Annotated in this window: 54 protein-coding genes, 1 pseudogene and 1 riboswitch (1 of these 56 cut by a window edge); of the genes and pseudogenes, 35 read left to right on the plus strand and 20 right to left on the minus strand. The window is 72.9% G+C overall.

The genetic code is table 11. The features are described from left to right. Both ABTY59_RS15600 and ABTY59_RS15605 read right to left on the minus strand, forming a co-directional pair. Window positions 1–531: the start of a methyltransferase gene (locus ABTY59_RS15600; protein WP_352019603.1), read on the minus strand. It extends 1251 nt beyond the left edge of the window; the window shows 531 of its 1782 coding nt (coding positions 1–531); its start codon is at window positions 529–531; its stop codon lies beyond the left edge, outside the window. A gap of 245 nt (window positions 532–776) precedes the next feature. Further along, window positions 777–1991: a 4-hydroxybenzoate 3-monooxygenase gene (locus ABTY59_RS15605; RefSeq protein ID WP_352019461.1), complete on the minus strand. Its 1215-nt coding sequence runs from the start codon at window positions 1989–1991 to the stop codon at window positions 777–779. Between the two features lie 322 nt (window positions 1992–2313). On the opposite strand from ABTY59_RS15605, the gene ABTY59_RS15610 reads away from it, so the two are divergent. Beyond that, entirely contained in the window at window positions 2314–3903 is a 1590-nt protein-coding gene (locus ABTY59_RS15610; protein WP_352019462.1) for an alpha/beta hydrolase, read from the plus strand. 58 nt (window positions 3904–3961) lie between these two features. On the opposite strand, the gene ABTY59_RS15615 is transcribed toward ABTY59_RS15610, so the two are convergent. Next, on the minus strand, window positions 3962–4351 hold the full coding sequence (locus ABTY59_RS15615; protein ID WP_352019463.1) for an STAS domain-containing protein: 390 nt from the start codon (window positions 4349–4351) through the stop codon (window positions 3962–3964). Window positions 4352–4522: 171 nt separating this feature from the next. Further along, window positions 4523–5509: a helix-turn-helix transcriptional regulator gene (locus ABTY59_RS15620; protein ID WP_352019464.1), complete on the minus strand. Its 987-nt coding sequence runs from the start codon at window positions 5507–5509 to the stop codon at window positions 4523–4525. Window positions 5510–5779: 270 nt separating this feature from the next. Between ABTY59_RS15620 and ABTY59_RS15625 the strand changes: the two genes are divergently transcribed. The 4 genes from ABTY59_RS15625 (at window position 5780) to ABTY59_RS15640 (ending at window position 9001) form a co-directional block, all read left to right on the plus strand. Continuing rightward, a complete protein-coding gene (locus ABTY59_RS15625) occupies window positions 5780–6028 on the plus strand; it encodes a hypothetical protein (RefSeq protein ID WP_352019465.1) in 249 nt (82 codons plus the stop codon). A 5-nt stretch (window positions 6029–6033) separates the two neighbouring features. Further along, window positions 6034–6309, plus strand: coding sequence for a hypothetical protein (locus ABTY59_RS15630; RefSeq protein WP_352019466.1), 276 nt, complete (start codon window positions 6034–6036; stop codon window positions 6307–6309). Between the two features lie 64 nt (window positions 6310–6373). Next, complete coding sequence (locus tag ABTY59_RS15635) at window positions 6374–7579, plus strand: aggregation-promoting factor C-terminal-like domain-containing protein (protein WP_352019467.1); 1206 nt, start codon at window positions 6374–6376, stop codon at window positions 7577–7579. A 105-nt stretch (window positions 7580–7684) separates the two neighbouring features. Further along, window positions 7685–9001, plus strand: a complete 1317-nt coding sequence (locus tag ABTY59_RS15640; protein ID WP_352019468.1) for an NlpC/P60 family protein — start codon at window positions 7685–7687, stop codon at window positions 8999–9001. 46 nt (window positions 9002–9047) lie between these two features. Here the strand turns inward: ABTY59_RS15640 and ABTY59_RS15645 are convergent, their stop codons facing one another. Beyond that, window positions 9048–10097, minus strand: coding sequence for a mechanosensitive ion channel family protein (locus ABTY59_RS15645; protein WP_352019469.1), 1050 nt, complete (start codon window positions 10095–10097; stop codon window positions 9048–9050). Window positions 10098–10234: 137 nt separating this feature from the next. On the opposite strand from ABTY59_RS15645, the gene ABTY59_RS15650 reads away from it, so the two are divergent. Further along, on the plus strand, window positions 10235–10459 hold the full coding sequence (locus ABTY59_RS15650; protein ID WP_352019604.1) for a DUF6458 family protein: 225 nt from the start codon (window positions 10235–10237) through the stop codon (window positions 10457–10459). A 32-nt stretch (window positions 10460–10491) separates the two neighbouring features. Here ABTY59_RS15650 and ABTY59_RS15655 read toward each other — a convergent pair whose 3' ends face one another. Beyond that, window positions 10492–11715: a PP2C family protein-serine/threonine phosphatase gene (locus ABTY59_RS15655; protein WP_352019470.1), complete on the minus strand. Its 1224-nt coding sequence runs from the start codon at window positions 11713–11715 to the stop codon at window positions 10492–10494. A 249-nt stretch (window positions 11716–11964) separates the two neighbouring features. Here ABTY59_RS15655 and ABTY59_RS15660 point away from each other — a divergent pair, with 249 nt between their 5' ends. From ABTY59_RS15660 to ABTY59_RS15670, 3 genes are all read left to right on the plus strand, one after another. Then, window positions 11965–12339: a PRC-barrel domain containing protein gene (locus ABTY59_RS15660; RefSeq protein WP_352019471.1), complete on the plus strand. Its 375-nt coding sequence runs from the start codon at window positions 11965–11967 to the stop codon at window positions 12337–12339. A gap of 251 nt (window positions 12340–12590) precedes the next feature. Beyond that, the gene (locus ABTY59_RS15665; protein ID WP_352019472.1) at window positions 12591–13040 is read left to right on the plus strand and encodes an ATP-binding protein; all 450 of its coding nucleotides are present in this window, start codon (window positions 12591–12593) and stop codon (window positions 13038–13040) included. Window positions 13041–13237: 197 nt separating this feature from the next. Further along, window positions 13238–13663, plus strand: a complete 426-nt coding sequence (locus tag ABTY59_RS15670) for an SsgA family sporulation/cell division regulator (RefSeq protein WP_352019473.1) — start codon at window positions 13238–13240, stop codon at window positions 13661–13663. Window positions 13664–13665: 2 nt separating this feature from the next. Here the strand turns inward: ABTY59_RS15670 and ABTY59_RS15675 are convergent, their stop codons facing one another. Next, entirely contained in the window at window positions 13666–14097 is a 432-nt protein-coding gene (locus tag ABTY59_RS15675) for an ATP-binding protein (RefSeq protein WP_352019474.1), read from the minus strand. A gap of 218 nt (window positions 14098–14315) precedes the next feature. Here ABTY59_RS15675 and ABTY59_RS15680 point away from each other — a divergent pair, with 218 nt between their 5' ends. Next, the gene (locus ABTY59_RS15680) at window positions 14316–15152 is read left to right on the plus strand and encodes an RNA polymerase sigma factor SigF (protein ID WP_403534529.1); all 837 of its coding nucleotides are present in this window, start codon (window positions 14316–14318) and stop codon (window positions 15150–15152) included. 191 nt (window positions 15153–15343) lie between these two features. Here the strand turns inward: ABTY59_RS15680 and ABTY59_RS15685 are convergent, their stop codons facing one another. Continuing rightward, complete coding sequence (locus ABTY59_RS15685; RefSeq protein ID WP_352019476.1) at window positions 15344–16024, minus strand: DUF4230 domain-containing protein; 681 nt, start codon at window positions 16022–16024, stop codon at window positions 15344–15346. Window positions 16025–16395: 371 nt separating this feature from the next. On the opposite strand from ABTY59_RS15685, the gene ABTY59_RS15690 reads away from it, so the two are divergent. Further along, window positions 16396–16836, plus strand: a complete 441-nt coding sequence (locus tag ABTY59_RS15690; protein WP_403534970.1) for a VanZ family protein — start codon at window positions 16396–16398, stop codon at window positions 16834–16836. A gap of 57 nt (window positions 16837–16893) precedes the next feature. Here ABTY59_RS15690 and ABTY59_RS15695 read toward each other — a convergent pair whose 3' ends face one another. From ABTY59_RS15695 to ABTY59_RS15705, 3 genes are all read right to left on the minus strand, one after another. Beyond that, the gene (locus ABTY59_RS15695; protein ID WP_352019478.1) at window positions 16894–18372 is read right to left on the minus strand and encodes a glutamate-cysteine ligase family protein; all 1479 of its coding nucleotides are present in this window, start codon (window positions 18370–18372) and stop codon (window positions 16894–16896) included. 89 nt (window positions 18373–18461) lie between these two features. After that, a complete protein-coding gene (locus ABTY59_RS15700) occupies window positions 18462–18857 on the minus strand; it encodes a hypothetical protein (protein WP_352019479.1) in 396 nt (131 codons plus the stop codon). A 194-nt stretch (window positions 18858–19051) separates the two neighbouring features. After that, on the minus strand, window positions 19052–20179 hold the full coding sequence (locus tag ABTY59_RS15705; RefSeq protein WP_352019480.1) for an NADH:flavin oxidoreductase: 1128 nt from the start codon (window positions 20177–20179) through the stop codon (window positions 19052–19054). 128 nt (window positions 20180–20307) lie between these two features. Here ABTY59_RS15705 and ABTY59_RS15710 point away from each other — a divergent pair, with 128 nt between their 5' ends. Next, on the plus strand, window positions 20308–20742 hold the full coding sequence (locus ABTY59_RS15710) for a MarR family winged helix-turn-helix transcriptional regulator (protein ID WP_352019481.1): 435 nt from the start codon (window positions 20308–20310) through the stop codon (window positions 20740–20742). A gap of 37 nt (window positions 20743–20779) precedes the next feature. Here ABTY59_RS15710 and ABTY59_RS15715 read toward each other — a convergent pair whose 3' ends face one another. The 4 genes from ABTY59_RS15715 to ABTY59_RS15730 all read right to left on the minus strand — a co-directional run bounded on the left by ABTY59_RS15715 (window position 20780) and on the right by ABTY59_RS15730 (window position 24120). Further along, complete coding sequence (locus tag ABTY59_RS15715; protein WP_352019482.1) at window positions 20780–21634, minus strand: DMT family transporter; 855 nt, start codon at window positions 21632–21634, stop codon at window positions 20780–20782. Between the two features lie 123 nt (window positions 21635–21757). Further along, window positions 21758–22315, minus strand: coding sequence for a DUF3291 domain-containing protein (locus ABTY59_RS15720; protein WP_352019483.1), 558 nt, complete (start codon window positions 22313–22315; stop codon window positions 21758–21760). Window positions 22316–22589: 274 nt separating this feature from the next. After that, window positions 22590–23330 (minus strand): class I SAM-dependent DNA methyltransferase, encoded by a 741-nt coding sequence (locus ABTY59_RS15725; RefSeq protein ID WP_352019484.1) that lies wholly within the window; start codon window positions 23328–23330, stop codon window positions 22590–22592. Window positions 23331–23397: 67 nt separating this feature from the next. After that, window positions 23398–24120, minus strand: coding sequence for an IclR family transcriptional regulator (locus tag ABTY59_RS15730; protein WP_352019485.1), 723 nt, complete (start codon window positions 24118–24120; stop codon window positions 23398–23400). Window positions 24121–24344: 224 nt separating this feature from the next. Beyond that, window positions 24345–24486, minus strand: a riboswitch (SAM riboswitch). A 328-nt stretch (window positions 24487–24814) separates the two neighbouring features. Between ABTY59_RS15730 and ABTY59_RS15735 the strand changes: the two genes are divergently transcribed. Both ABTY59_RS15735 and ABTY59_RS15740 read left to right on the plus strand, forming a co-directional pair. Continuing rightward, on the plus strand, window positions 24815–25462 hold the full coding sequence (locus ABTY59_RS15735; RefSeq protein WP_352019486.1) for a hypothetical protein: 648 nt from the start codon (window positions 24815–24817) through the stop codon (window positions 25460–25462). 310 nt (window positions 25463–25772) lie between these two features. Further along, window positions 25773–28568: a TIM-barrel domain-containing protein gene (locus ABTY59_RS15740; RefSeq protein ID WP_352019487.1), complete on the plus strand. Its 2796-nt coding sequence runs from the start codon at window positions 25773–25775 to the stop codon at window positions 28566–28568. 93 nt (window positions 28569–28661) lie between these two features. Here ABTY59_RS15740 and ABTY59_RS15745 read toward each other — a convergent pair whose 3' ends face one another. After that, the gene (locus ABTY59_RS15745) at window positions 28662–29480 is read right to left on the minus strand and encodes an SDR family NAD(P)-dependent oxidoreductase (RefSeq protein WP_352019488.1); all 819 of its coding nucleotides are present in this window, start codon (window positions 29478–29480) and stop codon (window positions 28662–28664) included. Between the two features lie 129 nt (window positions 29481–29609). On the opposite strand from ABTY59_RS15745, the gene ABTY59_RS15750 reads away from it, so the two are divergent. After that, the gene (locus ABTY59_RS15750) at window positions 29610–30671 is read left to right on the plus strand and encodes an NAD-dependent epimerase/dehydratase family protein (RefSeq protein ID WP_352019489.1); all 1062 of its coding nucleotides are present in this window, start codon (window positions 29610–29612) and stop codon (window positions 30669–30671) included. A 26-nt stretch (window positions 30672–30697) separates the two neighbouring features. On the opposite strand, the gene ABTY59_RS15755 is transcribed toward ABTY59_RS15750, so the two are convergent. Together ABTY59_RS15755 and ABTY59_RS15760 are read right to left on the minus strand one after the other, a co-directional pair. Further along, complete coding sequence (locus ABTY59_RS15755; protein ID WP_352019490.1) at window positions 30698–31819, minus strand: sensor histidine kinase; 1122 nt, start codon at window positions 31817–31819, stop codon at window positions 30698–30700. Then, window positions 31816–32547 carry a response regulator transcription factor gene (locus ABTY59_RS15760; RefSeq protein WP_352019491.1) on the minus strand — a complete coding sequence of 244 codons (732 nt, stop codon included), beginning with the start codon at window positions 32545–32547 and terminating at the stop codon, window positions 31816–31818. The genes ABTY59_RS15755 and ABTY59_RS15760 overlap by 4 nt, the downstream gene beginning before the upstream one ends. A 115-nt stretch (window positions 32548–32662) precedes the next feature. On the opposite strand from ABTY59_RS15760, the gene ABTY59_RS15765 reads away from it, so the two are divergent. The 7 genes from ABTY59_RS15765 (at window position 32663) to ABTY59_RS15795 (ending at window position 39252) form a co-directional block, all read left to right on the plus strand. After that, a complete protein-coding gene (locus ABTY59_RS15765; RefSeq protein WP_352019492.1) occupies window positions 32663–33367 on the plus strand; it encodes a glycosyltransferase family 2 protein in 705 nt (234 codons plus the stop codon). After that, window positions 33364–33993, plus strand: a complete 630-nt coding sequence (locus ABTY59_RS15770; protein ID WP_352019493.1) for a TIGR04282 family arsenosugar biosynthesis glycosyltransferase — start codon at window positions 33364–33366, stop codon at window positions 33991–33993. The genes ABTY59_RS15765 and ABTY59_RS15770 overlap by 4 nt, the downstream gene beginning before the upstream one ends. Next, window positions 33990–34733, plus strand: coding sequence for a methyltransferase domain-containing protein (locus ABTY59_RS15775; RefSeq protein WP_352019494.1), 744 nt, complete (start codon window positions 33990–33992; stop codon window positions 34731–34733). The genes ABTY59_RS15770 and ABTY59_RS15775 overlap by 4 nt, the downstream gene beginning before the upstream one ends. Beyond that, entirely contained in the window at window positions 34730–36247 is a 1518-nt protein-coding gene (locus ABTY59_RS15780; protein WP_352019495.1) for a glycosyltransferase family 87 protein, read from the plus strand. Before ABTY59_RS15775 ends, ABTY59_RS15780 begins: the two co-directional genes overlap by 4 nt. Before the next feature lie 32 nt (window positions 36248–36279). Then, window positions 36280–37668: a molybdopterin-dependent oxidoreductase gene (locus ABTY59_RS15785; protein ID WP_352019496.1), complete on the plus strand. Its 1389-nt coding sequence runs from the start codon at window positions 36280–36282 to the stop codon at window positions 37666–37668. Continuing rightward, window positions 37665–38219, plus strand: coding sequence for a hypothetical protein (locus tag ABTY59_RS15790; RefSeq protein ID WP_352019497.1), 555 nt, complete (start codon window positions 37665–37667; stop codon window positions 38217–38219). Before ABTY59_RS15785 ends, ABTY59_RS15790 begins: the two co-directional genes overlap by 4 nt. Before the next feature lie 232 nt (window positions 38220–38451). Continuing rightward, window positions 38452–39252, plus strand: a complete 801-nt coding sequence (locus ABTY59_RS15795; RefSeq protein WP_352019498.1) for a bestrophin-like domain — start codon at window positions 38452–38454, stop codon at window positions 39250–39252. A gap of 40 nt (window positions 39253–39292) precedes the next feature. On the opposite strand, the gene ABTY59_RS15800 is transcribed toward ABTY59_RS15795, so the two are convergent. Next, window positions 39293–40018, minus strand: a complete 726-nt coding sequence (locus ABTY59_RS15800) for a hypothetical protein (RefSeq protein WP_352019499.1) — start codon at window positions 40016–40018, stop codon at window positions 39293–39295. Here ABTY59_RS15800 and ABTY59_RS15805 point away from each other — a divergent pair. The 4 genes and pseudogenes from ABTY59_RS15805 to ABTY59_RS15820 form a co-directional block, all read left to right on the plus strand. After that, a complete protein-coding gene (locus ABTY59_RS15805; RefSeq protein ID WP_352019500.1) occupies window positions 40013–41068 on the plus strand; it encodes a hypothetical protein in 1056 nt (351 codons plus the stop codon). The genes ABTY59_RS15800 and ABTY59_RS15805 overlap by 6 nt on opposite strands. Before the next feature lie 251 nt (window positions 41069–41319). Beyond that, window positions 41320–42549 carry an alcohol dehydrogenase catalytic domain-containing protein gene (locus tag ABTY59_RS15810; RefSeq protein ID WP_352019501.1) on the plus strand — a complete coding sequence of 410 codons (1230 nt, stop codon included), beginning with the start codon at window positions 41320–41322 and terminating at the stop codon, window positions 42547–42549. A 10-nt stretch (window positions 42550–42559) separates the two neighbouring features. Then, window positions 42560–43120 carry a SixA phosphatase family protein gene (locus ABTY59_RS15815; protein ID WP_352019502.1) on the plus strand — a complete coding sequence of 187 codons (561 nt, stop codon included), beginning with the start codon at window positions 42560–42562 and terminating at the stop codon, window positions 43118–43120. 269 nt (window positions 43121–43389) lie between these two features. Beyond that, window positions 43390–43842: pseudogene (locus tag ABTY59_RS15820) on the plus strand (SRPBCC family protein); the annotation flags it as partial. 294 nt (window positions 43843–44136) lie between these two features. Here ABTY59_RS15820 and ABTY59_RS15825 read toward each other — a convergent pair. After that, window positions 44137–45414 (minus strand): MFS transporter, encoded by a 1278-nt coding sequence (locus ABTY59_RS15825; protein WP_502995371.1) that lies wholly within the window; start codon window positions 45412–45414, stop codon window positions 44137–44139. Between the two features lie 110 nt (window positions 45415–45524). On the opposite strand from ABTY59_RS15825, the gene ABTY59_RS15830 reads away from it, so the two are divergent. The 9 genes from ABTY59_RS15830 to ABTY59_RS15870 all read left to right on the plus strand — a co-directional run bounded on the left by ABTY59_RS15830 (window position 45525) and on the right by ABTY59_RS15870 (window position 55749). Beyond that, entirely contained in the window at window positions 45525–46601 is a 1077-nt protein-coding gene (locus ABTY59_RS15830) for an ABC transporter substrate-binding protein (protein ID WP_352019503.1), read from the plus strand. Next, window positions 46591–47736, plus strand: a complete 1146-nt coding sequence (locus ABTY59_RS15835) for a FecCD family ABC transporter permease (protein WP_352019504.1) — start codon at window positions 46591–46593, stop codon at window positions 47734–47736. The genes ABTY59_RS15830 and ABTY59_RS15835 overlap by 11 nt, the downstream gene beginning before the upstream one ends. After that, window positions 47733–48548, plus strand: a complete 816-nt coding sequence (locus tag ABTY59_RS15840) for an ABC transporter ATP-binding protein (RefSeq protein WP_352019505.1) — start codon at window positions 47733–47735, stop codon at window positions 48546–48548. Before ABTY59_RS15835 ends, ABTY59_RS15840 begins: the two co-directional genes overlap by 4 nt. A gap of 77 nt (window positions 48549–48625) precedes the next feature. Beyond that, window positions 48626–49444, plus strand: a complete 819-nt coding sequence (locus tag ABTY59_RS15845; RefSeq protein ID WP_352019606.1) for a Rossmann-like domain-containing protein — start codon at window positions 48626–48628, stop codon at window positions 49442–49444. Continuing rightward, entirely contained in the window at window positions 49441–50484 is a 1044-nt protein-coding gene (locus tag ABTY59_RS15850; RefSeq protein ID WP_352019506.1) for a GHMP family kinase ATP-binding protein, read from the plus strand. Before ABTY59_RS15845 ends, ABTY59_RS15850 begins: the two co-directional genes overlap by 4 nt. Beyond that, window positions 50405–51430 carry a pyridoxal-phosphate dependent enzyme gene (locus tag ABTY59_RS15855; RefSeq protein ID WP_352019507.1) on the plus strand — a complete coding sequence of 342 codons (1026 nt, stop codon included), beginning with the start codon at window positions 50405–50407 and terminating at the stop codon, window positions 51428–51430. The genes ABTY59_RS15850 and ABTY59_RS15855 overlap by 80 nt, the downstream gene beginning before the upstream one ends. 584 nt (window positions 51431–52014) lie before the next feature. Then, entirely contained in the window at window positions 52015–53547 is a 1533-nt protein-coding gene (locus ABTY59_RS15860; protein WP_352019508.1) for a DHA2 family efflux MFS transporter permease subunit, read from the plus strand. Between the two features lie 79 nt (window positions 53548–53626). Next, window positions 53627–55027 carry a DUF5685 family protein gene (locus ABTY59_RS15865; protein WP_352019509.1) on the plus strand — a complete coding sequence of 467 codons (1401 nt, stop codon included), beginning with the start codon at window positions 53627–53629 and terminating at the stop codon, window positions 55025–55027. 344 nt (window positions 55028–55371) lie between these two features. Then, window positions 55372–55749, plus strand: a complete 378-nt coding sequence (locus ABTY59_RS15870) for a hypothetical protein (RefSeq protein ID WP_352019510.1) — start codon at window positions 55372–55374, stop codon at window positions 55747–55749. Window positions 55750–55753: the final 4 nt, after the last annotated feature.

Here is a 55753-nt window from a genome sequence, read left to right on the forward strand (position 1 = left end):
GTTGTACCCGCCGCCGTCGGGGCGGGCTCCGAGCCGGGTGAGCACGGCGCACAGGCCGCGCAGCACGAGCGGGTCGGGGTGCTCCAGGGCGAAGGCCAGGTGAGCCTCGTGGTCGAGGGCGCGTTCGTGCGCCGCGACCTGTTCGAGGGCGGACCCCGCGGGGACGGTGAGGGCGAACACCTCGACCGCGCGCGGTTCGTCGGCCGGGCCGTGGACGCGGGGCCGCAGGATGCGGACGTCGAGCTCGGCCACGTCGCGGCGGTGGCGCCGGGCCAGACGCTCGCGTACGACGACGCTGGGGCAGGACGGGGTGTCCTCGGCGAGCCCGTTCACGGCGAGCAGGTCCCGCAGGTGCCGCTGGTCCCGGGGGAAGACCAGGAGGCCGACGTGGGCGAACCGGCAGTTCGCGGCCACGGAGGCGAGTTCCGGACCGTGCAGACCGGGCAGGAGGAGGGGCAGCAGGGTGTCGCTGTCGTGCCGCCGTACGAAGTCCGCCGCCGCGCGCAGACGCGCCGCGTCGTCGAGAGGCATCGTTTCGCCGCGTGGGGCGGGGGCGTCGGGGAGGTGGGCTTCCGACGGAAGGGTCGTGGTCGTCACGGGGTGTCCTCAGGTGGGTGCCGGGGCGATGGGAGGGGGCAGGGCGGGCCGGGGCGCGGTCCGGTGACGGGCCGGCCGGGGCCGGGAGTGGGGGCCTCGGGTGGGGGACCGGGGCCGGTGCACGTCGGGTGGGGGACCCGGTCGGGGCACTTCGGTGGGGCCCGGCGCGGGGCGCCGGTTCAGACGCCGACGTAGTTCTCGGCGAACCAGTCCTGGTGCGCGCGGGAGGTGCGCAGGGAATCGAGGCGGGCACGCCGCAGGGAGGCGTGGAAGAACGATCCTTCTGACCGTTCCTGTCCGGGGATCGCGTGGAGCAGCCCGGTCATCCACTGGGTGAACTCCTGTGCCCGCCAGATGAAGGCCAGGGAGCGCGCCGAGTAGCGGTCCAGGCCCGCCTCGTCGTTCCGACGGAGGGCCCCGGTCAGCGCCTCGGCCAGGAGCTCCGCCTCCAGGACCGCGAGGTTCGCCCCCTTCGCCGCGGCCGGGGCCGTCAGGCTCGCCGCGTCACCGGCGAGCAGGAGGGAGCCGTGCCGCAGGGGTTCGACCACGTCGCACGTCAGGTCGACGACGCCGCGCTCGATGATCGGCCCCCGGCGCAGCGGGCCGTACTCCTCGGCCCGCATCCTCAGGTCGAGCTCCTCCCAGATCCGCTCCTCGGACCAGGAGTCGGCGGAGAATCCGCGTCGGCACTGCAGGTAGTAGCGCGTGACGTGCGGTCCGCGTGCCATGTGTCCGGCGAAGCCGCGGTCGTGGACGGCGTAACCGACCGCGTCGAGGCTGGGCGGGGCCTCGGCGAGCAGCCCGAGCCAGCTCACGCCGTGGTCGTGACGGTGGCGGACGGCGTTCGGCGGCAGCGAGCGGCGGGCGCAGCCGTGGCGTCCGTCGCACCCCGCGACGTAGCGGCCGTCCCACCGGACGGGACGGCCGTCGGGCTCCCGGGCGATCACATGGGGGTGGCGGCCGGAGGCGTCCTGCACGGCCAGCGCCTCGGTGTCGAAGCGGATCCGCCCGCCGGCCTCGGCGTACCGTTCCAGGAGGTCGGACACCAGGTTCTGCTGGGGGTAGACGGTGTGCCGTTCCCCGCGGCCGAGGGTGCCGTAGTCGAGTCGGAAACGACCGTCGGCGGTACGGAACTCGCAGGTGCCGTGGGTGCGTCCGTCGCGGTGCAGGCCGTCTGCGAGGCCGTGGCGGTCCAGGATCCGTACCGTGTTGGGCGCCAGGAAACCGGCCCTGGCCCGGTTCAGGACGTGGGTGCGGGTGGCCCGTTCGAGGATGACGCAGTCGACCCCCGCCGCCAGCAGGAGGTTGCCGAGGAGGAGGCCGGCCGGGCCGGCGCCGAGGACGACGACATCCGCTGATTCACGCGATGCCCGCCCCTTCTGATCTTGTGTCATAGACCGGGAATGATAAGCACGGAATGCCGCGCGGATGATCATGACTCATTCGGATGCGGTAATAGGGAGAAAATCAGAAGAACAATCTCCCCGTGCCCGGGAGTTCGGAACGGCCGGCCCTCAAGTGGCCGGATCGGAGCGGCCGGACGGAGGGCGGACGGGAAAACGGCACCCCGCGTTCTCCGCCTCGGGAACCATTCCTCCGGCCGCTCTCCTCCTGTGGTCGGACGCGGCGCCGTCCGGGGGAGGGATGCGGCCAACTTCCCCTTGGGAAAGGGTTCATGGGACGGATCGTCCACCTCCCGCAAGGATCTGACTCACTGTGCGCAGCAGGCGAATAGCACCCCTCGTGGCCCTCGGCGCGGTCACGACCCTGATCCCCGCCCTCACTCCCGCTCTCGCGTTCGCGGACACGCAGCCGGCCCGGTCGACGGCATCCGCCGACCCCTTGGCGCCCTACACCCGCCAGACACCGCGCTGGAAGCGCTGTGACGCCGAGGCGCCGGCGAATTACCAGTGCGCGACCCTCAAGGTGCCGCTCGACTACACCCGGCCGAACGGCGGAAAACTCGACATCGCCCTCTCACGGATCAAGGCGACCAGCCCTCAGAAGCGCCACGGCGTCCTGCTGCTCAACCCCGGCGGACCCGGCGGCCCGGGTCTCGACATGCCCCTGTACATGGGCGCGGAACTGCCGACCGCGGTGAAGGAGCGGTACGACCTGATCGGCTTCGACCCCCGGGGCGTCGGCCTCAGCTCGCCCGTGAGCTGCGGCCTGAACGACGACGAGCTGAACTGGCAGCGCCCGTACAAGCGCGAGACGTTCGCGCGGGACGTCCGCTGGGCGCGGACCGTGGCCGACAAGTGCCGGACGAAGGCCGGTGACGTGCTGCCCCACCTCACCACGCGCAACACCGCACGGGACATGGACGTGATCCGCGCCGTGCTCGGCGAGAAGAAGATCTCGTACCTCGGGTACTCCTACGGCACCTACCTGGGCGCGGTCTACACGCAGATGTTCCCGAAGCGCTCCGACCGCATCGTGCTGGACAGCGCGGTCGACCCGCAGCGGATCTGGCGCGGCATGATCCAGGTGTGGGCGGAGGGCGCGGAGCCGGCGTTCGAGCGCTGGAGCAGGTGGACCGCCGAGCGCGACGCCACCTACGGCCTCGGCGGCACGCCCGCCGCGGTCGCCCAGACCTTCTGGGACCTCGTCGCCCAGGCCGACCGCAAGCCGATCGACTTCCAGGGCACGCTCCTGACCGGCGACGACATCCGGTCAGGCCGCGCGGTGTTCTTCGACGTCAAGGGCGCCGCCGAGGCGATCGCCGAGCTGAAGAAGGCCGCCGAGGGCACTCCCTCCCCGGCGCCGTCGAAGCGGAGCACCCCGCCCCGACCCGTACCGCCGTCCTTCGCCCGCGCCGTCCCCTCGGACAACTCGGACGCGGCGTTCTGGGCCGTGGCCTGCGCCGACACCCGGGCGTGGCCGCGCGACCCGGAGCAGTACCGCCGCGACGCGATCCGCGACAAGGCCACCTATCCCCTGTACGGGGACTTCGCGTCGAACATCAAGCCGTGCGCGTTCTGGAAGAACGGCTCCGAGCCCGCCACCAAGGTCGACAACGCGGTCGGAGCGCTCGTCCTCCAGAACGAATGGGACTCCCAGACGCCGCTCGTCAGCGGACAGGGCCTGCACCGGAGCATGAAGGGCTCCCGGATGGTCACCGTCCTCGACGGCCAGGGCCACGGGGTCTACGGCTCCAAGTCCTGCGCCGACAGGACCGCCACCGCCTATCTGACGACCGGACGGCTGCCGGCCGCCGACCTGACCTGCCGGGCCACGCCCGCCCAGGCGCGGAACCGCACGGCCCTCCCGCTCCCGACGCCTCCGGGCCTCCCGGCCCGCCTCTGACGGCCGCGGGCGACCGGGCGGGACGTGGGGCCCTCGCGGCGCGGGGGCCCCACGGCCGTCACCGGCCCCGCACGCCCTCCGGCACCACGTCGACCAGGAGGCGCCGAACGGCCCGGGAGCGGTTCACGAGGGTGAGACGGCGTCCGCGCCGGGGCCACCAGTCGAGGACGGCGAGCAGACTGGAATCGCAGCAGGCGACCCGCGCCGTGTCCAGGACGAGCAGGGTGTACCCGTCGGCCGCCGCCGAGGCCAGCAGCGCACGCAACGGAGCGACGCTGAAGGCGTCGATCGTTCCGACGAGGCGGACGACCAGGGTGGTGCCGAGAGAGGTGCAGGAGTCGACGACTATGACACCGGGCGCGCTGTCCGCGCCCGAGTCGTGCGCGACGGGAACGGTGGGCGCGGCGAGGTCGACGGGCAGTATCGGGGCTGTGCTCGAGGTACTCACAGCCCCATCAACGCCCCGCACCGGCCACGGGGTGACGAGCCCGCCGCCCCTTTCACCCCATCTGAGCAGCACCGATACCCAGCACGAGCGAAAGTTTCCACCCGTACGAGTCAGCTACGGGAGTGTCCGGCCGAGTCCGGACGGGGACACGCGCTCCGGGACCCGGCCGGGTCAGAGCCAGCCCTCCCGGGCCGCCTTGAGGCCCGCCTCGAAGCGGCTGGTGGCGTGGAGGCGTTCCATCAGGGCGGCCATCTGGCGTCGGACGGTGCGCAGCGACACCCCGAGGCGCTTGCTCGCCGCCTCGTCCGTCATGCCCGAGGCCAGGAGCCTGAGCAGCTCCAGTTCGGGCGCCGTGGGCCGGGCGTCGGTGGCGCGGGGGCGGTCCGCGCCGAGGGGGACGGCGGACTCCCACGTCTGCTCGAACAGGGTGACCAGCGAGGCGACGATGCCGGGCGCCCTGGTACACAGGGCGCCCCTGCGGGAGTTGCCGGGGTCGATGGGCACGACCGCGACCGTGCGGTCGAAGATCAGCAGGCGCGGCGGAAGCAGCGGACTGGTGCGCACCTGCCCTCCCTGCTCGGTCAGCCACCGGGCGTAGGCCAGCGTCGCCGGGTCGTTGCGGGCGCTGTCCTGGTACACCGAGTACATCTCGATGCCGCGCGCGAGCGCCCGCTGGTCCAGCGGGCGCGAGGCCTCCAGGCTGGCCTCCGACAGTGCGCCGCCCGGCAGGATCGCCAGGCATTCCCGGGCCAGTCCATGGGCGAGCTCTTCCAGCCGGCTCTGGATGGCGTCCATGCCCACGAGCCGCTCCGCGCCGTCGACCTCCGTGTTCGGTCGCAGCTCGGCGAACTCCGAGACCACCTGCGCCGCGGCCGCCTTGCTGTGCTCCAACTCCTGCTGCTGCCGAGCGAGTTCCGCCTCCTGGCGGCGCAGGAGCACCTCCAGGCCCAGTTCCGGCCGTACCGCCCGCAGCGCACCCGGACTGTCCCGTGAGGGCTTGAGCAGACCGAGGTCGACGAGCTGGTCCAGGCCCTCGCGGACCTGCGTCTGCGTGAGCCCGAGGCGCGCACTCAACTCGCCGACCCCTCCCGAGGGGTCGGCGAGCATCCCCCGGTACACGGCTTCGACAGTGGCCCCGAGTCCCAGCGCCTGCAGCATGTCCCAGCCCCCCAGCTGTGTTCCGGCCGCCCCTCACGAGCGCCCTTCGCCGAGATCGTAGACGGCGTCTGTCACCAAGGTGCCAGACCACTTGGTGACAGCGGGAACTCCTTCCTCACCCGTGCCGCGGACAGCAGCATGGTGAGCACCGGAACGGAGGGGCGGAAGTCCCTGGTCCGGCCGGAGCCGCGAGGACGGTCCGGAACAGCACGCGGAGCGGCACACCGCACCGAACGCACCGCCACCCGACTCTCGACCAGGGGGACTCCCATGTTCCGCACCGCCCGCACGCGCCGCCCGATCCGTACGGTCCGGCCGCTCGCCGTCGCCGCCGTCCTCCTCGCGGTGGCCGGCATCGGAGCCGCCTCCGTCTCCGCCTGCTCGGGAGACGACGCCCGACACCACGTCAGCGCCTCGGACGGCAGCATCAACTGGGACACGACTCCGGCGTCCTCCGACGGGAGCGTCGACGGGGACACGACTCCGGCGTCCTCCGACGGCAGCATCAACTGGGACTGACCAGCGTGCGCGTCATCCGGGCCTCCCTCGAAGGCCCGCACCACGGCCCCGCCTTCCCCACCGTGCTCGCTGTTCTCTCCGACCTCATCTGGGCCCACGCGGCCACGGGGAACGGGCTGGAGCACGTCCGTGCCAAAGCCTCGGACGACGGCGTGGACGTGTACCTCTTCCTGCGCGCCGCCTCGGAGGCGGCCGCCCTCGACCAGGCCCGCGCCATCCTCGACGGCGCCCGCGCCCCGCTCCGCGCGCACGGCTACAGCACCGCCGCACCACAGCACTGACGACGACCGGCACGCCCCGTACCTGTTTCCCGCCTCCGCACGCGGACACCCCAGAAGGAACACAGTGACGACCACCCTCCGCCAGGCCGCCCGCAAGGTCACGATCGCCACCCTCTCCGGCGCCCTCGGGGCCGGACTCCTCACCGCCGCGGCCATGGGCGCCGCTCCCGCCGCACACGCCGCGAACACCTGCGACGGCACCGCCTCGATCTACGGCATCCTGCCCGACGGCCGCCTGACCTTCAGCACCATCACGCCCGCCACCGGCGAGCTGAAGAAGGTGGTGATCGGCGCGGACCTGGGCTTCGAGCCGAAGGCCATGGCCACCCTCAACTTCAACACCGTCCTCGTCACGTCGACCACCGGCGCCCTCTACCGCGTCGACGTGCTCACCAACAACACGTCCCTGGTCCTGGAGCGCCCGCCCGTCAAGCTCTTCGACAGCGGCTGGACCCACGACAAGCTCGCGTACGACGGACACGGCCACCTCTACGGCACGGCCGGGGGCGTCCTCATCCAGTACCTGGTCTCGCAGCCGAAGCCGACCGGCTCGGCGCACATCGGCCAGCGCAAGGAGATCGGCGGCGGCTTCGTCCTGAAGACCCTCACCGCGGCCGGCGACGACCGGCTGCTCGCCACCACCGCGGCCGGCGCGCTCTACTCGTACACGATCGACAGCGACGGCGGCTGGAAGCGGGACGATCTCAAGACCTCGGGCTGGTCCGCCTTCGACCAGGTCCTCTCGCCCGGCGGTGGCCTGTACTACGGCCGGATCGCCACCACGGGCGCCATGTACTGGTACAAGGACGCCGACCCGGCCGACGGTTCCGGCACCGACATCGCGTACCACAACGACACGCCCGTCAACACCGGCGGCTGGACGCAGCAGTTGCTCTCCGCCCAGCCCGGTACGTTCCACTGCACCACGGGCGCCGGCCCGCTCGACGGCACCGACATCCCCGCGGTGAAGGCGGCCGGGCGCGAGCTGATGAACGCCTACGACGGCGGTGTCTGGAACAGCTCCACCCAGTGGAACTGCCTGGACCAGCTGTGGACCAGGGAGAGCGGCTGGCGCTACTGGGCCGACAACCCGAGCTCCTCCGCCTACGGCATCCCCCAGGCACTGCCCGGCTCGAAGATGGACGCGTTCGGCGACGACTGGCGCACGAACCCCCTCACCCAGATCAAGTGGGGACTCTCCTACATCGACGGCCGGTACGGCACGCCCTGCGCCGCCTGGAACCACTTCCTGAACAACAACTGGTACTGAGCGCCACGGGCCACGCACCCACGCGCCCCCCACACTCCCACCCCTTCGCCTCACTCTTCCCAGCCCGAGACGCGTACGTCAGGGCTGCCCGCATCCGGAGGACCCATGCTCTCGTCGTCGTCCCGCGCACTCCGACTCGCCGCCGGCCTCGCCCTGGCCGCCTCGTCCCTCGGCCTGGCCACCCTCGGCCCGGCGACCCCGGCCCAGGCCGCCGCCCTCTGCGGCGGCGACGTCTCCGTCTACGGCACCCTCGCCGACGGGCGCCTCACCTACACGGCGATATCCCCCAACACCGGCGACCGGGTCAAGACGCTGATCGGCCCCGACCTCGGGTTCACACCCAAGGCGATGGCGACCCTCAACTTCAACACGGTCCTCGTGACGTCCACGACCGGCGCCCTGTACCGCGTCGACGTCCAGACCAACGACAACGCCCTCGCCCTGGCCGGAGTCACCAGGATCTGGGACAGCGGCTGGACCTTCGACAAGATGACGTACGACGGCGCCGGCCACCTCTACGGCACGGTCGCCGGCCAGCTCCACCGCTACAACGTCTCCCAGGCCAAGCCCTCCGGCCCTGCGCACATCGCCCAGCACGTGGTGATCGACGAGGGCTTCGTCCTCAAGACCCTCGCCGCCGCGGGAGACGACGTCCTCGTGGCCACCACGACCGACGGCAAGCTGCTCTCCTACCAGATCAACGGCGTCGGCGACTGGGAGCGTTCGGACCTCAAGGGCTCCGGCTGGTCGGCGGTCGACAGCCTCGTCTCGCCCGGCGGCGGCCTCTACTACGGCCGCACGAACGGCGGACTGTACTGGTACCACGACGCGGACCCCACCGACGGCAAGGGCGACGACATCGCCTACCACTCCGACGACCCGGTCGACGCGAGCGGCTGGACCCAGACCCTGCTCTCCGCCTTCGCCGCCGACTGCACCTACCAGCCGCCGGCGCCCCCCACGCCCACGCCCTCCACCCGGGGCGGCCAGATCGCCCGCAGCGAGGTCCTCAGCCGCGCCGTGAACTGGCTGAACCGCGACATCCCCTACAGCCAGAGCGCGTACGCCGGTGACCCGGACGGCGACCACACCTACCGCACCGACTGCTCCGGCTTCGTCTCCATGGCCTGGCACGCCGCCACCAGCTACACCACCTCCACCCTCCCGAGCGTCAGCGCCACGATCTCCAAGTCCGACCTCCAGCCCGGGGACGCGCTGAACACGGCGGACGGCCACGTCGTGCTGTTCGAGCGGTGGGTGGACAAGGCCGCCGGCAAGTTCTCGTACCTCCACGAGTCCAACCCGAGCGACGACATGATGCGCGGTCAGGACTACCTGAACGGCGGCACCGACGGCCGCATCGCCGGCCACGCCGCCTCCGGCTACGTCGCCCTGCGCTACGACAAGGTCGTCAACGGCTGACGGCCCGAGGTCCCCGAACGCGTGAGCCGCCACCGCCGCAGGCCCGTCAGGGCCTCGACGCGTCGGCGGCCTGCGCGGTGACGATGCGGGGGAGGGCCCCGGGGTGTTCCCGCGTGAGCCAGCCGACGAGCTCCTCCCGCACGGCACAGCGGGTCGTCCACAGGTCGTCCGCGTCCTTGGCGGTCACGAGGGCGCGGACGGTGATGCCGGTCGGGGAGGTGTCGGTGACGGCGAGGTCCCAGGCCCGGCGGTCCCAGCCGGAGCAGCCGTCGAGGAACCGCCGCAGATGGGCGCGCATCAGGTCGACGGGAGCGGAGTGGTCGCAGTGGAGGAACACGGTCCCGGTCAGCTCGTTGCCGCCGCGCGACCAGTTCTCGAAGGGCCGGGAGGTGAAGTACGAGACGGGCAGGGTGACGCGGCGCTCGTCCCAGGTCCGGACGGTCAGGAAGGTGAGCGTCACCTCCTCGACGGTGCCCCATTCCCCGTCGACGACCACGGTGTCACCGATGCGGACCATGTCGCCGAAGGCGATCTGGAAGCCGGCGAAGAGGTTCCCGAGCGTCGACTGCGCGGCGACGCCGGCCACGATGCCGATGATTCCGGCGGAGGCGAGCAGCGACGTCCCGAGCCCACGGAACGCGGGGAACGTAACGAGCGCGAAGGCCGCGGCGATCACGCCCACGGACACCGACACCACCCGGGTGAGCAGCGTGACCTGCGTCCGCACGCGGCGCAACCGTGCCGCGTCGCGCGTACGGCCCGCGTACCGCGCGTAGGCGGACTCGACGACGGCCGAGACGACGCCGACCGTCAGCCAGGCGCCGCCCCCGATCAGACACAGCAGGAGGATGTGATCCACCGTCACGGCGCGGTCGAGGAGCGGAGGCCACTCGGTCACGCGGTACGACCACCGGAACGCGGCGCACAGCAGGACGGCGTACAGCGGTGTACGGCAGCGCCTCAGCAACCCCCACAGAGGGGTCTCGGGGTGGCGCGCGTCCGCGTGCCGTGCCAGGAGGTCCGCCGCTCGGCCGACGGCCAGCACCACGAGCACCGATCCGCCGAGGACGATCGCCAGTCGGACAAGGCTTTCCATGACTCCCCAGTCGACGAAGGGAATGTGGTCGTCCCTCCCGCCTCACCGCCGGCCCGCACGGCAAACACGCCGGGGCGGGGTGAGAACGGCGGACGGGGGTAGCCGAGACACCGTCCGAACCGATGAGGGAGGAAGACATGGGCCTGGGAGTCTGCATCATCCTGATCGCGGTGGGAGCCATCCTGACCTTCGCGACCGACTGGCAAGCCGACGGGGTGAATCTCGACCTCGTGGGACTGATCCTCATGGCCGTGGGCATCATCGGCACCGCCGTGTACACGAGCATCCTGCGCCGCCGCCGGATGGTCGTGCCCCCGGTCGCCCCGACGGTGACCGAGGACGACCGCCGCGACCTGCTCTGAGACGGCCGCGAGCACGCCGTCGAAGGTCCCCCTCAGCGCGGTGGATGCCATTCGACGAGGAGGATGGTGGCGTCGTCGCTCAGGCGTTGGTCCTGGTGCACGAGGATCTGATGGATCAGACGGCGCAGGGCTTCCGGGGCGGGGAGGCCGTCCGTCAGGGCGCGGACGACGGCGTCGGTCAGGCGTTGCTCACCGAACAGCTCACCGGCGGAGGAGCGTGCGTCGGTGACACCGTCGGTGAACAGCAGCAGCCGGTCGCCGGGCTGCAGGGAGACGGTGTGGACGGGCGGGACCGGGATGTCGTACCCGGTCAGCCCGAGCGGCGGGTGCGGGGTGCGGTCGAGCGCGCCGGCCACGACGTGGCGGTCACGGATCAGCAGCGGGGGAGGGTGGCCGCAGTTGATCCAGTCCAGCCGGCCGGTGGTGGTGTCGAGATCGGCGATGACGCAGGTCAGCAACCGCTCCGGGATCCAGCGGTCCAAGGTGCGGCCGATCTCCACCGCGATGTCGTCGAGACGGCCGCCCGCACGGCGGCTGGCGCGGCAGGCCGCCAGCGCGGCGGCGCTGCACCCGCCGGACGCGAGGTCGTGGCCCATGGCGTCCAGGAGCGTCAGGTGCAGCGTCGCCCCGGCGAGGCTGTGGTCGTAGGCGTCCCCGCCCGCCTCGTACGCGGGTTCGAGCACGGCGCTGGAGGTGACCGCCGAGGTGCCGATGGTGCGCGGGGGCAGGAACGCCCACAGCAGCTCGGCCTGCAGGGTCATCGGCCGGGACCGCAGCGTCTCGGCGAGGAGGTCGCTGTACGGCTGCTTGGTCGCCAGCACCAGGGCGACCAGGCCGGCGAGGGCCTCGCACCGGCGCAGCAGGGGCGCGTCGAGTTCCGGCGCGGTCACGCGCAGCACCCCCACCCGGCCGATCCCGTCGACGACGGGGACCCAGCCCGTCCGTGCGGGGTCGTCGGCGTCCGGCCGGGTCAGCTGCACGGTCTCGGTACGGTAGGCGCGTCCGGCGAGCGACGTGTCGATGGGCAGCGTCTCCGGAGCGGCGGACCCGCCGTCGGTGGCTCCCTCCCGCGCGTGCTCGGGAGCCGGGAGCGCGACCAGCTCGTGCTGCTGGAGGTCGGCCATGTACACGCGGGCGTCCGTGAGTCCCAGCCGCCGCCCCGCGTCCCGAGCGAGATCGGGGATCGCGCGGGGCGCGAGCCGGTGCGACGCGGCCAGCACATCGGCCAGGACCGAGCCCAGAGAGTCGTCCGACACCTACGACCGCCCGCCTTTCTCCGCCGGTCACCGGCCGACCCCGGTGACCTCCTCATCATGCGCCGGAACGGGGCGGACGCCGGTGGCGCCGCGCGTGGCCGGCGCGCCGGTTCAGCCCGCTCGACGCCGGGGCCCGGGGAGCCGCGCCCCGGGAGGGACCGCATGATCCCCGGCGACCCGGGTACGCGGACGCTGTCCCACCCGCAGGGAACGACGTACACGAGGCACAGCGACAGAGGAGTGACAGCGATGACCGACCATCTCTGGGCCTACAGCACGGAGTCCGGCCACCTGGCGGGCACCGACCTCACCGGATGGCGGGTCGAGGCGTCCGACGGACACATCGGCAAGGTGGACAAGCACTCCGACGAGGTGGACGACGCCTATCTGGTCGTGGACACGGGCGTCTGGATCTTCGGCAAGGAGGTGCTGATCCCGGCGAGCGCGGTGACCCTCATCGATCTGGCGGGGAACGTGGTCCACCTGGCCCTGTCCAAGGAACAGGTCAAGGACGCGCCGGAGTTCGTCTCCGACAAGCACCTCGCCGACGTGCAGTACCGCGAGGAGATCAGCCACTACTACCAGGCACACGGTCCCTTCCCGGGCGGCACGGGAGCCTTCTGACGAGCCGCCGCCAGGGCGCGGACCCGCGACCGCCCCGCACCGGATTCCCTTCGGCGCGGGGCGGTCGCCCGTCCGTGCGCGGGGCGCGGAGGGGCCCGGTACGCTCCGGACAGGGGGTGCCGGGCCCCTCCGCGCGACGCGTCACCGCGGGTGTGATCCCCGCTGCTCGCGGTGTGGGGACCATGAAGAGGGGAAAGGCGGGGTACGAGGTGGTCAGCGCCCACCCATCGGACGAGGGGAGTACCAGCGCCATGTCGGACGCGACCACCGCGGAGTGCGCGGCACCGGAGCCCCTGCTGTCCGCGACGGCCGTCTACGACACCGCCTCCGGCGGTGGCGCGATCGCCTCCGCCCGCGCCTTCACGGCCGACTTCCTCGCCGCCGCCCCCTCCGTGCGGTCCGGCCCCGTGGCGGAGGAGCGCGTGGAGATGGCGCAGCTGGTGGTCAGCGAGCTGGTGACCAACGCGGTCAGGCACACGGTCGGCCCCTGCCGACTGCTCCTGGAGCTGCGCCGGGACACCCTGGAGATCTCGGTGTTCGACCGCGCGGCCGCCGCCGCACCGGTACCGCGCGGACACGATCCCCGGCGCATAGGACAGCACGGCGTCGAGATCGTCGTCGCGGTCTGCGAGAGCCTGAGCGTGGAGCCGGACCCGGAGGGGAAGCGGGTCCGGGCGTGTCTCTCCCTCCTGCCGGAGTAGGCCCGACGCGCCCGCCCCGACGGCTCCCCGGCATCGGCGCCCGGAATCGTCGAGGCACCGCGGAGATCTCCCCCTCGCCTTCACGAAACCACGACGCCATCGGCACGGCCGACGCACGGGGCACGAGGTGTAGCGGGGGCGGTACGGGTCAGGCGGACACCGCACGTGCTCGCCACGCCCGTCAGCCGGAGGACCTCATGTCACATCCCCCCGTCGCGCCGATGCCCGCCCCGCGCGTCCTCACCCGGACCCTGTCCATGGAACTGCTCACCGCGGACGTGACGGTCTCCGTCGAGACCACCGTCACCTACACCTCCCGCGACCCGCACGCACTGAGCGTCGTCTTCCACCTCCTGGGCGACGCACCGGTCCTGTGGCGCCTCGACCGCGAGATGATCCTCGCCGGATCGCTGGCCGCCACCGGCGAGGGCGAGGTCCACCTGAGGCCCGGCGCCCACGGCAAGCTCCTCCTGCGCCTCGGCCCGGCCGGGCACTCCGCCACGGTCAGGTGCGACCAGGACGCGCTCGCCCGCTTCGTACGGGACACCTTCGCGCTGGTGCCGCAGGGCACGGAGGAGCGTCACATCGACTGGCAGCCCCTGCTCGCGTCCCTCAGGCCATGACGTCACCGGCCTGCTTCGGGCCGGCCGGGCGCGGGCGGCCGGAAGCAGGCGGTGACGTCCTTGCCCCGAGGGCAGGAATGCGTCCGCACGTCGTCGGCGAGGGCGCCGATCAGAAGCAGCCCGCGCCCGCCCAGCGCGTCGTCGTCGGGACGGCGTCGCTCGGGAACCCGGGACGACGCGTCGTGCACGGTCACGTGCAGACACTCCTCGTCCCAGGTGAGGATGAGCTGTGCGTCGCTGCGGGCGTGGACGTGGGCGTTGGTGACCAGTTCGGAGACGGTCAGCACCACGGAGTCCACCAGACCCGGTGCGTCTCGGTCCCAGCCGAGCGTCGCCAGGTGCTCGCGCGTCCAGTCACGTGCCGTCTTCACGTTGCTGCCGAGGGGCAGTGACCGCGCCCACCCGACGGCTCTCAGTGCGGGATCCCGTGCCATGTCTCTCCTTCGAACGACGGCCCTGCACGTTCCGTGTGCCCCGGGACCAACCGGGGAAAGGCTGTTGAGCGACCCTCACCAACACTGCGCACAACCTGACGAATCCGTCGACAAATTCGCCCGTGTGGACGTGGCGACTCCGGGTAGGCGACCTGGCACGGTGCCACGATCCCGGCTCGGGACACACGTGAAAGGGGAATGGTGTGACAGTCACGACGATGACGGCCCAGCGAATCGAGGCCGGAACGGGAACACTGCCGCTGGTCCCGGACGCGTTGGCGGTCGCGCCGAAGGACGCACGGACCCTCTCGAAGGTCTTCTTCCGGCAGCTCGCGGTGCTGGAGGAGGGGACCCACGAGTACCAGTACGCGCGCAACACCCTCATCGAGATGAACATGAGCCTGGTCCGCTACGCGGCCGGGCGGTTCCGGCACCGCGCCGACGAGATGGAGGACATCGTCCAGGTCGGCATGATCGGACTGATCAAGGCGATCGACCGCTTCGAACTCTCGCGGGAGGTCGAGTTCACCACGTTCGCCGTGCCCTACATCGTCGGGGAGATCAAGAGGTTCTTCCGGGACACCTCCTGGGCGGTGCACGTACCCCGCCGCCTCCAGGAGGCCCGGGTGGAACTCGCCAAGGCGACCGAGGAGCTGAGCACGCGCCTGGGCAGGAACCCGACGGTCGGGGAACTCGCGGAGCTGATGAGCCTCACGGAGGAAGAGGTCACCGAAGCCCGGCTGGCCTCCAACGGCTACAACTCCGCCTCGCTCGACGCGGCGCTGAGCGGCGAGGACGAGGACGGAGACGCCTCGCTGGCCGACTTCATCGGCAGCGAGGACCCCGCCATCGAACTGGTCGAGGACTTCCACGCCCTGGCCCCGCTCATCGCGGACCTCGACGAACGCGACCGGCGGATCATCCACCTGAGGTTCGTCGAGGAACTCACCCAGGCTCAGATCGGGGAACGCCTGGGCTGCTCCCAGATGCACGTCTCCCGACTGCTCGCGCGCACCGTGCAGCGCCTGCGCGAAGGCCTGCTCGGAACGGGCTGATCCGTCCCGGTGCCGTCCGTCGCCTCCCCACGGGAGGCGGCGGGTACGGGAACGGCCGAGGTCCCGCCGCCCCCCGGGCGGATCGGAGCGTCTCCAGGGCGTCTGCCGGGCGAAAGCCTGCGCCGGCGCCCTGGAGACGCTCTTCCGCTGAGGCGGGCTCGGATCGCACGGGGGCCCGACCGGGGTCGGGTTCACCCGTAGACGACCGTCACCCGCTCGAAGCCGAGGCCCCGCAGGAGCTTCTCGAGCATCTCGGTCGTGTTGCGCTCCGCCCGGGACACCAGACCGGACTCGCGGGCGGCCGCGTCGATCCGCTGGACGGCGAGGACGTTGACGGCCTGCTCGCTCGCCGGGTTGTCCGAGAAGAGGTCGCCCAGCCGGTCGAGCAGACCGCGCTCCTTGGACACGGTGTACGAGCGCTCGGGATCGAGTGCGGGAGCGGCCGTTCGGGCGTGCGGCAGCCGCAGGGTCGCCTCGGTCCGGTCGGCGTCGACCGTCACGGCGCCGTCTCCGAGGCCGCCCAGCTCGACATACGCGCCGACGCTGCCGGTCGCCACGTAGAGGGTGCGGGTGCCGCGGATCGAGTCCGGCAGCAGCCGGGCGTCGTGCTCCAGGTCGACCACCACCTGGTAGGTGCCCGCGGCTCCCTCGTACCGGCTCAGGTCCTGGACGGACTTGAGGACGGCGGGACCGGAGCGGTCCTTCACCTCGGTGCCGAAGACGTCGAGGCCAGGAAGCCGGAGGAACTGGCCGATGAGCATGAGGGCGACGGCGAGCACGAGCAGACCGCCGGCGACGAGGCGCCACCTCCCGCTGCTGCGCCTGTCCGTCCCGTGCGTGGGCGAGGGGCGATTCCGCGTGTCTTCTTCCATGGCCGTCGGGTGCCCCCGTAGCCCGCCTCCATGCTCAACTCACGCCGAAATACGTGGAGTTGGGGCTCCTGAGGGTGTTGTGCCGGACGTGGGGGCCTCGATGACGCACACGGCATACAGCGACCGCTGCCGGGTACGCGGGGCTCGTCCGCACACGGTCTCTCGGAGGAGGAAGGCGCATGATCGGTCGGAGAGGATGGGGGAGACGAGCGGGAACGGCGGCCGCGGTCCGGGAAGCTCCGGACAAGCGGGCGGAAGGAACCGTCGCGGTCCGGAGTGCCCCGGGGCGACGGGCGCGAGCGGCAGCCGCGGTCCGGCGCGCCCCCGGGCGGCTCGTGCGGGCCCTGGCCGCCGTCGTGGCGCTCGCGGCCATGGTGGCGTTCGCCGTGGTCCTGTCCAGGCTCACCCTGGAGGCCTCGCCGGAATCCGTACCCCTCACGCACAGCAATCTGACACCGGGTCGCTCGATCCGGAACTACCTCGACCAGCCGGGCTTCATGGAGACGGTCAAGCAACTCGGGGGCAACATCGCCCTCGGGGTCCCCTTCGGGATCCTGCTGCCCCTGCTGTCCCGCTCGGCACGCGGCTTCGTCCGGGTGGCGCTCGTCACCGCCGCGACCATGCTGCTCGTGGAACTGGTGCAGGGCGCGCTCGTCACGGGACGCGCCTTCGACGTCGACGACGTCCTCCTCAACACGACGGGCGCCCTGCTCGGCTATGTCCTCATCGGCCGGCGACTGGGGCGTGCCGTCCATCCCCGCCCCCGACCCCACTGGTGGAAACGCCGGAGCCCGGACGGCTCCTCGGCGTGAACCGGTCGGCCGACCGGCCAGGCGTGACCGGTCAGTCGACCGGCCAGGCGTGACCGTTCAGTCGACCGGCCAGGTGTGCGCCGGCGCGTTCAGGTGCATGTAGTCGAGGTACATCCGCGTCATCCGCCGCAGCGCCTGGTGCCGGTCCACGTGGTCGATGTCCTGGATGTGGTGGAACATCTCCGACTGCCACGTCGCGCCGTTCCGGCCGGTGACGCACCGCTGCTCGATGACCCCCAGGAGCGGCTCCCGCCAGGCGCTGTCCAGGCCGGACCGCTCCAGTCCGCGGTCGGCGAGCGGCAGCAGGCGGCGCAGGACGAGTTCGGTCACCGGAACCTCACCCATCCCGGGCCAGTACAGCTGGGCGTCGATCCCGTGCCGGGCCGCCGCGTACAGATTGTCCTCGGCCGCCGAGAACGACATCCGCGACCAGACGGGCCGGTCCTCGTCCACCAGGGCGCGCAGCAGGCCGTAGTAGAAGGCCCCGTTCGACAGCACGTCGGCCACCGTGGGCCCCGCGGGCAGGACGCGGTTCTCCACCCGCAGGTGCGGCACGCCGTCGACGACGGCATAGACGGGACGGTTCCACCGGTAGACCGTCCCGTTGTGCAGGGTGAGCTCGGAGAGGCCGGGGATCTCTCCGCCGTCGAGCATCTTCTGGGGGTCCTCGTCGTCGCACAGCGGCAGCAACGCCGGGAAGAACTGCACGTTCTCCTCGAAGAGGTCGAAGACGCTGGTGATCCACCTCTCGCCGAACCACACCCGCGGACGGACGCCCTGCACCTTGATCTCTTCCGGCCGGGTGTCGGTGGCCTGTTCGAACAGCGGAATGCGCGTCTCGCGCCACAGCTCCTTGGAGAAGAGGAACGGCGAGTTCGCGGCCAGGGCCACCTGCACGCCGGCGACGGCCTGCGCCGCGTTCCAGTAGTCGGCGAACTCGTCCGGTGACACCTGCAGATGGAACTGGGTGCTGGTGCACGCCGCCTCGGGAGTGATCGTCTCGGCGTACGTGCGCAAGCGCTCCACTCCGTCCACCGAGATCAGCAGGTCCTCGCCCCGCGCGGCGAAGATCTGCTCGTTCAGCAGGTGGTACCGGGGGTTCTCGGACAGCGAGTCCGGGCCCACGTCCTTCAGCTCCAGCGTCGGCAGGATGCCGATCATGACCAGGTGCGTCCCGATCGCCGCGGCTCGCTCCTCGGCGTGGTTGAGCGCGTCCCGGATCTCCTGCTCCCAGGATCCGGGACCGCCCGCGGTGAGCTGCCGCGGCGCGACGTTGATCTCCAGGTTGAACCGCCCCAGCTCCGTCGACCAGGACGGGTCGGCGAGCGCCGCGAGGACGTCCGAGCTGCGCATGGCCGGCTCCGCGGTCCCGTCGACGAGGTTCAGCTCGATCTCCAGCCCGACCTGCGGCCGCTCGAAGTCGAAGCGGGACTCCCTCAGCATCTGGGCGAAGACGTCGAGGCAGGTGTGCATCTTGTTCCGGAACCGGCGACGGTCGTCACGGGTGAACTCCAGCGCCGGGACGTCACGGCCCATACGGCCCTCCCGAGACTCGTCGGCACGGACCCTTCTCTTCAGCGTCCCACCTCAGGGGCGACCCAACCACCGAGGGGCGGGGGAGTGCCTCACCGGTGGTCGCAGTCCCAGTGGCCCTTCACCCAGACGTGGTCCCAGTGCCCGGGAACGTAGACCCACTTGTAGGTCTTGTGGTGCTCCCAGTAGCCGTGGTGCCACTTGCCGTGGTTGTCGTGCCCGGCCTTGTGCCAGGTGTCCTGGTGGACCCGCTTCTTCTCCCAGTGGCCCTTGACCCACTTCTTCTCCCAGTGCCCCTTCTTCCACTCGCACCGGTCGTGGTGGTCGTGACGGTCACCCTGGTCGGAGGTCACGACAGAGGTGGCGACGGTCGTCGGGGCGGGAGCGGCCGCCGCCGAGCCGGAGAGCCCGAGCGCGGCGCCGCCGGCCAGCAGGCCGGACGCGGCGGCCCCCGCCACCAGCCGGCGGACTCGTACGGTCCTGGTCATGGAACACACCTCCTGCGCGCGAGCCGCAAGGAGAACGCACCGGCGACAGCGGTTCCGAAGCAGTGGCGCGGTGGATGAAACGGTGCCGAATGGTTGAAATGCCCGTTTGTGAGGCCTTTCGTCCCAGTGTGGCACGTTCGCCGTGCGCTGTCGGTTCGGTTCCGAGGACCGGTCCGGCCCGCGCGCCCCGGACGCTAGCTGAGCGTCTTCACGGCGGCCGCGTCGTACGGCTTGAGCTCGTCGGTCCGCCCCGCCAGGACCTTCGCGGCCCACTCCGGGTCCTGGAGCAGCGCGCGACCCACGGCGACCATGTCGAACTCGTCGCGCTCCAGGCGGTCGAGGAGGTCGTCGATGTTCTGGACGGGCGCGCCCTGGCCGGCGAAGGCGTGGATGAAGTCGCCGTCGAGGCCGACGGATCCGACGGTGATGGTGGGCCGGCCGGTGAGCTTCTTGGTCCAGCCGGCCAGGTTGAGGTCCGACCCCTCGAACTCGGGGATCCAGTGGCGGCGGGTGGAGGCGTGGAAGGCGTCCACACCGGCCGTGGCGAGCGGGGTCAGGATGGCCTCCAGCTCCTGCGGGGTGTGGGCGAGGCGCGCGTCGTAGGCGTCCTGCTTCCACTGGGAGTAGCGGAAGATCACCGGGAACTCCGGCGAGACGCGCTCGCGGACCGCGGCGACGATCTCCGCGGCGAACGTCGTGCGGGCGACGGGGTCGCCCCCGTACGCGTCGGTACGGCGGTTGGTCCCGGCCCACAGGAACTGGTCGATCAGGTAGCCGTGGGCCCCGTGCAGCTCCACGCCGTCGAAGCCGATGCGCTCGGCGGCCGCGGCGGCCTCGGCGAAGGCGCCGATGACGTCGTCCAGGTCGCTCCGGGTCATGGACTTGCCCGTGCCCTCGGTGCCGTCCGTGCGGATGCCGGAGGGGCCCATCGCCGGGGCGTCGGGGTAGGGCGCCTGGCCCTGCTCGCGCACCATGCCGATGTGCCAGAGCTGCGGCACGATCGTGCCGCCCGCCGCGTGCACGTCCTCGGCGACCTTGGCCCATCCCGCCAGCTGCTCCTCGCCGTGGAAGCGCGGCACGCGGTCGCTCTGCCCGGCCGAATCGTGGCCGACGTAGGTGCCCTCGGTGACGATCAGACCCACGCCGGCGGCGGCGCGGCGGGCGTAGTAGGACCGCACGTCCTCACCGGGGACGCCGCCGGGGGAGAACATCCGCGTCATCGGCGCCATCGCGATGCGGTTCGGGACGGTCAGGCCGTTCAGGGCGACGGGGCGGGACAGGATCTGGGCTGCGCGGGACGTGGGGGACGCGGTGACGGTCACGGGGGACGCTCCTCGGGGCAACTGCGAGAACTGCTTGACAACCTTGATGCTTGATAACCTCATGCAATAGGGGGACGGTAGAGGTCAATGCTTGAGGTAGTCAAGTACCTGTCGGTAGAGTGGCCCGCATGACAGAAGCTCCCCGCGTGCACACGGCCCAGCTCATGGAGCTGCTCTCCGTGTCCCTCGGCGTCTACTACGGCGATTTCACCGTCGCGGCGGCGAGTGAGAACCTCACGGCGAGCCAGGGCAGGGCCCTGACCGTGCTCCGCCGGGGCCCGGCCGCGATGCGCGCCCTGGCCGAGACCATGACCTGCGACGCCTCCAACATGACCGGCATCATCGACCGGCTGGAGAAGCGCGGCCTGGTGCGGCGAGAGGCGGGCGCCGCCGACCGGCGCGTGAAGTACGTGACCCTCACCAGCGAGGGCGAGCGCGTCACGGACGCGATCCGCGCGAAGATGCGGACCACGCACGAGGGCCTGGACGGACTGGGCGACCAGGACAGGGACGCCCTGTACTCCCTGCTGGAACGCGTCTTCGTCCCACCGCCCGCCCCCTGACCCGGCCCCCGGACGCCTCGGGCGCGCCACCCTGAGGTCAGGTGGTGCGGGCGCCGCCGCGGGTCAGCGCGAACACTCCCAGGACGATCAGCGCGATGCCCGCGAGCTGAGGCAGCAGCCACCAGCCGGACCGCACGTGTTCCTCGTACAGCAGGACACCGAGGCACAGGCTCACGGTGGCGTCGCCGAGGGTCAGGGCGGGCTGCGAGGCGATGAGCGGTCCGCCCTGCATGGCGTGTTCGAGCAGCAGAAGGGCCGCGATCCCCGCCACGCAGAAGGCGTAGGTCTGCCAGGCCGTCAGGAACGCACCGATGCCGCCCTCGGTGAGGATGTGCATCGAGGTCTTCATGAGGGCGGCGGTGAGCGCGTAGCAGATCGCCGTCGCCGCGCCGAGACACCCGGCCCGCGCGCGTCCCGGAGGTCTGCGGAGTCCGAAGGCGGTGAGGACTCCCACGGCGGCGCCGCAGGCCACCAGGGCCGGCACCCAGCGGTCGAGCTCCAGATGGGTGCGGTTGCCGGCGGGGGACGCGGCCGCGAGCGCCACCCCCAGCCCGGCCACGACCGCGGCCACGGCGGCCCAGAGCCGGCCGGGCAGACGCTCGTGCGTCATGAGGGAGGCGATCAGCAGGGCCAGGGGCAGTTCGAGCACGAACAGCGGCTGCACCAGGGCCAGTGGGCCGGTCGCGAGCGCCGCCGCCTGTCCGACACCGGCGGCGATGACGGCGAGGATGCCGGCCAGCCACAAGGGCCGGCGCAACAGGTCGAGGACGAGTCCGAACCGGAACGAGTCGGACTGCGGGACCGTGAGCGCCGCACGCCGCTGGAGCACCGTGGCCAGTGCGTTGCTGAACGCGGCGAGCAGTGCGAAGAGAACCGGCAGAACGACGCCCATGCACCGATCCTCACCGGCACGGCATCCGCCCGCGGGCCGACACCGGCGGGTACGACGACCTGGGACCCGGTCGGGCCAACGCCCGGGGACGGCGGACCGCGCGCACGCTCCGAGGAGGCCCGGTCAGCGAACCGGGCCGCTCTCCGGACCGATGCCCTTGATCCTCGTCGGGGTTCCCTCGGGGTCGAACGAGTGGTGGAAGGTGAAGGCGTCCGGCGTGGCGCCGTGCTCCTGGAGGTGCTCCAGCCGGGACACCCCGTCGCGCCAGAGGGGTATCACGCCCTCCCGGACCCACCAGAACACGTGATTGGGGTGTGCCGACCTCTCGAACCAGTCGGAACGCCTGGCCAGCGCCTCCCGGTGCAGACCGGTGTAGACGGCGTCGAAGGCGGAACGCGCGTCGGTCCAGAGCGAGAGGGTCGTGGCCAGGGCGACGGTCTCCGCGGTGCGGCCCTTGCCGTACCAGGGCGGCACGGCGAACTCGCCCCACACACCCCAGTCCAGGTCGAAGTGCGCGCCCCGGCCGCCGGGAGACGGTTCCGCGTGCGCGAGGTACCCGGGGTGCCGGCTGATCCTCTGGTAGATGACCTCGCCGCTGTCGTGGAGGTCACGCGTGAGGGGGCCGGGGTCGGCGAGTGGCGATGACAGGACGCCGAAGGTGTACAGCGCGAGATGGGGCATGCGTCTCTCCGAGGCCGGTGCGGTGGCGTACGCGTCGGGGCGCGGGTTCGTGAGGGCGTGAGCGCGCCCGTACGGGGTGGCTCAACCGGAACGAACTCCTGCGCGACCGTGGGCGATCGCCGAAGTCCAGGTGAAGGTAGCTGGCTCCACCGGCCCTGTCGAAGTTGCGTTTCTCGCGTCAAAGTGGCTTCGTGCGCAGGTCATTGCGGGCCCCGGGGGTGACGGGCGGGGCAAGCCGCTTCGGTGCGCCGGGGCGGGCGGCCGACCACAGGGGTCAGGCGGGCCTGCGCCACACGGAGATGTGCTTCGAGGAGTCCTGTGTGAAGGCCGTCCCGTCCCAGTCCCCGACGCGGCGCTCCAGCTCCAGTCCGGCGATCCGCGCCATCAGGTCGAGCTCCGCGGGCCAGGCGTACCGGTGCCGGGAGCTGTCCCGCCGGTAGCGGCCCTCCGCGTCCTCGCGCGTGAAGTGGTGCGAGACGAGGACCTGCTCGACCAGGTCGAAGGTGTCGAAGCCGAGGTGGCGCTCGGAGACGTCGAACGGCACGGCGACCTGGCCGGGCGGCAGGAACCGCAGGGGCGGCACGCCCAGTTCGATGACGAACCGCCCGCCCGGTGCCAGGTGCCGTGCGGCGTTGCGGAAGCACTCGACCTGCTCGTCCTGGGTGAGCAGGTTCGTGATCGTGTTGTAGACGAGGTAGACCAGGGAGAACTCACCGGGGACGACGGTGGTGGCCATGTCTCCGATGGTCACCGGGAGGAGGTCGGCGTCGGCCTTCCGCCGGAGAACGGCTGCCATGTGCGCGGACAGCTCGATGCCGGCCACCGGCACGCCGCGTTCCCGGAGCGGGACGCCCACCCGTCCGGTTCCGATGGCGAACTCCAGTGCCGGGCCGTCTCCGGCGAGGTCGGCGAGGAAGTCGAGCGTCGGTCCGAGGACGGCGGCCGAGGACATCTCGGTCTCCTCGGCGTCGTAGCGGTCGGCGGTCGCGCGGCTCCACAGTTCACTGCTTGTCACGGCAGGCCACTCTGCCCGGCGCGGAGGGGCGCTGTCGACCGGAATACCGGGGGCGAGGCGTCCCGGGTCACGCGAGGGCGACGACTTGGGTGAGGCGGTCGGCCGCGTCGACGGCGGCCTTGGCGAGCCGGGCGCCGGGCTGCCGGGTGAGGCGCTGGATCGGCCCGGTGACCGTGACGGCGGCCACGACGCGGTCGGACGGGCCGCGGACCGGAGCCGAGACGGAGGCCATGCCGGGCTGGTGCTCACCGATCGACTGGGCCCAGCCCCGGCGTCGTACGCCGCTGAGCGCGGTGGCCGTGAAGCTGGCGCCCTGCAGCCCTTCGTAGAAGCGCTCGGGGTCCTCCCAGGCGAGCAGCACCTGGGCGGCGGATCCGACCTTCATCGGGAGGGTGGCCCCCACCGGCACGGTGTCGCGCAGGCCGGAGGTCCGGTCGGCGGCGGCGACGCAGACGCGCAGCGCGCCCTGGCGCCGGTAGAGCTGCGCGGTCTCGCCGGTGGCGTCCCTGAGGGAGACGAGGACCGGACCGGCCGCGGCCAGCAGGCAGTCCTCGTCCGCGGCGGCCGAGAGCTCGGCCAGTCGGGGGCCGAGGACGAATCGGCCCTCGATGTCCCTGGCCACCATGCGGTGGCGTTCGAGCGCGAGGGCCAGTCGATGGGCCGTGGGCCGCGCCAGGCCGGTGGCGGAGACCAGCCCCGCCAGAGTGGCCGGGCCCGCCGCCAGCGCGCCGAGGATCACGGCGGCCTTGTCGAGGACGCCGACTCCGCTAGAAATATCCGAAATGTCCATGAGGGGGTACTCCAGTCTCGATCCGCGAGCGACCGGCTCGCGGAGGCCTCGTGCGGGGAGGGTGGGGATGATCAGCGGGGAAGGGCCGAAGCGGTCGGCCGATATGCCGTGGTGATCACGAGACGGGTACGCGACATGCGCGGGGCGGACAGGGTGAGGCGGGTACGCGACAGGCCCGGGGCGGACAGAGCCGGGGCGAAAGGCAGCACAGAGAGCACCGTGTCTCCTCATCTTTTCCTGCGCCACGTTGGCGCAGGCCGGAGTTGGCACTGATCCCGACGGCGCGGCGCGAACGATGAGCGCCGAGTCGAACGGGGAGTTGCCGGGGCTTCGTAGGGCCGGTCCCTCCACCCCTCTGGATGATTCGCGGAGAACCATACAAGACTCCGGGGGGTGGCTGCCAACGGCTTCCCGGGCGCGTCGAACGCCAGGTCAGGTCGGTCGGCGCCGTCGTCGGCACGGGGGCGGGTCGCGGTGTCACGCACGACGTTCGGGTCAGTGGATCTGACGATCTGTCAGTAGTGGCCGGAAACCTGCCTGGACACCCCTACCGGCCGGTTCTACTCTCTAGTCACTTTGCGCGTCACCCCCCACGCACCATGCGTACACACCGTGCGCAACGGCACCCCGCGCACGGCACCATGCGACGACCCGCACCTCCTCGCACCCCACCGTCGATCAACGAGGAGATCTCATGTCCAAGCTGCTCGTGTCCCTCACCGGCCTCGCTGCCGCCGGCGCCCTCTCCTTCGGGGCCGCCGGCACCCAGGCCGCCTCGACCACCGTCCTGCCGGCCGGCCACTCCTTCTCCGCCAAGCTCACCGGCAAGGCCACCTTCGTCGCCGGGTCGACCACGATGACCTGCACCGTCTCCGCCTCCGTGCCGACGAGCGGAGCCAACAACGCCATCCCCGCCGCCCCCGGCAACCACAACGCCGCGGGCCCCGTCTCCGTACCGGTCAATCCGCCCAGCTTCAGCGGGTGCAGCACCAGCATCTTCGGCGTGAACGTGACCATCACGAGCAACGCGACCAACGGCCCCTGGACGCTCTCCCTCCAGAACGGCGCCCCCGTCACGGGCGGCTTCACCATCCCCAAGGGCGGCGTCGTCCTCAAGACCAGTGGCCTCGCCAGCTGCACCATCACCGCCTCGCCGGCCGGACCGACCGCCGTCAACGGCACCTGGACCAACGGCAGTCCGTCCGCGCTGGCCATCGTCAACGCCCCGTCCCCGCGACCGCCACGGGCGGCTTCCTCTGTCCGACCGGCAATCAGTCCGCGACCTTCAGCGCCACGTACCAGCTCGGCGACACCACGGACCCGGCCCAGCAGATCACCGTGACCGGCTGACCGAGACGCGCCACGTCGAAGGCCCGCCCACCGGCAGACCGGTGGGCGGGCCTTCCGGCGTCGGCCCCGCGGCACCGCGACGCGGGCCGCCACGGGAGTGCCGGTCGGCGCGGAGCGGGACGCGGCGGGTACGCGTCCCTCGGGTTCCGTGTGCGCGAAGCTGCTCGTAACCGTGTCCGTTCGCGCACTTGACGTCATGCACCTGTCACTGCTGCCATGTCTCACGCCCCGACAGGAACAGCTCCAACGACCGCGCCGCCGCACCCGCCGACGCCGCCGACCTCGTGAGGAGAACCAGTCGCATGACCGCCGCCGTCCCGCGCGCCCTGCCACGACCGAGCCTCAGACGGATCGCGCTGACCCTGGCCGCGACCTTGATCGCGGCCCTCCTGGCCGTCGTCCTTCCCGCACCGGCCGCCCAGGCGGCCACCGCCGGCAACGCCACCGGCGTGAGCCGCTCCGGCGACACCTTCACGATCACCACGTCGAGCGGAGCCGCCGCCCGCGTCGTGATCGCCCGCGCGGACGTCCTCCGCGTCTGGCTCTCGCCCAACGGCTCCTTCACCGACGACCCGGCCGGGGGAGACCTCGCCGTCAACACCGCCTTCGGCGCGGTGGGGGCGACACTCACCGACACCGGCTCGTACTACCGCATCGCCACACCGTCGATCAGCCTGCGCGTCAACAAGGCTCCGCTGACCTTCGCCCTGTACCGGGCGGACGACGCGACCCTCCTGTGGGCGGAGTCGCAGCCCACGACCTGGACGGGCTCGCAGACCACCCAGTTCCTCACCCGGGCGGCCGACGAGCAGTTCTACGGCACAGGGCTGCGGCTCGGCGAATGGGCCCTGAGGGACAAGACCGTCCCCGTCGCCGTGTCCAACCAGTGGACCGAGAACAGCAACGCCAGCCCGGCCCCCTTCTACATGTCCACCAACGGCTACGGCGTCATGCGCAACACCTGGTCCCCGGGGTCGTACTCCTTCGGCGCGCCCACCTCCCTGCGCCACAACGAGAACCGCTTCGACGCCTGGTACTTCGCCGGCAACTCCCTCAAGGACGTCCTGAACGGCTACACCGACGTCACCGGCAAGCCGTTCCTCGCCCCGATCTGGGGCCTCGAACTCGGCAACGCCGACTGCTTCAACGCGTCGAACCCCGCCTACCAGGGCGACCACGACCGGCTCCGGCACCAGACGACCCCCGACGTCGTCGGCTACGCCGCCGACGCCCGCGCCGCGAACATGCCCTCCGGCTGGTTCCTCCCCAACGACGGCTACGGCTGCGGCTACACCGACCTCCCCGGCACGGCCGCGCAGCTGAAGGAGAAGGGCTTCCGGACCGGACTGTGGACGTCCACGGGCCTGTCCGGCATCGGCTGGGAGGTCGGTACGGCGGGCTCGCGAGCGGTGAAGACGGACGTCGCCTGGATCGGAGGCGGCTACAAGACCGCCTTCAACGGCGTGAAGCAGGCCGTGGAGGGGATCGAGAACAACTCCGACGCGCGCCGCTTCGTATGGACCGTGGACGGCTGGGCGGGAACGCAGCGCAACGCCGTCGTGTGGACCGGAGACACCTCCGGCACCTGGGACGCCATGCGCTGGCACGTCCCCGCGATCGCGGGGGCCGGTCTGTCCGCCCTGAACTACGCGAGCGGGGACGTCGACGGCATCTTCGGCGGGAGCCCGCGGACATACGTGCGCGACCTGCAGTGGAAGGCCTTCACCCCGGCGTTCATGACCATGTCCGGTTGGGGCGCGACCAACCCCGCGGCCGGCTACCAGGACAAGCAGCCGTGGCGCTTCCCGGAGCCCTACCAGTCGATCAACCGCAAGTACCTGCACCTCAAGATGCGGCTGATGCCCTACCTGTACACGATGAGCCGCCACGCGTCCGACACCGGCGTCCCCTCCACCCGGGCGATGGTGCTGGAGTACCCCGACGACCCCGTCGCGCGCGGGAACCGGACCAGCGGGCAGTTCATGGCGGGCGACTCCTTCCTCGTCGCCCCCGTCGTCTCCGACACGTCCACCCGTGACGGCATCTACCTGCCCGCCGGCAACTGGACCGACTACTGGACCGGGAAGGTCTACACCGGACCCGGCTGGCTCAACGGCTACTCCGCACCCCTCGACACCCTGCCGCTCTTCGTCAAGGCGGGCGCGATCGTGCCGATGTGGCCGCAGATGAACTACACGGGCGAGAAGCCCGTCTCCACCCTCACCTACGACATCCAGCCGCGCGGCAACTCCTCCTTCAGCCTCTACGAGGACGACGGCGTCACCCGGGACTACAAGAACGGCGCCTCCGCACGGCAGCGGGTCGACGTCACCGCACCCACGACGGGCACCGGCGACGTGACGGTCTCGGTGGGAGCGCCCACCGGCACCTACACGGGCAAACCGGCGTCCCGCGGATACGAGTTCACCCTGCGCAGCGCGAGCGCCCCGGGCGCGGTCCGCGTCGGCACCACCAGTCTCCCGGCACTGAGCGGCAAGGCCGCGTACGACGCCGCCACCACCGGCTGGTACTACGACGCAGCCGATCGCTCCGGCACGCTCTGGGTGAAGACCGGAACCACCGGCGCCGCGTTCACGCTCACGGCCACCGCCCTCACCGTCCCGACCGGCACCACGGTCGGCGGATCGGCCCCGATCAGCCAGACGGGCTGGAGCGTCGTCCGGGCCGACAGCGAGGAGAAGGCGGCCGAGAACGGCGCCGCGGCCAACGCGATCGACGGCAACCCCGCCACCCTCTGGCACACGAGGTGGTCCGGCAACGCGGCCGCCCTCCCGCACGAGATCCAGATCGATCTGGGCGCGCGCTACGAGGTCGACTCCGTCACGCACCTTCCCCGCCAGGACGGTGGCGTCAACGGCCGCATCGGCTCCTACGAGCTGTACGTGTCGGACAGTACGAGCTCCTGGGGCACCCCCGTGGCCACGGGCACCTTCCCCGACACGGCGGCGGCGACGCGGGTCGCGTTCAGCGCGAAACCCGGCCGCTACCTACGCCTGAGGGCACTGACCGAGGCCGGCGGCCGGGGCCCCTGGACCAGTCTGGCCGAGCTCACCGCGACCGGTCGCCCCACCGGCTGACAGCGCTCGACGGACGGGCGCCGCTCGGCGACGCCCGTCCGTCCGTCGGTACGTCCGAGGGAGCAGGACCCCGCCCCCGGCCGTGACGGCCGGTCAGGCCCGAGGGGCGCGTGGCTCAAGACGGAACTCGAAGCCGAGCGTGCCCGGGTCGAGCGCCGTCGCGCCACCGTCGACGGTGAGCACCGCACCGTTCACGAACGAAGCGGCGGGGGACAGCAGCCAGGCGACGGCCTCCGCCACCTCGCGCGGCTCACCCGGCCGCCCGGCGGGCAGGACCCGGGTCACCTCCTCGTACGCCGCCTCCAGACCGTTCCCCTCCAGGCCCGCCTCGTCGGCGAACCGGTTCATCCGGCGGTCCGCCATGTCGGTGCGCACCCAGCTCGGGCACACCGTGTTCGCGCGCAGGCCCGCGCCCCCGTAGTCGACCGCGAGCGAGCGGCACAGCTGGAGCAGCGCCGCCTTGGAGGTGGCGTAGGCGGCGTTCCCGACGCCGTTGCGCAGTGCGGACACCGAGGCCACCGCGACCACCGCGCCGCGGGCGTCGAGGAGGTGGGGGAGCGCGGCGCGCAGCAGCAGGAACGGACCCGTGAGGTTGGTCCGCATGACCTCGTCCCAGTCCTCGAGCGTCACCTCGCCCACCCCGCCGCCCCGCCCGATGCCGGCGTTGAGGACCAGACCGTCGAGCCGTCCGTACGTGCCGACCACGGTCTCCACGAGCGAGGTCACCGCGGCGGGGTCCCCGATGTCCGACGGTACGGGCAGGGCGCCGCTCTCCTCCGCGACCAGCCGCAGCGGCTCGGGCCGCCGCCCGGACACCGCCACCTTGTGCCCCTCCCGGGCCAGTGCCAGCGCGGTCGCGGCCCCGATCCCCGTTCCGCCGCCGGTCACCAGGTACACGCGCTGGTCCGCCATGTCCGCCACCTCTCCCGTGTGTTCCCGGTGATCTTAGGCGCGCGAGCGACACCGAGGGCTCGTGACGGAACTCTTACGGCACGGTGCGGGAGCGGGCGCCGCGTAAGCGGAGTCCGTAGCGTGCCGGGCATGCGAGTACTCGTCACAGGAGGAGCCGGATTCATCGGCTCGGAGGTGGTCGCCGCGCTGGCGGCCGGGGGACACACGCCGGTGGTGCTGGACGCGTTGCTGCCGGCCGCCCACCCGAGGGCCCCCGAGGTGCCGGACGCCGAGTTCGTCCGGGGCGACGTCCGGGACGCGGAGACGGTGCGCGGCGCGCTCCGCGGGGTGGACGCCGTCTGCCACCAGGCCGCCATGGTCGGTCTGGGCAAGGACTTCGCGGACGCTCCGGACTACGTCGCCTGCAACGACCTGGGCACGGCGGTGCTGCTGGCCGGCATGGCCGAGGCCCGGGTGCGCCGGTTCGTGCAGGCCGGGTCGATGGTGGTGTACGGCGAGGGACGCTACGAGTGCCGCGCACACGGTGTGGTGCGGCCGGGCCCTCGGGCGGTGGCGGACCTGGAGGCCGGCCGGTTCGAGCCGCGCTGTCCGCGCTGCGCGGCCGAACTGGTGCCCGGGCTGGTGGGTGAGGACGCGCCGGCCGATCCACGGAACGTCTACGCGACGACCAAGCTGGCGCAGGAGCACCTGGCCACCGCATGGGCACGGGCCGTCGGGGGTACGGCCGTGTCGTTGCGGTACCACAACGTGTACGGGCCGGGCATGCCGCGGGACACCCCGTACGCGGGTGTGGCCTCGTTCTTCCGGTCGGCGCTGGCACGTGGTGAGGCCCCGCGGGTGTTCGAGGACGGCGCTCAGCGGCGGGACTTCGTCCACGTCCGCGACGTCGCCGGGGCCAACGCGGTCGTGCTGGCGGGCATCGGGGACCTGCCGGCCGGCGGCCACACGGCGTACAACGTGGGCAGCGGCGACCCGCACACGGTGGGGGAGATGGCCGCGGCGCTCGCCTCGGAGCACGGCGGCCCGGCACCCGTGGTGACGGGCGAGTTCCGCCTCGGGGACGTGCGGCACGTCACCGCCGACGCGTCACGGCTGCGGCGCGACCTGGGCTGGCTCCCCGAGACCGGGTTCGCCGAGGGAATGTCCGAGTTCGCCCACGCGACCCAACGGGCTTCGGCGGGGGTGGGGTAGCCGCCCGCCCCGCGCCCCCGCCCCCCTCAGGCGTCGGCGGCGCCCGCGAGCGGTAGCGTCACCTCGAAGCGGCAGCCGCCGGGGACGTTGGACACGCGTGCCCGTCCCGCGTGCGCCTCGACGATGCCGCGTACGATCGCCAGGCCCAGTCCCGCGCCGGCGGGCGGCGTCCGGGCGGGGTTGCCGCGCCAGCCGGTGTCGAAGACCTTCGGCAGGTCGTCCTCGGGGATGCCGCCGCAGCCGTCGGTGACGGAGAGCACGGCGGTGTCCGCGCTCCGGCCGACGCTCACGGCGACGGTGCCGTCGGCGGGGGTGTGGCGGATGGCGTTGACCAGGAGGTTCGCCAGGACCCGGGTCATCTCCTTGCCGTCCACGTCGACCGGTACGTGCGCGAGGTCGTCGCCGCACAGCCGTACGCCGCGTTCCCGGGCGAGCGGGTCGGCGCCCAGCAGGGCGTCGGCCGCCAGGTCCTGGAGGGAGACACGGCTGGGGGCCAGTTCGAGGGCACCGGCATGTATGCGGGACAGCTCGAAGAGGTCGCCGACCATGGCGTCCAGACGCTCGACCTCGGTGCGGATCCGGCGGTGGTACCGGGCGGGTTCGGCGGCCACCCCGTCCTCCAGCGCCTCGGCCATGGCCCGCAGTCCGGCGAGCGGGGTGCGCAGGTCGTGGGAGATCCAGGCGACGAGTTCGCGGCGGGAGGCCTCCAGGGCGCGTTCGCGTTCCCGGGACGCGGCGAGCTTGGCGCTGGTGGCGGCGAGTTCGCGGGTGACGGCGGCCAGTTCCGCGGTGGACCGGGCGGGCGGCGCGGCGAAGCTGCCGCCCTCGCCGAACTCCCGGGCCGCGCGGGCCAGATCGCGGCCGCGGGCGACGACCCACCGTCCCAGCACGAGCGCGGTCGCCAGCGAGACGACGGCGGCCATGGCGACGACGAGCGTGACGACGGTCAGGTCGTGCGGGGACAGGAACATCGCCCGGGCGACGGCGAGGGTGCCGGCGAGCATCGCGGTGACGGCCACCCCGGCGACCACGGTCAGGGAGACGGCGACGGAGCGGTGGCGCAGGAACCTCAGCGCGACCGCGCCGAGCCCGCCGGCACAGGCCGCACCGCCGAGGGCGAAGGCCGCGATGAGCAGGACGTCCTTCATCGGGTGTCCTCCGGTCCCGTCCCCGCCGGGTCGAAGCGGTAGCCGATGCCCCAGACGGTCCGGATGAGGCGGGGGGAGGCCGGGTCGTCCTCGATCTTGGCGCGCAGGCGACGTACGTGGACGGTGACGGTGGACAGGTCGCCGAACTCCCAGCCCCACACGTCCCGCATCAGCTCCTCGCGGCCGTGCGCCCGGCCGGGGTGGGCGAGGAAGTGCGCGAGGAGGTCGAACTCCCTCAGGGTGAGCGTGAGGTCCCGGCCGTGCTTGGCCGCCCGACGGGTCCCGCGGTGGACGTCGATGCCGGCCGCGCTCAGCACCGCGGCAGTGGTGGCCGGGGCGGTGGCGCGGCTGCGCCGCAGCACGGACTCGACGCGCAGGACCAGCTCGCGCGGGCTGAACGGCTTGGTGACGTAGTCGTCCGCGCCCAGCTCCAGACCCGCGATCCGGTCGTCCTCGTCCCCGCGCGCGGTGAGCATGATCACCGGTACGGGACGCTCGGCGCGCAGCCGGCGGCAGACTTCGAGGCCGTCGATGCCGGGCAGCATCAGGTCGAGGACGACCAGTTCGGGGTGGGTGCGGGCGGCCGCGTCGAGGGCGGCGGGCCCGTCGGCGGCCTGTTCGACGTCGTGGCCGGCGCGGCGCAGATAGCCGGTGACGACCTCGGCGACGGTCGGGTCGTCGTCGACGACGAGGACACGGGCGGGTGGCATGGCCAAGGACGTGCTCATGGGGGCAAGCCTGGCAGCCCGCGGCCCCCGTCGGCCGCACCGGGGCTCCCCGAACAGCCGACGTCCGAGTTTCGTAAGGAGTCGATGTCCGCTATGTCCCGTGGGAATTCCTACGGTGGCAGTCGTGACCGAACACACCGTGGACGTCGTCCTCCCCTGTCTGAACGAGGCCGGGGCACTGCCCTGGGTCCTCGCGCGCATCCCCGCCGGCTGGCGGGCCCTGGTCGTGGACAACGGGTCCACCGACGGGTCCGCCGACCTCGCCCGCTCCCTCGGCGCGACGGTGGTGACGGAGTCCCGGCGGGGCTTCGGTGCCGCCTGCCATGCCGGGCTCATGGCCTCCGACGCCGAGTACGTCTGCTTCTGCGACTGCGACGCCTCCCTCGATCCCGGTCTGCTGGCCGGATTCGTCCGGACCCTCGCGGCCGGGGAGGCCGACCTCGTCCTGGGGCGGCGCCGACCGCAGCGCCGGGGCGCCTGGCCGCCGCACGCCCGCGCCGGGAACCTCGCCTTGTCCCGGATGCTGCGCCGTCGCACCGGGCTCCGGCTGCACGACCTCGGCCCCCTGCGCGCGATGCGCCGCGAGGAGCTGCTGCGGCTGGAGCTGACCGACCGGCGGTCCGGCTACCCGCTGCAGATGGTCGTCAGGGGCGCCGACGCGGGCTGGCGGGTGCGGGAGGAGGACGTTCCGTACCTGCCGAGGACCGGGAAGTCGAAGGTCACCGGCACCTGGCGGGGCACCTGGCACGCGGTCCGCGACATGCGCGCCGTGCTCGCCGAACCGCCGGCCGCCTCCGAGGTCCCCGGTGGTGCGCGGTGACCACTCTGCTCCTGATCGCCAAGGAACCGGTCCCGGGCCGGGTCAAGACGCGGCTCACCCCGCCGTTCACCCCGGCCGAGGCCGCGGCCCTGGCCGAGGCGGCCCTCGTCGACACCCTGGCCGCCGCGGCGGCCACCCCCGCCGACCGGCACGTCCTGGTCCTGGACGGAACCCCCGGCCCCTGGCTGCCGCCGGGCTTCGACGTCGTACCCCAGGGCGGCGGGGGCCTCGACGAGCGGCTGGCGGCCGCCTTCGCCGCCTGCGCCGGCCCGGCGCTGCTGATCGGCATGGACACCCCGCAGCTCACCCCGGAGCTCCTGGCGCCCGCCCTGCGCTTCGAGGAGAGCGACGCCTGGTTCGGCCCCGCGGCGGACGGCGGCTTCTGGGCCCTGGGCCTGGCGGAGCCCGACCCGGCCCTGCTGCTCGGCGTACCCATGTCCGTACCCGAGACCGGCTCCGTGCAGTACGGGCGGCTGCGCGCGGCCGGACTGCGTACGGCCCTGCTGCCCCGGCTGCGGGACGTGGACACCGCCGCGGACGCGGCCGAGGTGGCCGCTCTGGCGCCGGCCGGTCGCTTCGCGGCACGCCACCGGGAACTCACCGCCGACCTGACGGCGGCGCGATGACCACGGCGACCCGCACGACCGTGACCCCACCCGAGCCGCGCGGTGTGCCGGCCCCGGCCTGGCGCGCGGATCCCTACTCCTCGGCCCTGCGCACGGGCGTGGGCCCCCTGTTCCTGCACCGCACGGACGGCTGGCTGCTGCCCCTGGACGTCCAGCGCTGGTGCGCCGGAGCCGACGCCGCCGACGAGAGCGTCCTGGCCCGCTGCCACGGTTCCGTCCTCGACATCGGCTGCGGACCGGGCCGGCTCGTCGCGGCCCTGGCCGAACGCGGCCGCCGCGCCCTCGGCATCGACGTGACCCCGGCTGCCGTGACGCAGACGCTGCGCCGGGGCGGAACGGCGCTGTGCCGCTCCGTGTTCGAGCCCCTCCCCGGCGAACGGCGCTGGGACACGGCCCTGCTGATGGACGGCAACATCGGCATCGGCGGCGCCCCCACGGCGCTCCTGGAACGCGTCGCGGCGCTGCTGGCCCCCGGCGGGCGCCTCCTCGTCGAGGCCGCGCCCGTCGAGGTGGACGAGCGCTGCGAGGTGCGCCTCGACGACGGCCGTGGCACCCTCGGCGCCCCCTTCCCCTGGGCCAGGGTCGGCAGCGGCGCACTGCTGCGCCACGCGGCGGCGAGCGGCTGGCGGCCCGTGGAGAGCTGGACGGAGGACGGCCGGCACTTCGCCGAACTCGTCGCCGTCGCACCGCTCGACCTCACCCCGGTGGAAGCCCCGCCCCCTCCCGGAGCCGCGCCATGACACGTCCCGCCACCTCCTTCCGGGCCACCGCCGTCACCGCCGCCGTCGTGGCGGCCCTGGGCGCGGTGCTCGTCCTCACCGTCCGCAGGGACGGTTACGTCGCGGACCCGGCGGGCCTGTCCTGGATGTACGCCGCCTGCTGGGCCCTGTTCGCGGCCGCCGCCTGGTCCCTGCGCGGGGTGCCCGCCCGGCACACCACCGCCCTGGTCCTCCTCGGCGGCATCGCGGTCGCCGCGACGGGCCTGGTGGCCGCGCCCCGCACCAGCACCGACTCGTACCGCTACGCCTGGGACGGCCGCGTGCAGGCGGCGGGCCTGTCCCCGTACGACCACGCCCCGGCCGACGCCGCCCTCGCGCCGTACCGCGACCGCTGGCTGTTCCCCACCGGGCCGGAGTGCGGCGAGCCCGACCTGGCGGCCGTGTCCGACGGCGTCTGCACGCGGATCAACCGTCCCCGGGCGCACACGATCTACCCTCCGGCCGGCGAGCTGTACTTCCTCCTCGTCCACGCCCTCTCCCCGGACGGTGTCCGGCACAAGGCCCTCCAGGTGGGCGGCGCCGTCCTCGCCGTGGCCACCACACCGGTGCTGCTGCGGATCCTGCGGCGCAGGGGCGACCCTCGGACGGCCGCCTATTGGGCCTGGTGCCCGGCCGTCCCCGTCGAGGCCGTCAACAACGCCCACGCCGACGTCCTCGCCGTCCTGCTGTCCGTCGCCGCGCTGGGCCTGACGGTCCGCCACCGGGCTCTGGGCGGTGTGGTGCTGGGCCTGGCCACGGCCGTCAAACTCCTGCCGGCCGTCCTGCTGCCCGGCGCCCTGTCCGGCGTGCGCCGCGTCCGGGACGCGGCCGCCGTCCTGCTCCCCGTCGCCGCCGTCCTCGCCGCCCTGTACGTGCCGTACATCCTGCTCTCCCACTCCTCCGTGCTCGGCTACCTGGGCGGCTACGCCGACGAGGAGGGCTACCAGGACGCCTCCTCCGGAAACCGGTACGCGCTGCTGCGCCTGCTGTTCCCCGACTCCTGGGCCGTGCCCTGCGTCCTCGCGGGCATGCTCGCCGTCAGCCTGTACGCGATCAGGCGGGGCGACCCGGGGCGCCCGTGGAGCGGTGCCCTCCTGGTCACCGGAACCGCGTTCCTCCTGACGACACCCGGCTACTCCTGGTACGCCCTCCTCCTGGTCGCCCTGGTGGCGCTCGACGGGCGCTGGGAGTGGCTGGGGGTCGCGCTCGCGGGCGCCGCCGCCTACGTCACCGGCCGCGCGGCGGCCGACGCCGGCACGGTCGCGTACGTCGTCGCCGCCGTGGCCGTCATGGCCGGGTGGGCGGCCCGGAAGCGATCCGCGGGACCACGCCGACCCGCCCACCGGCCGACCGGACGGCGCCCCGGCGGCCACGAGGCCCCGCAGCCGGGCCCGCACGCGGCCGGGCGACAGCACGAGGCCACCCGCGTCGGCGCGTCACGAGCCCTCCCACGCAGGCGGAGGGCCATCTTCTTCTCGACGGGGGAGACCCGGTGAGCCCGGCGATGCGGAAACCGAGGAAGCACTCCATGCAAGCGAACAGCAGCGGGACACCCGCAGCCGGCGACCCGGCCCCCCAGGGACCGGCCCACGAGGAATCCGCCCCCGCCGACGGCAGCCCGGCACGGCTCGCCCGGCTCCGCTCGACCCTGGCCTCCGGGTGGGCGGCCGGCCCGCCGAGGGGGCCGTCCCGCCCGGAGTTCTGGCGCAGCCCGCTGCGTGGCCCATGGCTGACCGCCGTGCTCGGGACCGTCCTGCTCTTCGGCATCACGATCCTCTTCGTGACGGGTCTGCTCTCGTACACGGCGTACGATCCGAACCTCGCCGCGGTCAACGACCAGACCCCCGACAAGGGCTGGCTCGGCTTCCACCTCTTCTCCTGGCCGACCTCGCCCTCCTGGCTCTACCGGGTCACGCAGGGCGTCCACGTCACCCTCGGCATCGCGCTCGTGCCCGTGCTCCTGGCGAAACTGTGGTCGGTGATCCCGAAGCTCTTCGCCTGGCCCCCGGTGCGGTCGGCCGCCCAGGCCCTCGAACGGCTCTCCCTGCTCCTGCTGGTGGGAGGCGCCGGCTTCGAGTTCGTCACCGGCATCCTCAACGTGCAGCTCCACTACCTCTTCCCGGGCTCCTTCTACGTCCTCCACCTGTACGGGGCCTGGGTGTTCATCGGTGCCTTCGCCGTCCACGTGACCCTCCGGCTGGGACGGACCGTACGGACCCTGCGCACCGGGCCGCGGCAGCCGGCCCCCGACAGCGAGGAGGCGGCCGGCCTGGTCTCGCCACGCCCGGCGGCACCCACCATCTCCCGGCGGGGCGCGCTGGGCATGGTCGGGCTGGGGTCGCTGGCGCTGCTGGTCGTGACCGCCGGACAGAGCGTGGGCGGCCGGTGGCGGCAGACCGCGCTGCTCGCCCCGCACGGCGGCCAGGACCCCGGCCCCGGCCCGAACGGCTTCCAGATCAACAAGACCGCCGCCTCCGTCGGCATCCGCCCCAGTGACATCGGCCCCGCGTGGCGCCTGACCGTCCGCGGCGCGGGCCGCCAGGTCGAGCTCACCTACGACCGTCTCCTGGCCCTCCCGCAGAACGAGGCGCTGCTGCCCATCGCCTGCGTGGAAGGCTGGTCGACCCCCGACCAGCACTGGAGCGGCGTCCGTCTCACCGACCTGGCCGCCCTCGTCGGGCTGGGCACCCACACCCCGCCGGTCCTGGTCGAGTCCGTGCAGCGGGGCGGGTCCTTCAGCTCGGTCGTCCTGAGCGCCCACCAGGTCCGCGACACCCGCTCCCTGTTGGCCGTACGGGTGAACGGCGCCGTCCTCTCCCACGACCACGGCTATCCGGCCCGGGCGATCATCCCCGGCGCTCCCGGCGTCCACAACACCAAGTGGGTCACCCGCCTCACCTTCGGGGAACCGGCATGACACCTGCTCCGCACGCGGTCACCACGGCCTTCCGCCGGCGTTACGGGGCCTCGCCCCTGCACCTGCTCCTCGTCGTCGTCTCCTTCGCCCTGGCCTGCTACGCCGGTGTGCGGCTGCTCAAGGGCGACGCCCTCGGCGTGGCGGTGTGGTTCGTCGGAGCGGCACTCCTGCACGACCTCGTCCTGCTGCCGCTGTACGCGGTCACGGACCTCGCCGTACAGCGCGTCCTCGGAACCCCCTCGGGACAGGTCCGGGGCAGGCCACGGATCGGGGTCAACCACGTCCGGGTACCGGCGTTCGTCTCCGGCCTCCTGCTGCTCGTGTACTGGCCTCTGATCCTCCGCCGGGTCGGCCGATACACGAGCAGCACCGGGCTGCCGGCGGACGTCTTCCTGGGGCGCTGGCTGCTGATCACCGCCGGCCTCTTCGCCGCCTCGGCGGCCGTCCTCGCCGTGCGCCTCCGGCACGGCGGCAGGGACGCACGGAGGACGAGGGCCCACGCCCGCGCACAGGCCAAGGCGCGAGCGCGAGACCACGGAACCGGGTCCTGAGACCGCGGCGCACACGTCACCGCGCGTGCCTGACGCTCGGGGCCGACGGCCCGACAGCCCCGGCGGGGGAGGCCGGTGTCTCGTCCGCCTGGCGGAACGGGCATCCCTCGTGCGGGGGCGAGCGAACGTTTCCGTTGTTCCGCTCTCGCCACCCGCCTGGGCATGATCACGCCGCCCCGGACCCGCCCCCGGGGACGTTCCCCTGCCTTCCCGCTTCCCGGAGGTGGCCCCCGTGGTCCTCGTCATCGTCGTCGCCGTACTCGCCCTGCTCGCCGGCCTCGCCGCGAACCGCTGGCTGAGGCCACGACTGATCAACGTCGACGACGACGAAGGGATGGCGGTCAAGGACCTGGTCGGGCCCCTGCTGACGATGACCGTCCTGCTGCTCTCCTTCGTGCTGGTCACCGCCAACGGCTCGTACGGAAAGGCCGAGGTCGCCTCGCGCGGCGAGGCCCGGGCGCTGGACCAGCTCGTCGAGACCGCCGAGTACGCCCCCGCGCTCCAGCGGGCCCGTATCCAGGCCGACGCCGTCTGCTACGCCCGCGCCGTACGGGAGCAGGAATGGCCCGCGATGGCGGACGGGAAGGGGTCGCCGGCCCCCAGCGTGTGGTCCACCGACTTCCGGGAGTCCTTCGAGGCCCTGGCGGGGCAGCCGGTCTTCGGGATGCTCGTCGCCGCCGACAACAAGCGCTCCGACGAGCGGGAGGAGCGCCTCACCCAGGCGACGTCCAGCATCCCCAGCACCATCTTCTGGTTCCTCCTCGCCACCCTGGTCATCACCGTCACGGCCCTGGGGATCTGCCTGCCCCGGAGGAACAACGGGGGCCAGATCATCACCCTCGTCGTGATCACCGCCCTCCTGACCACGGCCCTGGTCATCATCCGTGACGTCGACCGCCCCTTCGGCGGTGTCATCAACGTCGCACCCACCGCCATCACCGAGGCCGAGCGTCAGGCCGCACGCGACTTCACGGTCAACCACCCCGGATCCGACGTCCCGTGCGACGAGGACGGAAACCGCCGAGCCGCCTGACGCGCGCAGGGCCATGACGCACCCGCGGTCAGTGGCCCGTTCAGTCGTCGAACCACACCACGAGTCGCACGTTGTCGTCACCGTGCCGGTCTGCGAGTGCGTTCATGGCGTCCCAGACGGGCTGCCACTCGCCGGTCTCGGTGACGGCATCCCTGCGGCAGATGGTGACGGATCGGTAGAGCGTGTCCCCGACGAGCCACTCGCTTCCTTCGGGCCACTCTCGAACCTCGCCAGGTTCGAGGCCGACAGCCTCGGCGAATGCACCACTCCAGGAGGCCTTGCCCGTCATCCTGAGTCCGCTCGGTGTCGGGCGGTACGCGTGAAGCCGGCTGTCGGGTCTCTCCGCGAGCTCGTCCCAGTCGACGGCCTTCACCTCGGCCCAGGTGATCCACGTGGTGCCGTGAAAGCCGTCCTCCCCGTACCACTCGGTCAGCCGGCCGAACCGCGCACTCACGGCGGCCGAGGCGTCGGCGGGAAAACCCCTGCCTGCGGCCACGGGACGGAAGTTCGCGTAGTTGCGGACCCCGAAGAGACAACCGAACGCGTCGTAATTGCGGACGTCGTTCAGGGAGCTGAGGTCGTGTGCGCTGTACCAGGCCGGCTCCTGCTCGTCCTGCGGCATCCGGTACTCGATGAAGCCGCTGATGTCTGTACCCATGCCCGTCATTCTCCCGACGCCGTCAATCGACTTCGTCCGCGCCGGATCGACGACCTCCTCCCAGCGTGCAGGGGCCCGCCCGGGATGCGGCACGATGGTCCGATGCATGCACAACAGGGAAGCACGGCAGAGGAATCCATCGGGGAGCTCGCCCGGCGACTCGTCGCGGCGGACACCGACGGCTGGACGCCGGAGGGCGTGAGGGCCGTGGCGGCCGAGCTGGGGTGGGCTTGGGACGGCACGCCGGACGCACCGGTGCTGCTCACCGGTCGCTCCTCGGGCGACGCCCGCCTGCGCCCCGTCGGCACGTACGAGGAGCGGTACGTCGACGGCGAGTCGTACGTGGAACTCGCGGTCCCGGTGGCGGATCCCGCGCCGGACGCCGCGGCGCAGGCGGCGGCCTTCCGCGCCGCGATGGAGGAGGTGACCGCCGCGCTGGGCAAGCCGTCCGTCATGGGCTCGCACGGCGACATGGGCCCCTTCTACGTCAGCGGGCCGCTGTGGGGCGCTCCGTTCCTGCGCTGGCGCGGCAGGCCGAACACGCTCGAACTGCGGGCGGGGAAGTCGGGGCCGGAGCTGGTGCTCCAGCCCACCGGCCCCGCGGAGAACTGGTTCTGGCGTCAGGGCAGTGGCGAGGAGCACGCCATCAGCGGCTTCTTCGGCAGCAACCGCGACCAGGCCAACGTCGGCCTCGGCTTCCCGGGTGGGTGGACCGCCCGCAGCTGGGAGACCGTCACCCGGACCCTGAGCGATTTCCTGGGAGCCCTGCCCGCCGAGACCACCGCCCTGGGGGCCCGGATCGCGATGCCGTTCTACGGGCGCAACGGCACGAGTGCGCCTCTTCTCTTCGACGTGGTGTGCGGCGACCGGCTGTCGATCGCCTGCTTCGCACCGGACGACGTCGATCCCGCCGCGCTCGGTTGGGGCACGGTCGCCGAGTTCCCGCACACGGAGCCGGTCTTCGGCGACGATCCGGTGTGGCGTGTGGACGGGGGCGGACCCGGTGAGCCGAAGGGCCGCGCACTCGCCGAGATGCTCGTGGCCACGGCCAGGGCGGCGGGCGCGAGCGACCCCACGGACCTGATCATCGGTGGCGAGGCGGGGTACGTGGACGGCTACCACGTGACCTACTACGGACTGGGCCTGCCGACCGGCTGACCCCCTCGCGCCGACCGGCCCGGCGACGGGGCGCCCACCCGGGCGAGTCGACGTGGTGAGCAGGCCGAGGGACGCAGCGGGGATTGTTTTCGAACGATTCCGGCACGACCTGCTTGAAGGGTCCGCCGGCGGGCAGTCGCGCGGGTACCGGGGGCCGCCGGGAGCACCGACGTGCCCGAGGCGGCGCCCGACCCCGCCACCCGCGGGGCCGACGGCGCTGCGGCGGGGGGCGTACGGACCGAGGAGGCGTGATGAAGGCCGTGACCTGGCAGGGACGCCGCACGATCGAGGTGGCGACCGTTCCGGACGCGCGACTCGTCGATCCCACGGACGCCGTGATCGAAGTGACCACGACGGGCCTGTGCGGATCGGACCTGCACCTGTACGAGGTCCTCGGACCGTTCCTGGACGCGGGGGACATCCTGGGCCACGAGCCGATGGGCGTCGTCGCCGAGGTGGGGCCCGAGGTACGGGAGCTGAAGGCCGGCGACCGGGTCGTCGTGCCGTTCAACGTGTCGTGCGGTACCTGCTTCATGTGCGAACGGGGCCTGCACTCGCAGTGCGAGACGACCCAGGTCCACGAACACGGCACCGGCGCGAGCCTCTTCGGCTACACCAAGCTCTACGGGCAGGTCCCCGGCGGCCAGGCCGAGTACCTGCGCGTCCCCTTCGCCGACACGCTGCCGATCCGTGTGCCGGAAGGGCCGCCGGACGAGCGGTTCGTGTACCTGTCGGACGTCCTGCCGACCGCCTGGCAGGCCGTCGCCTATGCCGACGTCCCGCCCGGCGGAAGCATCGCCGTCCTGGGTCTCGGACCCATCGGCGACATGTGCACCCGCATCGCCGCCCATCGCGGGGCCGGCCAGGTGATCGGCATCGACCTCGTGCCCGAACGGCTCGCCCGCGCCGCCGGCCACGGCGTACAGGTCTACGACCTCTCCCTGTACGGAGACCAGCTCGTCGACGCGGTCCGCGACGCGACCGGAGGCCGAGGCCCGGACGCCGTGATCGACGCCGTCGGGATGGAGGCGCACGGCAGTGCCGGCGTCAGGGCCGCGCAGACCGCGACCGGCCTGCTCCCGGACGCGATGGCCTCCGTGGTGATGAGGAAGGCGGGAGTGGACAGCCTCGGTGCCCTGAAGCTCGCCATCGCACTCGTACGGCGCGGTGGCACCATCTCCCTCTCCGGTGTCTACGGCGGTGCCGCCGATCCGCTGCCGCTGCTCACGATGTTCGACAAGCAGATCCAGCTGCGCATGGGGCAGGCCAACGTCCGCCGGTGGGTCGAGGATCTGCTGCCCCTGCTGATCGACACAGACCCCCTCGGGGTCGAAGGCTTCGCCACCCATCACCTCCCGTTGGAGGACGCTCCGCGTGCGTACGCGGACTTCCAGAAGAAGCGGGACAGCATGGTGAAGGTCCTCTTCCACCCCGATGGAACGGACGACGGAACCCGTCCGCACGTATCAAGGCACTCGTGAGGAGACGGTCATGTCCCCGGATCCCGCTCCCCGGCCGACGGCCCCCGCTCCCGAGCAGGGGACCCAGTGCCGACTGGTGCTCGTGCGGCACGCCAAGGCGGTACGCAAGAGCCGGCCGATCGGCGACTTCGAGCGCCCCCTGAGACGGCGCGGGCGGGCCGACGCGCCCAGGACGGGCCGCTGGCTCGCGGACACCGGCCTCAGGTGCGACCTGGTGCTCTGCTCCCCGGCCATCAGGACGCGGCAGACCTGGCAGCTCGCGGCCCCCGCCCTGAGGGACCCGCCGCCCGTCGTCTACGACGAGCGGATCTATGACGCGGCTCCGGGCGTGCTGGCCGCCGTACTGGCGGAGCGGGAACCGGACATCGGCTGCCTGCTGCTGGTCGGCCACAACCCGGGCGTCCACGAGCTGGCCGCCGGCCTGTGCGGCAGCGGAAGCCCGGACCTGCTGGAGCGGTTGGCGGCAGGGTTCCCGACGTCGGGCGTGGCGGTGGTGGACGTGCCCGGCGGCTGGGAGGAGCTTGTCCCGGGAAGCGGCACCCTGACGGCCTTCTGGTCACCAGCCCACTGACCTCGGACGCATCGGCCGTCGTGGTGGCGCGCCTCCTCACCACGGATGAGGGCTCCGTCCGACGCCCGCGCTCTGCACGGCGAATGGCGCCTCGCGGTGCGGGCAGGCGCCTGGTGTGACGGAAGGCGGCGGACATGGGCCGGACCGCACTCATCGCGGACCAGCGGCCGGGCGACGGTCCGAAAACGAGATTGAGACGAAGTGCGCCGGGTACGCGCTCATCGATCACGATTTGTCCTGTACGACACGAAGGAGGAACGATCGTGAGCATGGTGGAGCAGACCATCGACGTGGACGTGCCCCTGCGGAGTGCCTACAACCAGTGGACCCAGTTCGAGGACTTCCCCCAGTTCATGGAAGGCGTGGAGGAGGTCCGTCAGATCGACGACCGCCACTGTCACTGGCAGACCAAGGTCGCCGGCGTCCGGCGTGAGTTCGACACGGAGATCGTCGACCAGCTGCCGGACGAACGCATCGCCTGGCGCACCGTGGGCGGCGACAGCAAGCAGAAGGGTGTCGTCAGCTTCCAGCGCCTCGACCCGGACCACACCCGCGTCCGGCTCGCCATGGACATGGAACCGGAGGGGATGACGGAGAAGGCCGGCGACGCCCTCGGATTCCTGGACCGCCGGGTCAAGGGCGACCTCAAGCGCTTCAAGGGCTTCATCGAGGAACGCGGCCATGAGACCGGCGAATGGCGCGGCCGCATCCGTCCCTCGGACGGAGCGCGGGAATCGGACATGACGGGCGAGGGCATGACGGGCGAGGGCACGGCCGGCCTGACGGGAACCCGCCCCGCGCCCCAGACCTGGGACCTGCCGCCGGAGCCCGGCGGCCCGGGCATGCGCTGACAGTCGCGCGCCACGTGAGCGCGGGGATCCCGCGGGAGGTACGCGGGGCGGCGACAGGCAGGGCGGGCGCCCGTACCGGGTGACGGGTTCGGGGACGGCCTGGGCTGCGGCGCCGGCCGCCGCCCCGGGCCTTCCCCGCACCGCGCCCGCCCGCCGCCCGCCCCGTCAGTCCGTCGGTGCCGGGGCCGTCCGGGAGAAGTGGCGGGAGCCGGGTGCGAGGGCGGCCGCGGTCGGTACGAGGAAGCAGGCGGCGGCGCACGCGGCCAGAACGGGGGTGACCCCGAACGCGTCGACGGCCGGGGCGATCAGGGCGAGGCCGACCGGCGCCAGGCCGTAGGAGACCAGGAAGTCCAACGAGGAGACGCGGGCCAGCTTGTCCGGGGCGACCTCGCGCTGAGTGGCCGTGAACCACGGCACGTTGAACAGCTCGATCCCGATCCCGGCGACGGCGTACGCGGCGACGACCACGAGCGGGTGCACCGGCAGCGCGAGGCTCAGCGGCGCGACACCGTACGCGGCCAGACCGGCGAAGGCGGCCCAGCCCTGGGAGCGCGGACGCAGGCGGGAGATCAGCAGGGCCCCGCAGAGCGCGCCCACGGTGTACGCGGTCATGGACGCGGCCAGCACCCACTCGGTGCCGTAGCGGTCCCGGCTGATCAGGGGCAGTGCGACGCTGGTGGCGGAGTAGCCGAGGGCGATGACCGCGACGAGGGCGGCGAGCCCGGCGAGGAACCACGGGTGGCGGCGCGCTTCCCGTATGCCCTCCAGGAACTCGGCGCGGAAACCGGGGCGGAATCCGCGCCGAGCGGCGGGCTCGACGTTCGGGTCCGGCGCCGTGCCGGCGCCGTTGCCCGGGACGAGGGCGGCCACCAGCCAGGGCAGCCCGATGCCGAGGAGCAGCGACCGGACGTCGAGGAGGGTCGCGAGGAGGGCGGTCAGGGCGGGTCCGGCGAGCGTGGAACTCCGTACGGCCATGGTCATGGCGGCGTTGGCCTGCCGGCGGTGACCGGGGGAGACGGTCTCGGCGGTGAGGGCCTGGAACGCCGGCCGGCAGGCGCCCTGTCCGGCGCCGGCGAGGGCTGCCGCCGCCGTCATCAGGCCGAGCGAGCGGTCGAGTCCGGCGGCGAGGAAGGGTGCGGCGAGGGCTGCCGCGAGGGCGGACCAGCGCACGACCGCGCGGCGCGAGTGCCGGTCGGCGAGGACGCCTCCGACGGCGACGGCGGCGAGGAAGCCCGCGGTGCGGGCGGCGAGGACGAGTCCGAGACCGGCGGCGCTGAGGTCGTGGTGCAGTACGGCGAGCCCGAGGACGAAGGGCAGGGCCCAGGTGGCGAGGCCGGAGGCGGTGGTGCCCGCCCAGAGGCGCAGGAACATGAGGTCGCGGAGTACGGAACGCGGGCGCGGGTTCCCGGACTTGGCCGCGGTGGGCGTGGGTGTGGTTGCCACGGTGTGGTTGCTCCTTGGAGGCGGGGGAGGGGCCCGGCGAACCCCACCCCAGGGTCGTTAATGAAAATGAATTCCATTACAGTACCCTTCCGACGGGGCACACCTGCCCGGTGCACGACAACACCCACGCCCTCCCGCAGACCGGAGAACCCATGCGCCATCCCGCCCGCCTCGGCATCGCCCTTTCCCTCGCCCTCGCCACCGTGGGCTGCTCCACGGGAGCCGGCGGCGGCTCCACGGCGGCGGGCGGGCCGACCGCCAGGTCCGTCGCCGAGCCGACCACCGTCACCAGCTGCGGCCGCCGGATGTCCCTGGTCTCGCCCCCGAAGAGGGCCGTCACCCTGGACCAGACCTCGACCGAGACGCTGCTCGAACTCGGGCTCCAGGACCGGATGGCCGGAACCGCCAATCTCAAGACGAAGATCCCCGCGCCGTACCGGGCCGCGTACGCCGAGGTCCCGGTCATCGCCCCCGAGATCGCCACCGGCGAGCAACTGCGCGCGGCCACCCCCGACGTCGTCATCGCGGGTTCGGCCGATCTCTACACCCAGGACCGGGCCGGCACGCGCGAGGAGCTGGCCGCCCTCAAGGTCCCCACCTTCGTCAGCGCCGTGGACTGCCCGCAGCAGAACCCGCCCGGCACGACCCCCTTCGAGCTCCTCTTCTCCGACTACGAGAACCTGGGCAGGATCTTCGGCGCCGAGAAGAGGGCCGGTGAGCTCGCCGCCGCCCAGCGCGCGGCGGTCGCCAAGGCCGGGAAGAACGCGGCCGGGGCGCCCCGCGGCACGGACCGGCCGACCGTGGTCTTCCTCTACTCCGCGTTCGGCGGAATGCCCTATGTGGCCGGCGGGACCGGTCTGCCCAGCGAGATGAGCCGCATCGTCGGCGCCGACAACGCCTTCGACGACGTGGACGAGGACTGGCCGGAGGTCTCCTGGGAGGAAGTCGCCGAGCGCGACCCCGACTTCATCGTGATCGGCGACCTGTCCGAGCGCGGCCGGCCCGGCGACAGCGCCGCCGAGAAGCGGGCCACGATGGCGGCGCACCCGGTGATCTCCCGCCTGGCCGCCGTGCGCGACGACAGGATCATCGAGGTGCCGGGCATCGAACTGGACCCGTCGGTCCGCTCCGTGCACGCCCTCGGGCTGCTGGCCGCCGGCATGAAGGACCTCGGGTATGTCCGCTGACCAGCACACCCGGGGGAGGGAGCCGCGACCGCCGCTTCCGGACGGACTCGGGAAGGCGGCGGCACAGGACACCACCCGGGTCCGGCCCGGAGGAACCGCCGGGTCCGGCGGTCCTCCCGGCAGGTCCCCGGCGTCACGGGCGGTCCTCTTCCTGCTCGCCGCGGGAGCACTGCCGGCGTCCGCCGTCGCGGCCGTGCGCATCGGGACGACCGACGTGGGCTGGAGCGGCCTCGCCCGCGCCCTCGGCGCCCATGCCGGCCTGGACGTGCAGCCGTTGCCCCCGCTCCTGGACTCCCTCATCTGGGACCTGCGGCTGCCGCGCGTCCTGCTGGCCGCCCTCGTCGGCGCCTCGCTCGCCGTGTGCGGCGCGGTGCTCCAGGCCGTCACCCGGAACGCGCTCGCCGACCCGTACCTCCTCGGCGTCTCCTCAGGAGCCTCCGCGGGCGCCGTCACCGTGGTCGTCCTCGGCGTGGGCGCGAGCACGCTCGGGGTCACCGGCGGCGCGCTGGCCGGCGCGCTGCTCTCCTTCGCCCTGCTCCTGGCACTGCTGCGGCGGACCGGCCTCGACTCCGTACGCATCGTCCTCACCGGCGTGGTCGTCGGACAGCTCTTCACCGCGCTGACCTCGCTCGTCCTCATGGCCTCCGCGGACGCGGACACCACCCGGGCCGTCACCCACTGGCTGCTCGGCTCGATGGCACCGGCCCGCTGGCACACCGTCGCCGTCTGCGCCGTCGTCACCCCGCTGGGACTGGCGGCGGCCTGGCTCTGCTCCCCGGCCCTCGACGGGTTCGCGTTCGGCGCCGACACCGCCGCGTCCCTCGGGATCGGCGTACGGCCCACGCGGATGCTGCTCCTCGTGGTCACGGCCGCCCTCACCGCGGTCGCGGTGGCCGGCGTCGGCGCGATCGGCTTCGTCGGGCTGATCGTCCCCCACGGAGTACGGTTCCTCGTCGGGCCGCTGCACCGGGTGCTGCTGCCGTACGCGGCGCTCGCCGGCGCGGTGTTCCTGGTGTGGACGGACGCGCTGGCACGGGTCGCCTTCGCACCCCGCGAGGTCCCCGTGGGCGTGATCACCGCCCTGCTCGGCGTCCCGCTCTTCCTCCTGGTCCTGCGCAAGCGGGGTGACCTGTGAGGATCACCGCCGAAGGACTGAGCTGGTCGGTGGCGGGCACGCCGGTCGTACGCGGCGTCAGCGCCGACATCGCGCCGGGCGAGACGGTCGGACTGCTCGGCCCCAACGGCTCGGGCAAGTCGTCGCTGCTGCGCTGCCTGGCCGGTCTGAGGACCCCCGACACGGGCACGGTCCGGTACGACGGCGCGTCCGTACGGGACTGGAGCGCCCGCCGGATCGCCCGCCACGTCGCCTTCGTCGACCAGGACGCGCGCGCGGACAGCGACCTGCGGGTCGACGACGTCGTGGGCCTCGGACGCACCCCGTACCGGGACCGCTGGCGCGGACCGGACGCCACCGACCGGGCGGTCGTCGCCGCGGCCCTCCAGCGGCTCGGACTCACCGCGCTCGCCGACCGGCCCTGGAAGACCCTCTCCGGCGGCGAACGCCAGCGCGCCCACATCGCCCGCGCGTTCGCCCAGCAGCCGTACGGGCTCCTGCTCGACGAACCCACGAACCACCTCGACGTCACCCACCAACTGCACCTCATGGAGCTGCTGTCCGGCACCGACCGGACCGTCCTCGTCGCGCTGCACGACCTGTCGCTGGCTGCCCGGTACTGCGACCGGCTGCTGCTCCTGCACCACGGCTGCCTGATCGCGTCCGGCCCGCCCGCCGCCGTCCTGACGGCCGAACGGCTCGCCGAGGTCTTCGAGGTGGACGCCGCACTCACCACCGACGCCCTGGGACGGCCCCAGGTCACCTACCGGGGGCCGCTCCGCGCCCCGGACCCGGTCCCGGCCACGGCGCCGGCCCCCCGAACCGCCCACTGAACGAGGAACACCCCATGGCCACCCAGCCGACCGACGCCCCGTCCACCCCCTCCACCCCGGCCCTCCCACCCTCCGCCGTGACGACCGTCGACGGCCTCATCGCGGCCGTCCTGGCCGGTGAGCACGGACCGCTCCCCTCCGGACTCGTCGCGACCAGCGTGTTCTGGATCCACCACGGCACACGCCTGGCCGGCGGCGACACCACCTACCTCAACCAGTACGTCCTGGTCCGCCTCGGTGGCTCCTTCGGAGGCTGCGCCTTCGAAGCCGGCGAGATCACCCCGGCGGTCTGCCGCGACTCCTCCGGCGCCCCGCTCGACACCCTGCTGCGCGAGGCCCCGCGGCCCCTGCGGATCGCGGCCCTCGACGCCTACCTCTCCGAGACCCGCCCGCACCGCGTCGCCGCCGCGACCGGCACGGCCGAGGCCGTCACCCTCCCCGCCGGCACCCCGGAGGCCCGTGCGAAGGCCCGCGACGCGGCCATCGCCGGCCTCCTCGACATCGAACGGGGCGCCGAGGTCGGCCTCATCGGAGTCGTCAACCCCCTCGTCGCGGCGATCCGCGAGCGGGGCGGTAAACCGCTGCCGTGCGACTTCAACCTCAAGGCCACCCAGTGGGGCGACCCCGTCACCGACGACATGCACGAGGTGCTCGACCGCGCCGAGGCCGTCGTCGCCACCGGAATGACCCTGAGCAACGGCTCCTTCGACACCGTCCTGGAGCGCTGCCGGTCCCGGGGCGTCCCGCTGATCGTCTACGCCCAGAGCGGCAGCGCCGTCGCGCGCGCCTTCCTCGGCTCCGGTGTGACCGCCATGTCCGCGGAACCGTTCCCCTTCTCCCAGTTCAGCGCCGAGGAGACGACCCTGTACCGCTACCGGACGGCGGGCGGCGCGTGATCCCCGCCGCCCGCCCGACGACACCCCGGGACGGTGGACTCCCCACCGGCACCGGGTACGCCCCCTGCCACCACGGCGAGCTCCTCCAGGGCGTCTTCCTGGACGACGACGGCCGCCGGTGCGCGGGCCTGGTCACCCTCCCCATGGCCGGGCCCGGCAGCACCGCCGGGTTCACCCGCCGGCCCGGCACGGCGCCCGACGCGCTGACCGTCGTCCCCGCCGGCCGTACGAAGGCCGCCCGGGCCGCGGCCCTCGCCGTGGCCGAGTGCGCCCGCCGGACGGGGACGCCACCGTGCGGCGGGGACGTGCGGCTCGCCTGCGACGTACCCGTGGGCCTGGGCATGGGCAGCTCCACCAGCGACGTGATCGCCACCGTGCGCGCGGTCGCGGACTCCTACGGGCTGCGGCTGCCCCGCGACACGACCGCCGGGCTCGCCGTACGGGCGGAACTCGCCTGCGACCCGCTGATGCTGGACGGCCGCCCGGTCCTCTTCGCCCAACGGGAGGGCCGCGTCCTGGAAGTCCTCGGCCCGGCCCTGCCCCCGCTCGTCGTGGTCGGCTGCGCCCTCGGCGGCGGCGCACCGGTGGACACCCTCGCGCTGCCGGTGCGCGACGTGGGCGACGACGACGTACGGGACTTCGAGCGGCTGCGCACGCTGCTCCGCCGGGCGGTGGCCGACGGTGACGTCCGCCGGCTCGGCGAGGTCGCCACGGCCAGCGCCCGGCGCGGCCAACAGGTGCTCCGCCACCCGGAGTTCGACGCGCTGACCGGCATCGCCCGCCGGGCCGGGGCGGTGGGCGTGCAGATCGCGCACAGCGGCGCGGTGGCCGGCGTGCTGTTCGACCCCGTCGCACCGGGCCTGCGGCACCGGGTCCGCAGCTGCCTGCGAGCCCTGGACGCCCACGGCATCCCGGCCACCCGGACCTTCACGACCTTCCCCACGACCAAGGAGCTCCCGAATGGACCAGCACATCGCGGAGTCGATCGGCCGGCCGGACCTGATACGGCTCGACGACCGGCTCGTCTGCCTGCGCTTTGAGACGATGAAGGTGGTCTCCGCCCTCGCGGCGGTACGGCACCTGCTCGACACCGGGGCCGTGCGCCGGGGAGACACCCTCCTGGACAGCTCCAGCGGCATCTACGCCTACGCCCTCGCCCTGGCCTGTCACCGGCACGGCATGCGCTGCCACATCGTCGGCTCGACCACGGTCGACCGCACCCTGGCGATCCAACTCGCCGTGCTCGGCGCCACGCTGGAGCGGATGGAGCCGTGCAGCGACCTCAAGCTCGACCAGAAGCGCCGCGTCGAGCGGATCCACGAGATCCTCGCCGAGCACCCCGAGTACCACTGGATGAGGCAGTACCACGACGACGTCCACTACCTCGGCTACCGCGCGGTCGCCGACCGGATCCGTGAGGCGACCGGCGCGGACGGGCTGACCCTCGTCGGCGGCGTCGGGTCCGGAGCCTCCACCGGAGCGCTCGCCCGCTACCTGCGCGAGACCCCCGGAGGGCGCGCGGCCGACGTCGGACTCGTCGGGGTCCAGCCCTTCGGCAGCGTCACCTTCGGCGCCGAACACGTCGCCGACCCCGAGATCATCATCGCCGGGATCGGCAGCTCGATCCCCTTCGGGAACGTCGCGCACGAGCTGTACGACACCCTGCACTGGGTCTCGTTCGACGCGGCCCTCGCCGGCGGCGTGGACCTCCTGCGCCGGCACGCGGTCTTCGCGGGCCTGTCCAGCGGAGCCGCGTACCTCGCGGCCCGGCACGAACGGGACCGTTCCCCGGACCGTACCGTCCTCTTCGTCGCGGCCGACACCGGCCACCGCTACGTCGACACCGTCTACGCCCGGCACTCCGAAGCCGTACCCCTCACCGACCTGGCCCCGCGTGAGGTCTCCCACCGGAGCCGCCTCGCCCTGCCGTGGTCCCGGATGGACTGGAACCGCGCCCCGGCGACGCCCCGGCCCGGGACATCGTGACGCGCCGGCCCCACCGCCGCGGGAGGTTCAGTCCAGGTCCGTTTCCGGGTAGTAGCCGCGTTGGTACGGCGACAGACAGGAGATGCTCAGCTGGCCGTGACCTCGGCAGATGGGACAGAGCTTCGTGGTGGCGCATTCCCTGCACCGGCTCCTGCGACCGTGCCGGTCGGGCACCCACCCGCGGCCACCGCACCCGGGACACCGGCCGAGGCCGTCGCACTCGTAACAGAGGACGTACCCAGGCGTGAGGGTCTCAGGCGTGCGCACCGGCTCCGGCTCCACCGCTGTTGCCGGCGCCGGCCCCGATTCCGGTTTCGGCTCCGGCACTGGGTCCGTCTCCACCTCCGGTTCCGACATCCGGTCCATCCCACCCTCGTCCCCGTGCCCTCCGCCCTCTCGACGGGAGGAGGGCCCCGTCATCGTAGAACGGCGGCATGATGGAGGCCCGGCCCGTGTGGCCGGGGACGGATCGGAAAATGGCTTGAGTGCGGGCGGGCGGTGCCGACAGGATCGGGAGACACCGATGACTTCTTCCCGGCGCTGCGGTCTGCCCATGCGACCTGCTCCACGCGGAGGACGCTCACATGACGGAAGGCACCATGCTCGCTCCCCACCCGGCACCACCCGCCCTCTCGCCCGACCGCGTCAGCGGCGTGCTGCGGATCCTCGTACTGGCCACGTTCGTCGTACTCCTCAACGAGACGATCATGGTGAACGCGATCCCGCGGCTCATGCGCGAGTTCGAGGTCACCGCGGCGGCCGCGGGGTGGCTGTCCACGGCCTTCATGCTGACCATGGCCGTCGTCATCCCGGTGACCGGCTGGTTCCTCCAGCGCGTGACGACCCGGACCGCCTTCGGCCTGGCGATGGCGCTGTTCCTCGCCGGCACGGCGCTGGCCGCGGCGGCGCCCGCCTTCCCCGTGCTCCTGGTCGCCCGCGTCATCCAGGCAGGCGGCACCGCCGTCATGATGCCGCTGCTCATGACGACGCTGATGACCCTCGTGCCCCCGCAGGACCGCGGCCGTGTCATGGGCAACATCACCCTCGTCATCTCCGTCGCGCCCGCACTCGGGCCGGCGGCCTCCGGCGTGCTCCTGCAACTGGGAACATGGCGCCTGCTGTTCCTGGCGGTACTGCCCATCGCCGGAGCCATGGCGATGGTCGGGCACCGCAGACTCGTCAACATCGGCGAGCCGCAGGCGGGCCCGATCGACTGGCTGTCCGTCCCCCTGGCGGCGGCGGGCTTCGGCGCCCTGGTCTACGGTCTGAGCGGCCTCGGCGCCGGGGACGAAGCCCCGGCGGTCGTGCCTCCGGAGGTCACCACGGCGGTCGGCGCGGTGCTCGTGGGCCTGTTCACCTGGCGACAGCTCGCGCTGCAGCGCTCGTCCACACCGCTGCTCGACCTGCGAGCACTGACGTTCCGTCACTTCTCCGTGGCGCTCGCCCTGATGTGCCTGTCCTTCATGGCGCTCATGGGCGCGTTCATCCTGCTGCCGATCTACCTGCAGGAGGTGTGCCGCCTGTCGTCGCTGCAGACCGGGCTCCTCCTCATCCCCGGCGGCCTGACCATGGGCCTGCTCGGACCACAGGTCGGAAAGCTCTACGACCGGCTCGGCGCACCGCGACTGGTCGTCCCCGGAGCCGCGCTCACGGCGCTCTGCCTCGGCCTGTTCGCCTTCACGGGCGCAGAGACCTCGCCGTGGCTGGTGCTGGCCCTTCACGTGGTCCTGAGCGTCGGCATGGCGTTCGTCTTCACCCCCGTCTTCACCTCCGGCCTGTCGGTTCTTCCGCCGCACCTCTACCCCCACGGCTCCGCCATCCTGGGCTCGCTCCAGCAGGTGGCGGCCGCCGCCGGCACCGCCCTGGTCATCAGCGTCATGTCCGGCCGCGCCGCCACGGCGGCGTCCGGTGGCGCCGAGCCCACGGAGGCCCTGGCCACGGGCATCCGGTGGGGATTCGGGGTCGGCGCCGTGCTCGGAGGGCTGGCGGTGCTGGTCGCGCTGCTGGTCCGCACGCCACCCGTTCCGGAACCGCTCGCCGCGCCGGACGTCAAGGACCCGGACGTGCAGGACGGGGACGGCACCACGACCAACAAGACGGCCCCCACGCCGACCTAGTGCTGTCCGGCGTCCGTATGGACGCCCTCGGAAGGGTCCCCTCTAGGATGGCGCAAACTGTTCTACGGGGGGATCTTCGGTGTTCGGAATCATCAGGCCGTGCCGTCATCGGCTGGGCGAGGGCTTGCGCACCGAGTGGATGGCGCACCTGTGCGGGCTGTGCCTCACGCTGCGCGGAGAGTACGGGCAGTTCGCGAGGGTGGCCACCAACTACGACGGCCTGATCGTCTCGGTACTGACCGAAGCGCAGTCGGAGCGGAGCGGGGACTGGCGCCGAGGTGCCGGTCCGTGCCCGCTGCGCGGGATGCGGTCGGCGGACGTGGCGCAGGGCGAGGGCGCGCGGCTGGCGGCGACGGTGTCGCTGGTGCTCGCCGCCGCGAAGATACGTGACCATGTGGCCGACCGCGACGGCCTGTTGGCGCGCCGCCCGGTGGCGCTGGCCGCACGCCGGATCGCCCACGGCTGGGACCGCGCGGGCGCCGCGGGCGGCGAACGGCTCGGCTTCGACACCTCGGTGCTCCTGGAGGCGGTCGAGCGCCAGCCGGAGATCGAGCGCTCGACCGTGCGGGGCGGCTCGCTGCTGACGGTCACGGAGCCCACGGAGACGGCGACCGCCGCCGCCTTCGCGTACACCGCCGTACTCACGGACCGCCCGGAGAACGCGGAACCGCTCGCGGAGGCCGGGCGCCTGTTCGGCCGCCTCGCGCATCTGCTGGACGCGGTGGAGGACCTGGAGGCGGACGAGGCGTCGGGCGCGTGGAACCCGATCGCGGCGACCGGCGCCGACCGCGCCGAGGTGCGCAGGCTCTGCGACGACGCCGTGCACGGGATCCGGCTCTCCCTGTCCGATGCCTCCTTCGTCGACGGCCGGCTCGTCCGGGCCCTGCTGGGCGGAGAGCTGGAGCGCGCGGTCGACCGGGCCTTCGACCCGCGGCATCGGCAGCATCGGCACACCCGCCCGGCGCGCGGACTGCGCATGCTGCCCTGGCTGGGCCGCCGGACCGCGACGGAAGGCCCCTCGGAGACCGGGACGGGCGCGGCGTGCGGCGTCGGCGCGCTCACCGGTGCGGCGCCGCAGGGTGCGCCCACGGCATCGGGCCGGCCGCCGGAGGGGGAGTGCCGGAGGTGTCGCGAGTACCGCCGCCTCTGTGGCGATTGCCGGCTCTGCTACAACTGCTGCCGCTGCGACGACGACGCGGACTCGGGCGACGGCGAGCCCTGGGAGTTCGGCGACGGCAACCGCGGCGGCGGCTCGAACCGGGACGCTTCCGGCGGAGACGGTTCCGGGCGCGGTGACGGCTGGTTCGGCGGACACGGCGGCGGCAACGCGGGAGGCGGGTCCGGCGGCTCTGGTGGTTCGGGCGGTTCGGGCGGAGGCAACTGGCCCAGCGGCTCCGGTGGTTCCGGCGGCGGCTCGGGCGACGGCTGCGGCGGAGGCTGCTGCAACCCGTGCAAGTGCTGCTGCGACTGCTGTGACTGACCGGGGCACCGACTGACTCACTGACTGACCGACTGCTTGATCCAGAGCCCCTCGCGGGGCAGCGGCCCACCAGGTTCCCCTGGTGGGCCGACGTCGTTCACGGGGCGCTCCGCCGGGGGCGACGAGAACGTGTGGAGCGAGCGAACCTGACGTACTCCGAAGCCGCGCAACCGCCCGGATGCCGCCGTTCGCGTCAACATCAGGCTGATTCCCTTCGAAAACCCTCGTACAGCAGGGGTGTTGAGGGGAGCTGTTCACTTGGGCGCCTTACTCTTCCTTGACTCGCCCTTGGGATTGCTTTGGTGAAGCCCGATGAGGATCCGACCGGAGGGAGGAACGCCGAGATGCCATCCGCCCGTGTGTCCGCGGCGCTGCGCGCGGGCCTCCTCCTCGTCCTCGTGTGCGTCTGCGCCGGTCTTCAACTGGCCCCCGTCGGCGCCACGAAGAACGCCGCTCGGCCCTGCGCCCCCCACGTCGCGCCGCCCGCGGCGTACGAATCCGGGCACGCGGGAGGCGGAGAGGCCGACACCGTCGAGGCCTCCGTCCTGCACCGGGACCGGCGCCGACCCACCACCGCGCCCACGCCCGGCGCCGCCCGACAGCCGGTCACCCACGCCGTTCCGCTCGCGGACCGTCCGGCCGACCGCCCCGGCGGCACGGACACCCGGCCGAGACCGCTCCGCTCCCACGACTCCTCCGCCCTGCAGGTGTTCCGCTGCTGACAGA

Origin of the sequence: Streptomyces sp. NPDC096079 (assembly GCF_040303145.1) — a bacterium.
Lineage (GTDB): Bacteria > Actinomycetota > Actinomycetes > Streptomycetales > Streptomycetaceae > Streptomyces.

Coding starts and splice junctions, on each gene's coding strand:
- ABTY59_RS15650 (WP_352019604.1), top strand. CDS start 10,235: ATGGGCCTGGGAGTCTGCATCATCCTGATCGCGGTGGGAGCCATCCTG.
- ABTY59_RS15690 (WP_403534970.1), top strand. CDS start 16,396: ATGGTGGCGTTCGCCGTGGTCCTGTCCAGGCTCACCCTGGAGGCCTCG.
- ABTY59_RS15745 (WP_352019488.1), bottom strand. CDS start 29,480: ATGGCGGACCAGCGCGTGTACCTGGTGACCGGCGGCGGAACGGGGATC.
- ABTY59_RS15710 (WP_352019481.1), top strand. CDS start 20,308: ATGACAGAAGCTCCCCGCGTGCACACGGCCCAGCTCATGGAGCTGCTC.
- ABTY59_RS15660 (WP_352019471.1), top strand. CDS start 11,965: ATGACCGACCATCTCTGGGCCTACAGCACGGAGTCCGGCCACCTGGCG.
- ABTY59_RS15755 (WP_352019490.1), bottom strand. CDS start 31,819: ATGAAGGACGTCCTGCTCATCGCGGCCTTCGCCCTCGGCGGTGCGGCC.
- ABTY59_RS15665 (WP_352019472.1), top strand. CDS start 12,591: ATGTCGGACGCGACCACCGCGGAGTGCGCGGCACCGGAGCCCCTGCTG.
- ABTY59_RS15685 (WP_352019476.1), bottom strand. CDS start 16,024: ATGGAAGAAGACACGCGGAATCGCCCCTCGCCCACGCACGGGACGGAC.
- ABTY59_RS15720 (WP_352019483.1), bottom strand. CDS start 22,315: ATGCCCCATCTCGCGCTGTACACCTTCGGCGTCCTGTCATCGCCACTC.
- ABTY59_RS15700 (WP_352019479.1), bottom strand. CDS start 18,857: ATGACCAGGACCGTACGAGTCCGCCGGCTGGTGGCGGGGGCCGCCGCG.
- ABTY59_RS15790 (WP_352019497.1), top strand. CDS start 37,665: ATGACACCTGCTCCGCACGCGGTCACCACGGCCTTCCGCCGGCGTTAC.
- ABTY59_RS15640 (WP_352019468.1), top strand. CDS start 7,685: ATGCTCTCGTCGTCGTCCCGCGCACTCCGACTCGCCGCCGGCCTCGCC.
- ABTY59_RS15645 (WP_352019469.1), bottom strand. CDS start 10,097: ATGGAAAGCCTTGTCCGACTGGCGATCGTCCTCGGCGGATCGGTGCTC.
- ABTY59_RS15855 (WP_352019507.1), top strand. CDS start 50,405: ATGGACCAGCACATCGCGGAGTCGATCGGCCGGCCGGACCTGATACGG.
- ABTY59_RS15835 (WP_352019504.1), top strand. CDS start 46,591: ATGTCCGCTGACCAGCACACCCGGGGGAGGGAGCCGCGACCGCCGCTT.
- ABTY59_RS15625 (WP_352019465.1), top strand. CDS start 5,780: ATGTTCCGCACCGCCCGCACGCGCCGCCCGATCCGTACGGTCCGGCCG.
- ABTY59_RS15805 (WP_352019500.1), top strand. CDS start 40,013: ATGCATGCACAACAGGGAAGCACGGCAGAGGAATCCATCGGGGAGCTC.
- ABTY59_RS15815 (WP_352019502.1), top strand. CDS start 42,560: ATGTCCCCGGATCCCGCTCCCCGGCCGACGGCCCCCGCTCCCGAGCAG.
- ABTY59_RS15730 (WP_352019485.1), bottom strand. CDS start 24,120: ATGGACATTTCGGATATTTCTAGCGGAGTCGGCGTCCTCGACAAGGCC.
- ABTY59_RS15715 (WP_352019482.1), bottom strand. CDS start 21,634: ATGGGCGTCGTTCTGCCGGTTCTCTTCGCACTGCTCGCCGCGTTCAGC.
- ABTY59_RS15670 (WP_352019473.1), top strand. CDS start 13,238: ATGTCACATCCCCCCGTCGCGCCGATGCCCGCCCCGCGCGTCCTCACC.
- ABTY59_RS15735 (WP_352019486.1), top strand. CDS start 24,815: ATGTCCAAGCTGCTCGTGTCCCTCACCGGCCTCGCTGCCGCCGGCGCC.
- ABTY59_RS15785 (WP_352019496.1), top strand. CDS start 36,280: ATGCAAGCGAACAGCAGCGGGACACCCGCAGCCGGCGACCCGGCCCCC.
- ABTY59_RS15870 (WP_352019510.1), top strand. CDS start 55,372: ATGCCATCCGCCCGTGTGTCCGCGGCGCTGCGCGCGGGCCTCCTCCTC.
- ABTY59_RS15740 (WP_352019487.1), top strand. CDS start 25,773: ATGACCGCCGCCGTCCCGCGCGCCCTGCCACGACCGAGCCTCAGACGG.
- ABTY59_RS15620 (WP_352019464.1), bottom strand. CDS start 5,509: ATGCTGCAGGCGCTGGGACTCGGGGCCACTGTCGAAGCCGTGTACCGG.
- ABTY59_RS15695 (WP_352019478.1), bottom strand. CDS start 18,372: ATGGGCCGTGACGTCCCGGCGCTGGAGTTCACCCGTGACGACCGTCGC.
- ABTY59_RS15780 (WP_352019495.1), top strand. CDS start 34,730: ATGACACGTCCCGCCACCTCCTTCCGGGCCACCGCCGTCACCGCCGCC.
- ABTY59_RS15680 (WP_403534529.1), top strand. CDS start 14,316: ATGACGGCCCAGCGAATCGAGGCCGGAACGGGAACACTGCCGCTGGTC.
- ABTY59_RS15760 (WP_352019491.1), bottom strand. CDS start 32,547: ATGAGCACGTCCTTGGCCATGCCACCCGCCCGTGTCCTCGTCGTCGAC.
- ABTY59_RS15800 (WP_352019499.1), bottom strand. CDS start 40,018: ATGCATCGGACCATCGTGCCGCATCCCGGGCGGGCCCCTGCACGCTGG.
- ABTY59_RS15775 (WP_352019494.1), top strand. CDS start 33,990: ATGACCACGGCGACCCGCACGACCGTGACCCCACCCGAGCCGCGCGGT.
- ABTY59_RS15860 (WP_352019508.1), top strand. CDS start 52,015: ATGACGGAAGGCACCATGCTCGCTCCCCACCCGGCACCACCCGCCCTC.
- ABTY59_RS15605 (WP_352019461.1), bottom strand. CDS start 1,991: ATGACACAAGATCAGAAGGGGCGGGCATCGCGTGAATCAGCGGATGTC.
- ABTY59_RS15750 (WP_352019489.1), top strand. CDS start 29,610: ATGCGAGTACTCGTCACAGGAGGAGCCGGATTCATCGGCTCGGAGGTG.
- ABTY59_RS15810 (WP_352019501.1), top strand. CDS start 41,320: ATGAAGGCCGTGACCTGGCAGGGACGCCGCACGATCGAGGTGGCGACC.
- ABTY59_RS15675 (WP_352019474.1), bottom strand. CDS start 14,097: ATGGCACGGGATCCCGCACTGAGAGCCGTCGGGTGGGCGCGGTCACTG.